The sequence below is a fragment of the Alteromonas sp. RKMC-009 genome (genome assembly GCF_003584565.2).
Taxonomy (GTDB): Bacteria; Pseudomonadota; Gammaproteobacteria; order Enterobacterales; family Alteromonadaceae; genus Alteromonas.
Map to the genome: position 1 here is coordinate 4,151,205 of NZ_CP031010.1, position 57,671 is coordinate 4,208,875.

Annotated in this window: 57 protein-coding genes and 1 tRNA gene (1 of these 58 only partly in view); 24 read left to right on the top strand and 34 right to left on the bottom strand. The window is 49.5% G+C overall.

Annotated elements, in window-relative coordinates:
* The first annotated feature begins 54 nt into the window (after positions 1-54).
* On the top strand, positions 55-1,425 hold the full coding sequence (locus DS731_RS18160) for an aminotransferase-like domain-containing protein (RefSeq protein WP_119502648.1): 1,371 nt from the start codon (positions 55-57) through the stop codon (positions 1,423-1,425).
* Between the two features lie 101 nt (positions 1,426-1,526).
* Positions 1,527-2,582: a serine hydrolase domain-containing protein gene (locus DS731_RS18165; RefSeq protein WP_119502649.1), complete on the top strand. Its 1,056-nt coding sequence runs from the start codon at positions 1,527-1,529 to the stop codon at positions 2,580-2,582.
* A 33-nt stretch (positions 2,583-2,615) separates the two neighbouring features.
* Here the strand turns inward: DS731_RS18165 and DS731_RS18170 are convergent, their stop codons facing one another.
* A complete protein-coding gene (locus tag DS731_RS18170) occupies positions 2,616-3,401 on the bottom strand; it encodes an RMD1 family protein (protein WP_119503494.1) in 786 nt (261 codons plus the stop codon).
* 222 nt (positions 3,402-3,623) lie between these two features.
* Between DS731_RS18170 and DS731_RS18175 the strand changes: the two genes are divergently transcribed.
* From DS731_RS18175 to DS731_RS18185, 3 genes are all read left to right on the top strand, one after another.
* Positions 3,624-3,797: a DUF3012 domain-containing protein gene (locus tag DS731_RS18175; protein WP_119503495.1), complete on the top strand. Its 174-nt coding sequence runs from the start codon at positions 3,624-3,626 to the stop codon at positions 3,795-3,797.
* A 353-nt stretch (positions 3,798-4,150) separates the two neighbouring features.
* Positions 4,151-4,654, top strand: a complete 504-nt coding sequence (locus DS731_RS18180; protein WP_119502650.1) for an O-acetyl-ADP-ribose deacetylase — start codon at positions 4,151-4,153, stop codon at positions 4,652-4,654.
* Positions 4,655-4,861: 207 nt separating this feature from the next.
* Positions 4,862-5,509 (top strand): YitT family protein, encoded by a 648-nt coding sequence (locus DS731_RS18185; protein WP_119502651.1) that lies wholly within the window; start codon positions 4,862-4,864, stop codon positions 5,507-5,509.
* Here the strand turns inward: DS731_RS18185 and DS731_RS18190 are convergent.
* A complete protein-coding gene (locus DS731_RS18190) occupies positions 5,506-6,387 on the bottom strand; it encodes a BadF/BadG/BcrA/BcrD ATPase family protein (protein ID WP_119502652.1) in 882 nt (293 codons plus the stop codon). The two genes, DS731_RS18185 and DS731_RS18190, sit on opposite strands and share 4 nt — an antisense overlap.
* A gap of 206 nt (positions 6,388-6,593) precedes the next feature.
* Here DS731_RS18190 and DS731_RS18195 point away from each other — a divergent pair, with 206 nt between their 5' ends.
* Both DS731_RS18195 and DS731_RS18200 read left to right on the top strand, forming a co-directional pair.
* Positions 6,594-7,637, top strand: a complete 1,044-nt coding sequence (locus DS731_RS18195) for a LacI family DNA-binding transcriptional regulator (RefSeq protein WP_119502653.1) — start codon at positions 6,594-6,596, stop codon at positions 7,635-7,637.
* Between the two features lie 499 nt (positions 7,638-8,136).
* A complete protein-coding gene (locus tag DS731_RS18200) occupies positions 8,137-8,772 on the top strand; it encodes a DUF819 family protein (RefSeq protein ID WP_119502654.1) in 636 nt (211 codons plus the stop codon).
* Between the two features lie 20 nt (positions 8,773-8,792).
* Here the strand turns inward: DS731_RS18200 and alr are convergent, their stop codons facing one another.
* Positions 8,793-9,866 (bottom strand): alanine racemase, encoded by a 1,074-nt coding sequence (gene alr, locus DS731_RS18205; RefSeq protein ID WP_119502655.1) that lies wholly within the window; start codon positions 9,864-9,866, stop codon positions 8,793-8,795.
* Positions 9,867-9,998: 132 nt separating this feature from the next.
* Between alr and DS731_RS18210 the strand changes: the two genes are divergently transcribed.
* The 3 genes from DS731_RS18210 to DS731_RS18220 all read left to right on the top strand — a co-directional run bounded on the left by DS731_RS18210 (position 9,999) and on the right by DS731_RS18220 (position 13,743).
* Positions 9,999-11,591, top strand: coding sequence for a sodium:solute symporter (locus DS731_RS18210; protein ID WP_119502656.1), 1,593 nt, complete (start codon positions 9,999-10,001; stop codon positions 11,589-11,591).
* 74 nt (positions 11,592-11,665) lie between these two features.
* Positions 11,666-12,601: an N-acetylmuramic acid 6-phosphate etherase gene (gene murQ / locus DS731_RS18215; RefSeq protein ID WP_119502657.1), complete on the top strand. Its 936-nt coding sequence runs from the start codon at positions 11,666-11,668 to the stop codon at positions 12,599-12,601.
* Positions 12,598-13,743 carry an exo-beta-N-acetylmuramidase NamZ family protein gene (locus tag DS731_RS18220; RefSeq protein WP_119502658.1) on the top strand — a complete coding sequence of 382 codons (1,146 nt, stop codon included), beginning with the start codon at positions 12,598-12,600 and terminating at the stop codon, positions 13,741-13,743. Before murQ ends, DS731_RS18220 begins: the two co-directional genes overlap by 4 nt.
* A 10-nt stretch (positions 13,744-13,753) precedes the next feature.
* On the opposite strand, the gene DS731_RS18225 is transcribed toward DS731_RS18220, so the two are convergent.
* Positions 13,754-14,605 carry a MurR/RpiR family transcriptional regulator gene (locus DS731_RS18225; protein ID WP_119502659.1) on the bottom strand — a complete coding sequence of 284 codons (852 nt, stop codon included), beginning with the start codon at positions 14,603-14,605 and terminating at the stop codon, positions 13,754-13,756.
* Between the two features lie 211 nt (positions 14,606-14,816).
* On the opposite strand from DS731_RS18225, the gene DS731_RS18230 reads away from it, so the two are divergent.
* Positions 14,817-16,160 (top strand): M14 family zinc carboxypeptidase, encoded by a 1,344-nt coding sequence (locus DS731_RS18230; protein WP_119502660.1) that lies wholly within the window; start codon positions 14,817-14,819, stop codon positions 16,158-16,160.
* Between the two features lie 24 nt (positions 16,161-16,184).
* Here the strand turns inward: DS731_RS18230 and DS731_RS18235 are convergent, their stop codons facing one another.
* Complete coding sequence (locus DS731_RS18235; RefSeq protein WP_150154319.1) at positions 16,185-16,484, bottom strand: hypothetical protein; 300 nt, start codon at positions 16,482-16,484, stop codon at positions 16,185-16,187.
* Positions 16,485-16,579: 95 nt separating this feature from the next.
* Positions 16,580-16,879: a hypothetical protein gene (locus DS731_RS18240; protein ID WP_119502662.1), complete on the bottom strand. Its 300-nt coding sequence runs from the start codon at positions 16,877-16,879 to the stop codon at positions 16,580-16,582.
* A 204-nt stretch (positions 16,880-17,083) separates the two neighbouring features.
* On the opposite strand from DS731_RS18240, the gene DS731_RS18245 reads away from it, so the two are divergent.
* Positions 17,084-17,368 carry a damage-inducible protein J gene (locus tag DS731_RS18245; RefSeq protein ID WP_119502663.1) on the top strand — a complete coding sequence of 95 codons (285 nt, stop codon included), beginning with the start codon at positions 17,084-17,086 and terminating at the stop codon, positions 17,366-17,368.
* Complete coding sequence (locus DS731_RS18250; RefSeq protein WP_119502664.1) at positions 17,365-17,646, top strand: type II toxin-antitoxin system RelE/ParE family toxin; 282 nt, start codon at positions 17,365-17,367, stop codon at positions 17,644-17,646. Before DS731_RS18245 ends, DS731_RS18250 begins: the two co-directional genes overlap by 4 nt.
* 101 nt (positions 17,647-17,747) lie before the next feature.
* Here DS731_RS18250 and DS731_RS18255 read toward each other — a convergent pair whose 3' ends face one another.
* The 4 genes from DS731_RS18255 to DS731_RS18270 form a co-directional block, all read right to left on the bottom strand.
* Positions 17,748-18,134, bottom strand: coding sequence for a hypothetical protein (locus DS731_RS18255; protein WP_119502665.1), 387 nt, complete (start codon positions 18,132-18,134; stop codon positions 17,748-17,750).
* A gap of 110 nt (positions 18,135-18,244) precedes the next feature.
* Positions 18,245-19,078, bottom strand: a complete 834-nt coding sequence (locus DS731_RS18260) for a DUF4393 domain-containing protein (protein ID WP_119502666.1) — start codon at positions 19,076-19,078, stop codon at positions 18,245-18,247.
* Between the two features lie 138 nt (positions 19,079-19,216).
* Positions 19,217-19,759 carry a hypothetical protein gene (locus tag DS731_RS18265; protein WP_119502667.1) on the bottom strand — a complete coding sequence of 181 codons (543 nt, stop codon included), beginning with the start codon at positions 19,757-19,759 and terminating at the stop codon, positions 19,217-19,219.
* 164 nt (positions 19,760-19,923) lie between these two features.
* On the bottom strand, positions 19,924-20,433 hold the full coding sequence (locus DS731_RS18270) for a hypothetical protein (protein ID WP_119502668.1): 510 nt from the start codon (positions 20,431-20,433) through the stop codon (positions 19,924-19,926).
* 263 nt (positions 20,434-20,696) lie between these two features.
* Between DS731_RS18270 and DS731_RS18275 the strand changes: the two genes are divergently transcribed.
* Positions 20,697-20,864, top strand: a complete 168-nt coding sequence (locus DS731_RS18275; RefSeq protein WP_119502669.1) for a phage integrase N-terminal SAM-like domain-containing protein — start codon at positions 20,697-20,699, stop codon at positions 20,862-20,864.
* Between the two features lie 89 nt (positions 20,865-20,953).
* Here DS731_RS18275 and DS731_RS18280 read toward each other — a convergent pair whose 3' ends face one another.
* Together DS731_RS18280 and DS731_RS18285 are read right to left on the bottom strand one after the other, a co-directional pair.
* Entirely contained in the window at positions 20,954-21,838 is an 885-nt protein-coding gene (locus DS731_RS18280; RefSeq protein ID WP_119502670.1) for a dioxygenase family protein, read from the bottom strand.
* Positions 21,839-21,950: 112 nt separating this feature from the next.
* On the bottom strand, positions 21,951-23,087 hold the full coding sequence (locus DS731_RS18285; RefSeq protein ID WP_119502671.1) for an acyltransferase family protein: 1,137 nt from the start codon (positions 23,085-23,087) through the stop codon (positions 21,951-21,953).
* Positions 23,088-23,206: 119 nt separating this feature from the next.
* Here DS731_RS18285 and pbp4b point away from each other — a divergent pair, with 119 nt between their 5' ends.
* The 3 genes from pbp4b to ggt all read left to right on the top strand — a co-directional run bounded on the left by pbp4b (position 23,207) and on the right by ggt (position 28,890).
* Positions 23,207-25,660 (top strand): penicillin binding protein PBP4B, encoded by a 2,454-nt coding sequence (gene pbp4b / locus DS731_RS18290; RefSeq protein WP_119502672.1) that lies wholly within the window; start codon positions 23,207-23,209, stop codon positions 25,658-25,660.
* Between the two features lie 150 nt (positions 25,661-25,810).
* The gene (locus DS731_RS18295) at positions 25,811-27,187 is read left to right on the top strand and encodes a Na+/H+ antiporter NhaC family protein (protein WP_119502673.1); all 1,377 of its coding nucleotides are present in this window, start codon (positions 25,811-25,813) and stop codon (positions 27,185-27,187) included.
* Between the two features lie 5 nt (positions 27,188-27,192).
* On the top strand, positions 27,193-28,890 hold the full coding sequence (gene ggt / locus DS731_RS18300) for a gamma-glutamyltransferase (protein ID WP_119502674.1): 1,698 nt from the start codon (positions 27,193-27,195) through the stop codon (positions 28,888-28,890).
* A gap of 67 nt (positions 28,891-28,957) precedes the next feature.
* On the opposite strand, the gene DS731_RS18305 is transcribed toward ggt, so the two are convergent.
* The 4 genes from DS731_RS18305 to DS731_RS18320 all read right to left on the bottom strand — a co-directional run bounded on the left by DS731_RS18305 (position 28,958) and on the right by DS731_RS18320 (position 32,502).
* Positions 28,958-29,374, bottom strand: a complete 417-nt coding sequence (locus DS731_RS18305) for a VOC family protein (RefSeq protein WP_119502675.1) — start codon at positions 29,372-29,374, stop codon at positions 28,958-28,960.
* A 10-nt stretch (positions 29,375-29,384) separates the two neighbouring features.
* Positions 29,385-30,797: an aldehyde dehydrogenase family protein gene (locus DS731_RS18310; protein ID WP_119502676.1), complete on the bottom strand. Its 1,413-nt coding sequence runs from the start codon at positions 30,795-30,797 to the stop codon at positions 29,385-29,387.
* Between the two features lie 91 nt (positions 30,798-30,888).
* Positions 30,889-32,187, bottom strand: coding sequence for an adenylosuccinate synthase (locus tag DS731_RS18315; protein WP_119502677.1), 1,299 nt, complete (start codon positions 32,185-32,187; stop codon positions 30,889-30,891).
* Positions 32,188-32,316: 129 nt separating this feature from the next.
* A complete protein-coding gene (locus DS731_RS18320) occupies positions 32,317-32,502 on the bottom strand; it encodes a DUF2065 domain-containing protein (protein WP_119502678.1) in 186 nt (61 codons plus the stop codon).
* Positions 32,503-32,667: 165 nt separating this feature from the next.
* Between DS731_RS18320 and DS731_RS18325 the strand changes: the two genes are divergently transcribed.
* A complete protein-coding gene (locus tag DS731_RS18325; RefSeq protein ID WP_119502679.1) occupies positions 32,668-33,114 on the top strand; it encodes a hypothetical protein in 447 nt (148 codons plus the stop codon).
* Here the strand turns inward: DS731_RS18325 and DS731_RS18330 are convergent.
* Positions 33,111-33,971 carry a thioredoxin family protein gene (locus DS731_RS18330; protein ID WP_119502680.1) on the bottom strand — a complete coding sequence of 287 codons (861 nt, stop codon included), beginning with the start codon at positions 33,969-33,971 and terminating at the stop codon, positions 33,111-33,113. The genes DS731_RS18325 and DS731_RS18330 overlap by 4 nt on opposite strands.
* Positions 33,972-34,100: 129 nt before the next feature.
* On the opposite strand from DS731_RS18330, the gene DS731_RS18335 reads away from it, so the two are divergent.
* Entirely contained in the window at positions 34,101-36,026 is a 1,926-nt protein-coding gene (locus DS731_RS18335) for an aminotransferase class V-fold PLP-dependent enzyme (RefSeq protein ID WP_119502681.1), read from the top strand.
* A gap of 77 nt (positions 36,027-36,103) precedes the next feature.
* On the opposite strand, the gene DS731_RS18340 is transcribed toward DS731_RS18335, so the two are convergent.
* From DS731_RS18340 to purE, 6 genes are all read right to left on the bottom strand, one after another.
* Entirely contained in the window at positions 36,104-37,198 is a 1,095-nt protein-coding gene (locus DS731_RS18340; protein ID WP_202980673.1) for a PQQ-dependent sugar dehydrogenase, read from the bottom strand.
* Between the two features lie 14 nt (positions 37,199-37,212).
* Positions 37,213-37,686 (bottom strand): Dps family protein, encoded by a 474-nt coding sequence (locus tag DS731_RS18345; protein WP_119502683.1) that lies wholly within the window; start codon positions 37,684-37,686, stop codon positions 37,213-37,215.
* A 124-nt stretch (positions 37,687-37,810) separates the two neighbouring features.
* Positions 37,811-38,290: a copper chaperone PCu(A)C gene (locus tag DS731_RS18350; RefSeq protein WP_232373405.1), complete on the bottom strand. Its 480-nt coding sequence runs from the start codon at positions 38,288-38,290 to the stop codon at positions 37,811-37,813.
* A gap of 121 nt (positions 38,291-38,411) precedes the next feature.
* Positions 38,412-38,487, bottom strand: a tRNA-Thr gene (locus DS731_RS18355).
* Between the two features lie 60 nt (positions 38,488-38,547).
* Complete coding sequence (locus DS731_RS18360; RefSeq protein WP_119502684.1) at positions 38,548-39,693, bottom strand: 5-(carboxyamino)imidazole ribonucleotide synthase; 1,146 nt, start codon at positions 39,691-39,693, stop codon at positions 38,548-38,550.
* Positions 39,690-40,181 carry a 5-(carboxyamino)imidazole ribonucleotide mutase gene (gene purE, locus DS731_RS18365; RefSeq protein ID WP_119502685.1) on the bottom strand — a complete coding sequence of 164 codons (492 nt, stop codon included), beginning with the start codon at positions 40,179-40,181 and terminating at the stop codon, positions 39,690-39,692. Before purE ends, DS731_RS18360 begins: the two co-directional genes overlap by 4 nt.
* Positions 40,182-40,390: 209 nt before the next feature.
* Here purE and DS731_RS18370 point away from each other — a divergent pair, with 209 nt between their 5' ends.
* Complete coding sequence (locus DS731_RS18370; RefSeq protein ID WP_161599179.1) at positions 40,391-41,269, top strand: LysR family transcriptional regulator; 879 nt, start codon at positions 40,391-40,393, stop codon at positions 41,267-41,269.
* A 4-nt stretch (positions 41,270-41,273) separates the two neighbouring features.
* A complete protein-coding gene (gene nhaA, locus DS731_RS18375) occupies positions 41,274-42,512 on the top strand; it encodes a Na+/H+ antiporter NhaA (RefSeq protein ID WP_119502687.1) in 1,239 nt (412 codons plus the stop codon).
* On the opposite strand, the gene DS731_RS18380 is transcribed toward nhaA, so the two are convergent.
* The 4 genes from DS731_RS18380 to trxA form a co-directional block, all read right to left on the bottom strand.
* Positions 42,491-45,292 (bottom strand): ATP-binding protein, encoded by a 2,802-nt coding sequence (locus DS731_RS18380; RefSeq protein WP_119502688.1) that lies wholly within the window; start codon positions 45,290-45,292, stop codon positions 42,491-42,493. The genes nhaA and DS731_RS18380 overlap by 22 nt on opposite strands.
* Positions 45,293-45,330: 38 nt before the next feature.
* Positions 45,331-46,626 carry an amidohydrolase gene (locus DS731_RS18385; RefSeq protein ID WP_119502689.1) on the bottom strand — a complete coding sequence of 432 codons (1,296 nt, stop codon included), beginning with the start codon at positions 46,624-46,626 and terminating at the stop codon, positions 45,331-45,333.
* A 166-nt stretch (positions 46,627-46,792) separates the two neighbouring features.
* Complete coding sequence (gene rho, locus DS731_RS18390; protein ID WP_119502690.1) at positions 46,793-48,058, bottom strand: transcription termination factor Rho; 1,266 nt, start codon at positions 48,056-48,058, stop codon at positions 46,793-46,795.
* A 423-nt stretch (positions 48,059-48,481) separates the two neighbouring features.
* Entirely contained in the window at positions 48,482-48,808 is a 327-nt protein-coding gene (gene trxA, locus DS731_RS18395) for a thioredoxin TrxA (protein ID WP_119502691.1), read from the bottom strand.
* Between the two features lie 100 nt (positions 48,809-48,908).
* On the opposite strand from trxA, the gene rhlB reads away from it, so the two are divergent.
* Positions 48,909-50,192: an ATP-dependent RNA helicase RhlB gene (rhlB, locus tag DS731_RS18400; RefSeq protein ID WP_119502692.1), complete on the top strand. Its 1,284-nt coding sequence runs from the start codon at positions 48,909-48,911 to the stop codon at positions 50,190-50,192.
* Between the two features lie 5 nt (positions 50,193-50,197).
* Positions 50,198-51,709 carry a Ppx/GppA phosphatase family protein gene (locus DS731_RS18405; RefSeq protein ID WP_119502693.1) on the top strand — a complete coding sequence of 504 codons (1,512 nt, stop codon included), beginning with the start codon at positions 50,198-50,200 and terminating at the stop codon, positions 51,707-51,709.
* 77 nt (positions 51,710-51,786) lie between these two features.
* Here the strand turns inward: DS731_RS18405 and hemB are convergent, their stop codons facing one another.
* From hemB to tatA, 7 genes are read right to left on the bottom strand one after another with little or no spacing between them, the layout of a single operon-like run.
* On the bottom strand, positions 51,787-52,785 hold the full coding sequence (hemB, locus tag DS731_RS18410) for a porphobilinogen synthase (RefSeq protein WP_119502694.1): 999 nt from the start codon (positions 52,783-52,785) through the stop codon (positions 51,787-51,789).
* Positions 52,782-54,680 (bottom strand): diguanylate cyclase, encoded by a 1,899-nt coding sequence (locus DS731_RS18415; protein WP_119502695.1) that lies wholly within the window; start codon positions 54,678-54,680, stop codon positions 52,782-52,784. Before DS731_RS18415 ends, hemB begins: the two co-directional genes overlap by 4 nt.
* Before the next feature lie 8 nt (positions 54,681-54,688).
* Positions 54,689-55,468, bottom strand: a complete 780-nt coding sequence (locus DS731_RS18420) for a TatD family hydrolase (RefSeq protein ID WP_119502696.1) — start codon at positions 55,466-55,468, stop codon at positions 54,689-54,691.
* 1 nt (position 55,469) lies between these two features.
* A complete protein-coding gene (locus tag DS731_RS18425; protein ID WP_119502697.1) occupies positions 55,470-55,991 on the bottom strand; it encodes a hypothetical protein in 522 nt (173 codons plus the stop codon).
* A 50-nt stretch (positions 55,992-56,041) separates the two neighbouring features.
* Positions 56,042-56,800, bottom strand: coding sequence for a twin-arginine translocase subunit TatC (tatC, locus tag DS731_RS18430; protein WP_119502698.1), 759 nt, complete (start codon positions 56,798-56,800; stop codon positions 56,042-56,044).
* Complete coding sequence (gene tatB / locus DS731_RS18435; protein WP_119502699.1) at positions 56,801-57,100, bottom strand: Sec-independent protein translocase protein TatB; 300 nt, start codon at positions 57,098-57,100, stop codon at positions 56,801-56,803.
* The gene (gene tatA / locus DS731_RS18440; RefSeq protein WP_119502700.1) at positions 57,100-57,339 is read right to left on the bottom strand and encodes a Sec-independent protein translocase subunit TatA; all 240 of its coding nucleotides are present in this window, start codon (positions 57,337-57,339) and stop codon (positions 57,100-57,102) included. Before tatA ends, tatB begins: the two co-directional genes overlap by 1 nt.
* Before the next feature lie 196 nt (positions 57,340-57,535).
* On the opposite strand from tatA, the gene DS731_RS18445 reads away from it, so the two are divergent.
* Positions 57,536-57,671, top strand: the start of a protein-coding gene (locus tag DS731_RS18445) for a hypothetical protein (protein ID WP_119502701.1). 821 nt of this gene lie beyond the right edge of the window; the window shows 136 of its 957 coding nt (coding positions 1-136); it begins with the start codon at positions 57,536-57,538; the stop codon falls past the right edge of the window.

Genomic DNA, 57,671 nt, shown 5'->3' on the forward strand with positions numbered 1-57,671 from the left:
CAATCAATAAACACAAAAATATAAATTGTTACCCTATCAATGTGAGAGCAGAAAATGTGGAAACCGACAATTGATGCCACCAGCGACAAAAAGCTCTACCTGCAAATTTGCGACAGTGTGGCACACGCTATTGTCAGCGGAGAGCTGAAGCGGGGCGAGCAGCTTCCCACCGTGCGGGCACTGTCTGCGCTGTTGAATGTTACACCGGGAACCATAAACCGCGCCTTTGATGAAGGAGTGCAGCGGGGAATCATTGAGAAAACACAGGGAAAAGGAACGTTTGTAAAACAGCAAAAACAAGGACGGACGATCAGTGCAGCGATGCTCCCCGGACGCAAAGATGTTTTCGACTTCACATTGAATCAGCCGGCCTGCCTGAACATTGAACCCATTCTTTCAACCCACCTTCAGAACCTTGCCCGTCAGAATGATCCCCGCCTGTGGTCGGTGTACGGCGATACCCGCGGACTGCCGGAACACCGGGAGAGTATGGCGGACTGGCTGAATCTGAGAGGAAATAACGCAGACCCGGAGAATCTTTTCCTCCTTGCCGGAGCCCAGCAGGGCTTGTTGTCTTCCCTGATGTTGTTATGCAATAAAGGGGACACGGTGATGGTTCAGGAAACCACTTTCCCCGGGATCCGTGCCGTGGCAACACTGCTTGGATTGCAATTGCAGCCAGTGGCCATGGATGAGTACGGACTCGATCTCAACGACTTCAAAGCACGGTGCAAGCAGGCCACCAGCCAGGTGCTGGTTATTCTGCCGACAGCGCACAATCCAACCGGAAAAACCCTCTCTCAAAGTCACCGGGAAAAGCTGGTGAAAATTGCCCGCAAATATGACATTTATCTGGTGGAAGACGATATCTATCTGCATGCAGAACCGGTTGTGTCACTGCAACAGCTTGCGCCAGAACGCACTTTTCACGTGTCGGGGTTTTCCAAATGTGTCGCACCGGCGTTAAGGGCCGGCATGCTGGTTTGCCCGCCACAGTTTACCGGTAGTCTGGCACGGGTAATACAGGCGCAGAACTGGTTTACACCGCCGGTAACTACCGAACTGGCTCACAGGCTTTATACAAGCGGCGATGCCGTCGCCATTGAGCAGGCCAGACGGGAAGACTGCATAGAACGTATTGCGCTGGTCAAAGCGATTCTGGGCGAAAAACGTATTCAGTACGACCCGGTGAATTTGCACATCTGGCTGAAACATTCTCCGCGGCTTGATAATGCCGCCGTGATCAGCCGCCTGAACCAGCTGGGTGTTGATGCACTGCCTTCGGTATTCTTCCATGTGACAGAAACGTCTTCGGCGCATTTACGTCTTTGTCTGGGCAATCTCAACCCTGAGAACTTACAACAAGGTCTGGAGATTATTGCCAGAGAGCTGAACCCGTCCTTGCCGGAACGGGCAATCATCTGATCGCCGTTTGCAGCCCGTCAAAGACCGGCCCGGGCAGTTTCCCGGTTCTCTGCTAACTTTATGTAGTCGAAAATAAACCCTCAGGGGGAGAAAGAAACTTAATGAACCGGCTTTCTGCACGGAGTTTCCTGCTGGCACTGATTGCAGTAGCGTCACTGGCCAGTATTGTCCTGTTTGTCCCCTGGACTTTCCTGGGCTCGAAAATGGCGCCGTTACCCGCCAGCATCTCAGGGCAAGTCGACAATTCCCCGGCTCTTGGCCTCGACGGCATGATTGTATACATCGACGAGCAGGGGCAACCACCGGTTACGCTTACCGCCGGCTGGCATAACAAAGAACTCAGACAACCGGCCAGTGGTGATGCCTTCTTTAAAATTGCCAGTATCAGCAAGCTCTATCTGGCGGTTGTTGCAGTAAAACTGGCAGCTCAACATCAGCTGGAGCTTGATAACACTCTGGTGGACTATCTGCCGGACATGGCCGCAGATATCCCGGGCGCAGAAGATATTACCGTGCGCATGTTACTTCAGCACCGTTCAGGCATACCGGATTATATTGATGCTGATGGCTTCGACTGGTTTTCCCCGCCAACGTCGCCGGCAGATTTGCTTAGCCTGGTAAAAAGTCGCCCCTTAGCGTTTACGCCCGGCACGCGCTACAGCTATTCGAACAGTAACTATGTCATCGTTGCCGCCATAATCGACCGGGTGTCCGGCAAAAGTTACCGTGAACTCATTGAGGAAAAAATCCTCCGGCCTCTTAAACTGGAAAATACCTTTTTTTCGTCAAAAGAAGTGAATATGGCAAGACTGATGAGCGGTTACATTAAAGGACTGGATGTAGACGTGAAACCCGTGTGGTTTACCGGTGCAAGCAGCGAAATGGTTTCCACTGCGGCTGACACCGGCAAATTTATCAGGGCTCTGAACAACGGTTCGCTGCTCACATCACAGGAGCAACGCATTTACGGCTCAGTCTATGAATTCGGCCATACGGGTTTACTACCCGGTTACAGCAGCATTGCAAGGTATCATCAGGACATCGATACCGTAGTGGTTCAGTTTGTCAATAATAGCGGCGATGACACATGGGCGTTGAGCGAAGCCAATTACGACCGTGTGGTTGCGATCATCCGCAACCGGCGTAAAGAAAATTAAGCCTTCAGCCTTCATCACCGCTGCTCAGTAACTTTACCCCGCCAGTAATATGGTCAGCTCCTGGGCACCGAACATCACAATTTCAAATGCAATCAGAATGATGATGATCCATTCCAGAAACGAGGAGTGCTTGTGCTTCAGCTCATCAGCCAGCATCTCAAACAATTCATGAATCACATTCAGTTTGTTCGACAGTAAATCGACTCTCGGACGAATATCCAGATATTTCATTGTGGCATTATAGGCGTCTTCGAACTCAGGGTATTCCCAGAAGAATTCCGGCGTATCAAGCAAACCATAGTGCAGAAAAATATCGCTTTTGGTACTGAAAAGATGACCACGAATGCTGGCCAGCTTCTGTCTGCTCAGATTAATTTTACCTGATTCAGCCAGTGCCTTAGGTAAATACGCATATTGCTGAATAGTCTTTTCCGCCTGATACTCATACTGATTCAGTTTGGTAGACTGCGCCAGCGCATGACTGACAGCCAGTCGCAACAATGCTTCACCGGCCGGAAGGGAAATCAGGTCGCCCTGCAGTTTGAGTAACTCAGCCCCGGTGTTAAACCGCACATGCTCCTGATGCTCACAGGAAAGGGCATCACTGCTGATTTGCAGGCGATGTAAGAACGCCAGACGTTCGTCTTCGTCCACGCCCCAAAATACCAGCACGCCGTAGTCAAACAGCCATCCTTCTCCGCCCGGCAGCGGCAAATGCACAGCATCCCGGTAGCGTGTTCCGTGCTGAGACTGGCTTATTGTTGTGGTGTCAGATTCTGATAGTACATACACTGAAACCCGATCATTTGAGAAATCCATACTGGCTTCCGACTGGTTAAAAAACGGGCTGATTATGCGCTCAATTTCAGTTATCACCTAGAAATATAAATCATTAATTTTCATGCGTTTACGATACTTAAAGCTGATATCCAGTATGTTCTCTCTGTCACCTCATTGCACGGTCACCTTTTTCTCCGGTAATTGATTTTGTCACCGTCACTGACTTACTATGAAATACCTGACAAATTACGAGCGTTAATTATGAAAAAAGCTGTTTTCGCATTGATTGCATTAACTTTTACCCTGGCCGGTTGCGCCCCGGAAGTTGGCTCAAAAGCCTGGTGTGCTGATATGAAAGAAAAACCTAAAGGCGACTGGACGGCAAACGAAGCCGGCGACTTTGCCAAACACTGTCTGTTCAGCGACGACGATTAATCATTAATCCCCTTTAACCAGCGGATTGCTGAGCGGTCACCGGCAATCCGATGTCATCCTGCCGGGCCGGTATCTGACACTGCCCGGCCTTATCCCCTGCACTTACGTTCTCTCTCTATACTTAACTCTGGCACGGTTCGTGGACTATTTACTCCGGAATATGAGTATTTCTGAATACCGTATCTACCGGATTCCGGAAAACTGTTTATTCCAATCAAAGGCTTAGCCTTATGCATCACAATTTATATTTTGCAGTAACCAGCGCAGATCTTTTCCGGTTTGTTTGACATGTGTCGCTAAACACCGACAACGTCACAACGGAAACAGCACCGCGAACGGTATTTGGGGACACGATGGCAAGGATCAGGGTTATTGACGGCGATATTACGCAACTGGAAGTGGATGCCGTCGTAAATGCAGCGAATCCAACGCTGCTGGGCGGTGGCGGCGTTGATGGTGCAATCCACCATGCTGCAGGACCGGAGCTTTTTGAGTATTGCAAAGCAGTTGGCGGATGTAAAACCGGTCAGGCTGTTTTGACACCGGGTTTTAATCTTAAAGCGCCGTATATTATTCATACCGTGGGGCCGGTATGGCGCGGCGGCATGAACCATGAAAGTGACTTGCTTTCCAAGTGCTACCGGAACAGTTTACGCCTGGCAAGTCAGAATAACATTCAAACCATTGCTTTTCCGGCGATAAGTTGCGGCATTTACGGATATCCGGTGAATTTAGCCTGCGAGGTTGCGTTGGGTTCCATCCGCTTTCACGCCAGCGGAACAGCACTGCCCCACACCATTTATCTGGTGTGTTTTGGTGAGGAAGTTAAATCAGGGTTCCGTCAGCTTCTGGGCTGACTACGACTGGCTGGTAAGACTGGCTGGTATGACTAAATACGCCGGGTAAAACACGCACTGGTAACATCGCATTCACACAAATGCTAAAAGTCGTAAAGATTGCGCACCAGCACCAGCCCCAGCAGACTGTACAAATAAAAAACAACCCCTTACTTCCCTTTTCCCCCTCCGTATAATACGCGCTCTTCAAAAACGGAGGGCTTTCACATGCAAAAACCAAAACACAGTGTGGTTGAAGATATTTTTGCTTTAGTCAGTGCAGGGCTGTTCGTTGCCTTTGGCGTTTATTTATTTCAGTCGCAGGACCTGATGGTCGGCGGCGCTGCAGGGCTTGCGCTGCTGGGAACTTATGCGTTGCCTGTAGACTTCGGGGTGCTGTTTTTCCTGATCAACGTGCCGTTCTATGCCCTTGCGTGGACCCACATCAGCAAACGCTTCACCATAAACACGTTTATCTCCGTGTCTACCGTCTCAGTACTTACTGATCTTATCCCCCGCTTTGTGGATGTCAGCAGTGCTAATCCGGTTTTCACGGCAATATTCGGCGGGATCCTCATTGGCGTAGGCATGCTGATCATGTTCCGTCATACCTCAAGTCTGGGCGGTCTTGGTATTCTGGCGTTCTATCTTCAGCAACGTTTCTCCATCCGTGCCGGTACTTTTCAGCTATCAGTAGACACCGTTATTTTGCTGTCTTCAATGCTGGTACTCGACTGGCGTCTGGTACTGATGTCAGTACTGGCGGCGTTCTGTCTGAACATGGTACTGTCCTTAAATCACCGGCCGGAAAGATATACTCTGCCGTCATTATCCAAACAAGATGACAAACTGCCGGGTGCAGGCGAAGCCAGTTAGTCTGGGCGGACGTGCACCGCCCCCCACTCCGGACCATACTTAGCTTCAATGATTTTCGCCCGGATATCTTCGGGCAGGAATGGCCTTATAGTTCCGGCAAGTCCGCCGGACAGTACCAGTTTCCCCTGACTTTTTTCCATGGCAATACGGGCTATTGATGACAAATAGTCCGTGCCGGAACGGACTATATCTGAAGCATACACATCGCCATTTTCCGCACAGTCAAACACAAGTCCGGCGGCGCCGGCAAACTCAGCCGGTTGCGCATAATTAAGTTTGTTCACGAATTCCCGGGTAGTGTCTGCGCTGAAATGTGCACAGACCGCTTCAGACAGCAGTGAGACCGGCAACACACCATCCAGCGCTTCCAGCGTATGCCGCACCGCTTCACGACCGAACCAGGCTCCACTGCCCTTATCACCGATATTAAAACCGTGGCCACCATACTGAATACAATCATTGCCGCACAGAGCGGCTGCGCAGGAGCCGGTACCGGCAACCAGAACAGCCCCGTTCTCACCACCATGCGCCCCCACCAGCGCAGTATGCAAATCACTGGTGAAACGAAATGATGCAAAAGGATGCTTCCATTGACTGAGTAGTTCTGCGGCTTCTTTCACCGTTGCACCTGCCAGACCCGCACTCACATGGCACTTTGCGAGCACCGCAGCGTCATTCTCATTAACCGCAACGCCTGCATTTCGCAGGGCCAGTAAAACCGACCGGATAATGGCCGGCAGGGCTTCTTTGCCAATCCTGGCCACATTAGCAGGACCGCTTATTCCCTCACCTGCCGGTTCACCGTTTTCATCAAACACAACGGCCTTACACTTGGTGCCGCCGCCATCGACTCCGGCAATATATTGCTGGTTATTCATTTTAATTATTATTCTCCTGACAACTGGTCGCTGAAATCCGGCACCACGGCTAATATTAAAAGGTTGGGTTTGATATTTACCATTTATCGTTAATAAATGTCACTGCAAGGTTCCCGTTCAGGATTAAATTTCATTATAAAACAATACAACAACGTTTTTTATGGCATGATGGCGTTCATGTCCAACGGACTGACAGGATTTTCTGATTGAAAACAACGATCAAGGATGTCGCTGAACTCGCAGGCGTATCCTTTAAAACCGTTTCACGGGTTGTGAACAAAGAACCCAACGTGAGCGAAGAAACCGTTGAAAAAGTGCAGGCTGCTATCAGGCAGCTGAATTATCGTCCCAATCCGGCTGCAAGAAACCTCGCCAGTGATAAGTCCTATTCTATAGCTTACGTCTATGATAATCCGAACGCTTATTACGTTATCGACATGCAAAAAGGCTTGCTTACCGAATGCTACCGGAAAGACTACGAATTACTGATCCACCCCTGCGATGCTGCCGGAGAAGATATCGTTCAGGACATTCTTCATATGGCTACCCGCTCGAACCTGGCTGGTCTCGTATTATCTCCGCCTTTATCTGAAATGCCGGAACTGCTTACACAGATAGCCAGTTACGGATTACCGTTTGTCGGCATAGTTTCCGGAGAAGTACCTTTTGGTATTCACGGCAAATGGCTGTGTATTGACGATTTTCAGGCTTCCTGCGATATCGTGAATCACCTGATCCACCAGGGCCACAAACGCATTGGCTTTATCTCAGGGAACAGAAATCACCGCTCTACACTGGAACGGGAACGGGGTTATCTGGATGCACTGGAAAATTATCGTCTGGATACCAGTGCAGAACTGAGAATAGACGGCGAGTACAATTTCGAAAGTGGTGTATCGGCTATGAAGCAGTTTCTCGCACTGGCGAACCCGCCTACAGCGGTGTTTGCCTGTAATGATGAACTCGCCGCCGGCGCTTTGCTGGAAGCAAGACTGAATAATATTCAGGTCCCTCAGGACATGGCGATAGCAGGTTTTGAGAACAGTCCGTTTTCGCGGCAAACTTCTCCGGCCATAACGACTGCAGAACAGGATACCGTGGCCATAGCCCGTAAGGCCGCCGGCTTACTCATCGACACCATTTCACAAAGCAAACGACACGCTAAGCCGGTGTTTGAAGAAACGGACAGTATCTCCTATTGCCCGGAATTGATAATCAGAGATTCCACAACGAAAAAGCCCGGCAACTGAGCCGGGCTTTGTGTCATTTCGCTTTAGGCGGCGTCGCCTTTGGCGCAGATCCTTGTTGATTAACGGGACGTGAATACGCACCTCTGTTCACTCTCGCTCTACTATAACCTGTTCTCATAACTTACCTCTTAATTGGTCAGAAACAGACTCCTTCTCCAGCAAGGCATCCGGCATGTATCGAAAATAAACTATAGGATGTGATAACAAACCTGGCCGTAATCCTTTCGGCTAACCTTGCTGACACCGCAACCCGCAGGAAGAATAGACAGAACTTGCAACGAATCTTAAATACTTTATTCTAAAGAATGGAGATAATTAGAATAAAAAAGCAGTCCGGAAGATGGAAATGAAAATGTGGAATCACTACCTGCTTGCGATATCAACAGTATATTGCGGCCAAATTAAAGCAAACACAAGCGCAATGTGTTCAACCCGCTTAAATTATCGCCGGGTAACAAAAGCCGGTTCTTTATGATCACCGGCGCATTCGGATACGTCAGTGCCCTATGCAGCTCATTTCAACCGCTGGGTAAAAGCCGACAGCCGTGCGCTGGATGATGTGAGTGCAAGGCTGGCAGAATCGAAGACGGACCAAACTCAGGTGTCAGGCGGCAATGTGCTGATGCTGCTGGCCTTATCCTGCGTTGTCTCATCACTGTCCCAGTGGCTCGCGGCGATGTTGCCGGCCTCCGCTTATTTTTCTACTACCGCCTGGACTGTTGCACTGGTCACCCTGGCCGGGATCGCCGGCGCTGTTACTCCCCTTCGCCGCGTGGGTGGTGCAGATGTGGTGGCTACCGTACTGCTGAACCTGATGATTGCGCTTATTGCATCCAGAGCCAGTTTTTCAGAATTGCTGGAAGCGCCGGTGTATATACTGGCCGGCGGTTGTATCTTACTCACTCACGGGGTGATTATGGTTATTGCGGCGAAACTCTTCCGGCTGGATTTGTTTACCTGCGGCCTGGCGTCACTGGCGAATATTGGTGGTGTTGCTTCAGCCCCCGTGCTTGCAGCCTCATACTCAAAAGCACTCATTCCGGTTGGCGTGTTGATGGCAATGCTGGGTTACATCGTTGGTACAGCAGGAGGACTGGCCGTGGGCAAGGTATTGTCATTGATTGCCGGCGCCTGAATGACGCCGGCGGGTACTCACTAGACGTGTTTAACAATGCGGGGCACCCGCTGGGATAAGCGGGTGACAAGATCGTAAGAAATTGTCCCGGCGTGGCGGGCCACTTCACCCACTGACAGTTGATGTCCCCACAGTTCCACCCGGTCACCGGGCGCCGGAGCCGGAATATCAGTCACATCAATGGTAATCATATCCATCGACACTCTGCCGGCCAGTGCCGCACGGTGTCCGTTAACCATTACCGGCGTACCGTTGGGACATTGTCTGGGATACCCGTCAGCATAGCCGATACCCGCAGTGGCAATCACAGAACGGCGCTTCGCCTGCCAGGTATCGCCGTACCCCACTGTTTCACCGGCTTCTATAGTGCGCAGAGCAATAATACTTGCCTGAAGCGTCATCACCGGTTGCAGATCCAGCCCGCAGGGTGTGTCCAGAGGCTCGGCGCCGTACATGGCAATACCGGTGCGGTTCCAGTTTCCCCGCGCTTGCGGCCAGCCCACGGTCCCCGGGGAATTGGCAATGCTGACTGCAAATCCGGTAGCTGCCCGAACCTGCTCAAAGGCATCCAGCTGCTTTTGTACCGACTGACTGCCCGTTTCATCACCGCATGCCAGATGCGTAACCAGCACGGTATCGTCAGTTAACATATCCCGGTATTTCGCCACCATGGGTAATACTTCATCACAGGCAAATCCCAGACGGTGCATGCCCGAATCCACTTTTAACCATATCGCCGGACGGCGATCAGAAGGGCACGCTTTCAACCAGCAAAGTTGCTCTTCGCTGTGAACAACCACAATGCAATTTTCCCGCGCAGCCACAGCGCATTCAGTCGCCTGGTGAGGGCCCTCAAGGATAACCACCGGAGCCTGAATGCCGCCTTCCCGTAACGCCAGCGCTTCTTCTGTAATAGCAACCGCAAACGCAGGAGAGACTTTACGTAATATCCGCGCCACATTGACTGCCCCGTGTCCGTAAGCATCAGCTTTTACCACCGCCATATTCTGTCCTTCACCGGCCAGAGAGGAAAGTACACGGAAATTATGCAATAGTGCGTCGGCGTGGATAACAGCCTGGGTTTGTCTGCTCAACGGCGGGGGCTCCTGATCTAAAATTAGCGCTGAAAGCTATCTTACAACGACGGGATAATTCCAGCTATACAAATTAATTGGAATAATCTATTCTGGGATTTCAATTGAATTAAAATAATGTAACAGGGTCGCATGTTAGAGCATTACGCGTTAGCAGACTTACTGGTTTTCGCCGCTTACGGTTTGCTTCTTATCGCCAGTGGCTGGCTGTTTAACCGCTCCAGCCGCTCAGCCAAAGATTACTTCCTGGGTGGCAACAGCATGCCGGTCTGGGTTGTGGCGATTTCTGTACTGGCAACGTCCCAGTCTGCTGCCACGTTTCTGGGAGGCCCGGATCAGGGTTACCGGGGCGACCTGACCTACCTGTCAACCAACATCGGCGCATTCATCGCCGCTTTCTTTGTTGCCGCTTTTCTTATCCCGCGATTTTATAAACACAATGTCTACACGGTATACGAACTGCTGGAACAGCGCTTTGGTGAACAGGCCAAACAACTGGCCGGTGCCATGTACCTTTCCGGCCGCGTGTTCGCCAGTGGCGCAAGGCTGTATATGGCAGCACTGGCTGTCGCCATGATTCTGTTCGGCAACATTGATGCATCCAGCGTCATTCTTGCCACCGTCATTATTACAGTCGCAGGGCTTGTCTATACGGTTTATGGCGGGATCCGCACAGTTATCTATTCTGACGTGTTACAGGCTGCGGTGTATATCTGTGCCGCGGTAGCCGTGATTATAGCACTGTTAAATGCAATTCCGGCTTCTCTGGCCGATATCGTTAACGCCCTTCAGCATCCGGCGCCGGATACGCCTTCAAAATTAAGGTTGTTCGATACCCGGCTTGATTTCACTAACAGCGGCGTTTTCAGTTTGTTCTCTGTTTTTACCGGATTTGTGCTTCTGAACATCGCCGCTTTTGGCCTCGACCAGGATATGACGCAACGGGTGCTGACCTGCAAAAGTGCCAAAGAAGGCAGCAAAGCCATGCTGCTTTCGGTGGTGATGGTGATTCCGGTGATGTGCCTGTTTTTAATCATCGGTTTACTGCTGTTTGTTTACTATCAACGTCCCGATTTAATGGCCGGTGGCAGTGGTGAAAACCCCGTTCCGGTATTTGCCGGTGAACCGGTCACCATATTCATGTACTACGTGCTCAGCGAAATTCCTGATGGTGTTCGCGGCCTGGTCACCGTGGGTATTCTGGCTGCCGCTCTGTCTACATTAAATTCCGGCCTGAACTCCATGTCCAGTGTTCTGATCCAGGACATGTACCGCCCCTGGCTGGCCCGCCGGAACACGCAAAAGAACGACGCTCACTTTGTCAAAGCAGGACGCTTCGCCATGTTATTAATGGCATTGTCATTAGGATTTATGGCGTGTCTGTGCTATTACTGGCAACAACATACCGACATGCCGCTGCTGCAATTTGCACTTGGCGTCATGGTTTTCTCGTACAGTGGTTTACTTGGCGTTTATTTTGTCACGCTATTTTCCCGCCGTGGAAGCCGTCGTTCGGTGATAGCAGCGTTGATCACCGGTTTTCTGCTACCCTTGTCCATGCAACCCTATATTATTGAGAGTATTTTGCCGGCCCGCCTGCAGTTTGAACTCGGGTTCACATGGCAACTGGTAGCCGGTACGCTCATATCCACGCTTATTTGTGCTATGGGTAATACACCCGCAGGCTATAATAAAGATACACAGCAACCGGAACCGGTTCAGTAACAGAACGCTGCCGTTAAAAATAACAACAAAACAATCCAAAGCAATAAAGTAGAGCAACAGAACTAAGGCAAATTATGCAGGCAAAAACAATCACCGGGACGTCAGACTTACTGGCACAGTTAAATAAAATTGTGTCAGAGGGCAGAAATCCCGCCACGATGGATATCGACTTGCTGTCGACAGAATCCATCCTGCATAAAATTAATCAGGAAGATGCCAAAGTAGCCGCAGCAGTGGCAACTGAAATCCCCCACATTGCCCGCGCAGTGGATGCCATAGTGGAAAAATTACAACAGGGCGGACGGTTAATTTATATCGGAGCCGGCACCAGCGGCCGTCTGGGTATTCTTGATGCTGTAGAGTGCCGTCCGACCTTCAGCGTGCCCGATACACTGGTGATGGGCATTATTGCCGGTGGCGAAAAAGCCATACAGCATGCTGTGGAAGGCGCGGAAGACAACAGCGCTCAGGGTATCAAAGACGTACAGGCTGTGAACCTTTGTGAAAAGGATGTACTGGTAGGTTTGTCTGCCAGCGGACGGACTCCGTATGTGGTCAGTGCTCTGGAATATGCAAATGAACTGGGCGCGGTCACCGCAGGTATCGCCTGCAGCCCGGGCGCGCCGGTGCTGACCACCGCACAAATTGCGATTTGCCCGGTGGTTGGCGCAGAATGCCTCACCGGCTCCACGCGGATGAAATCCGGCACGGCACAAAAGCTGGTGCTGAATATGCTGAGCACTGCCAGCATGATTCGCCTGGGTAAAACCTATCAGAACCTGATGGTCGACGTTAACGCCACCAATGAAAAATTAAAAGCCCGCGCTATCCGCATAGTGATGCAGGCTACAGACTGCTCCGGGGAAGAGGCATCAGCTGCACTCGATGCCGCCGGACATAAAGCCAAAGTGGCGATCATGATGATCCTCACCGGTAACGATGCCGCCAGTGCAGAGTCCATGTTGTCAGATCATAATGGCTTTTTACGCCGCGCTGTTGAGCAACAATGAAAATAGTCCTTTTTCTGCTGTGCCTCATCTCTGTAAAGGCACTGGCGGTCACTACAGGGGCTGAGCAACCCGACGCATTCCTCGGATTACTGAAAGACAAACAGGTTGCCCTGGTCGTTAATCAGACGTCGGTTACCAAAGGTCAGCACCTGGTAGACGACCTGCTGTCCCGTGGCGTAAACATCACCAAAGTTATGGCGCCGGAACATGGATTTCGTGGTGATGCCGGCGCCGGCGAAACCATTAGCGACGGCGTGGACACCCGAACCGGCCTGCCCATTTTGTCCTTGTACGGCAGTACCAAAAAGCCCACGGCCACCATGCTCGAAAATGTGGATGTGCTGATTTTCGACATTCAGGATGTAGGTGCACGTTTCTATACGTATATCAGTACGTTACATCTGGTCATGGAAGCTGCTGCTGAAACAGGCAAAACGGTCATTGTACTCGACAGGCCCAACCCGAACGGCAAATTTGTGGATGGCCCTGTGCGGGAAGCTGCCTTTACTTCTTTTGTGGGTATGGATCCTATCCCGCTTTTACATGGCATGACCACAGGCGAACTGGCACTGATGATCAAAGGGGAAGCCTGGATTGAGCAGGCTGAGTCACTTGATTTGCACGTGATACCCGTTAAAGACTACCGGAAGTCCATGCCATGGCACCTGGCTGTACCTCCCAGCCCGAATTTGCCAAACGATACGGCAATCCGGTTGTATCCCTCACTGTGTTTATTTGAAGCGACAACCGTCAGTATCGGCCGCGGAACACCTTTTCCGTTTCAGGTTGCCGGACATGACCGGGTGGCACTGGGTACATTTACCTTCACGCCGCGAAGCCTGCCCGAAAGCGCCCCTCACCCGAAGCTGGAAGGCAAAACACTGAAAGGGCTGGACTTACGTTCTTCTGCTACGGAGGGGTTTGATATTGCTTTGCTCCTTGAAGCGGGAAAGCAGTTTGAACAGCAGGACGAAACCTTTATCGACCGGCCGGATTTCTTTGATAAGCTGGCCGGTACTGACGCATTAAGAAAAGCCATTGAAAGTGGCCTTTCTGAGCAGGAGATCAGAGCAATGTGGCAGCCTGCGTTAGCAAAGTTTAAGCAACAAAGACGTCCGTATCTGCTCTATCCTGAAGAATAATTTAAAGCGCTCAGTGCTGCTGCTTTTTAAATTCAGACACCGCTTCGTTGGTTTTCTCCAGCAGCTTTCGTCCCTGCCGTGAAGCCTGGGTAAGTGCAATAAATAACATATCGATAATCAGTTCCTGCGCAGTACGGGCAAGAATCGACGCCAGTCGTAACGAAGCTTCTTCTGCCACCGAATACAGTTTTACCTCTGCCTGATCAGCGATGGTGTTCTGTCCGTACTTTGTGATGGAAATAACCGGAGTGTGATTGCGTTTTGCTTCAGTAACCACATTGGCCACTTCGCTGGTCGTGCCGGACTCACTGATCGCCACAACCACGTCGTTTTCACCAAAAGTGGCAGCCAGAGCAAGCTGAACATGTCCGTCAGCTTCGGCAATAGCAGAGATCCCCAGCTTCTGCAGTTTGTAGGCAAAATCTTTACTCACCAGCGCCGAACCACCTACCCCGCAAATCATTACCCTTCTCGCATTCTTCAGCAGTTCAACAGCACGCTCAAAAGCAAGCATTTCATTCAGATTGCGGGTTTCATTCAGCACACTGATTTTACTCGCCACCAGCTTATCCGCCATTTGCTCAAAGCCATCAGATAGCGTGATTTTGCCGTGAATTTGCGTATTCGGCGTTTCTTTATTCAGCGAGTCAATCACCGCCAGTTTGAATGCAGGATACCCCTTGTAACCCAGCTTCTGGGCGAACTTCACCACGCTGGACTGGCTGACACCCACGACGTTAGCCAGTTCCTGTGATGATAAGTCCCGCACCGCATTGGGCGAGTCCAGAGTAAACGTTGCCAGCTTAGACTCACTGGAAGAGAGCGCGTGTTTAATCGCCTTAATTTTAGTAAATGCAGACATCCGGAGTTTCACTTCTTAACAGGGTCTGTTGACCTTTGAATTACAGGGCGACAAACGGGTATCAGGAACGTTGCCATTCGTCTCAAAGAATTAATTATTCAAATATAAACCAGTTGAAGCGAATATCAAAATACCATTAAATAATAGCTATCTCTGAATCAATCTGACCACGGGTAAGATGCTTCAGTTCACCGACAAATAAGGACGTACCATGACCGCACACCCTCATCTGCCAGTTGCTGAGATAGCGACAAAATTTGATGAAATGCACTGGCCGTCTCTGAACAAAGTCCATCTGACAGCAGAGGATATTTCGCCGGTTATTAACCAGATAGCGGAACAATCCGGTATTGCACTGACGCAGATAGGTACATCTTATGAGGGTCGTCCGGTTTCCCGCTTTTCGCTGGGCTCAGGAAAATGCGTCATCCTGGCCTGGACACAAATGCACGGTGATGAGGCTACCGCCACTGCCGCTGTTCTGGACTGGCTGCATATCTTACTGAACGGGCAGTTAAACGGGCTTCCGGCAAACTGGCAGTCTCAGGTTACCCTGCACGTCATTCCCATGCTTAATCCCGATGGTGCGCAGCGACGCACCCGGGTCAATGCTCAGGGAATTGACATCAACCGGGATGCCAGAACGCTGCAGAGCCCTGAAGGTCAGATCCTGCAACAGCAGGTAGCCACATTGTCGCCGGATATTGCTTTTAACCTGCATGATCAGAACCCCTATTACACCACAGGGGTATCATCGAACCCGGCAACCATTGCTTTTCTGGCACCGGCGTACCATGAGGATAAACATGTAGACGGACCGAGGCTTCGTGCCAAACAGCTTATCGCCCATATGGCCGGTGTACTCTCACACTTTATTCCTCAGTGCATAGGCCGCTATGACGACACCTATTCTTTCCGCTCATTCGGTGACAATATCGCCGCTTCCGGCGCGAGCACGATTTTGATAGAAAGCGGTGCAGCAATTAACGACCCCAACCGGCAGATTGCAAGGAAGATGAACGTCATCGGACTGCAAACCGCGCTGGAGAGCCTGCTCACAAACCAGTTCACACAATATTCACTGGCAGACTATTACCGCATTCCGGACAACCGCGAGGACGGTCTGTGCGACGTAAAAATTCATGACGTGACGCTGGGGTGTGACAAGCCTTATGTAGCTGACATCAGCATAGTGACCGACCGCAAAACCGGAAAAAGCCGCATAGAAGCCATTGGGGATTTGCGCACGGTTTACGGCTTTGAAAACATTGATGCCACGGGACTGGCAACCCTTCCGCCAAAAGCTTTCACAGTCAGCTCACCTCTGACGCTTAACGATCAGAGTTATAAAGCCTTGCTGTCACAAGGTTACAGTTACTTTGTCGATGAAAAGGCATTACTCAATATCGACACGACCCTGCCCGTGCTGGTATCAGACACCGATAAAAATACCCCCGCAATTATGCCAGGGGAAGTGCCAAACTTTGTTCTGCAGCATGTAGCTACGGGCGAGATCAAAGAGGCAGTGATTCTTGGTGAGCGGATTGTTCTTTAAATAAACGGGGGCGCACATGGCCGGTCACAGCGGTTTGGTTTCTGCGCCCGCCCGCTGAATTAACTGAGATATTGCAGCGGCGTAAATCATGAAGAACAGAAAAAACGCAACGACTAAACCCGATTGTGCAGCCCAGTTCTCCTTCGACGAAAGCTCATAAATGAGATACACCGATACAGGTAAAGTCAGTAATTGTTTTTTGCTTTTGACAATTGATTTGTCACAGTAAGTAACGACCCTGTTGGCAAGGTTCGCAGAGGAATACAGCGCTACAGGAATTACCAGTAAGCCCACAAACAATATGTCTATCACTATCTCTTTCAATGTTGAAACTCCGTTTTCATATCCATTTTCAGCTCTCGTGTTTATGTTGCGGCGACCGCCCCTGCGGTTATAGTTTTGAGCGCCTTGTTAGCTGATTATTGGCTCAGGAGTACAATTAACTCGTCAGGATTTGACAGTATGAATTGGTATGTACTCCCATCATGTAATGAAACTTCGATTGCATCAGATGTGATAGGAAGAATACCCGCACCTTTACCAGAGCACTTTTCCACTTTTGAAATAAAGCTCCTTTCAATTTTGAGAGGCCCGGGCCCGAAATCTTTATTATATGGGGCAAAATGAACATCAGTTTCAGTAATCCAAAATTTCCCATCAGCTTTTGCAACACCATTTTGAACTGTGGCTGTAATCGATTTTAGAGTGGTATCTTGCATATATATTCCTTTATAAATGGATGGACTAATCAGCTAAAACCCGCATGCGGGTAAAAAACACTTGGGCAACAATATTAAGCGAAACGCAGGGAGCCCACGTGTTACTGTCCCAGCGAGCCTGCTAGCATCTTAGTGTCGCTTGTTAGTTGTCGTAAACCCGACTTTCGCGCTAACGTTTGTACACACACCCAAACGGAGTTGAAAATGGATACCCGCATACAATTCAGAGTCGACGAAGAAACGAAACGTCTTGCCCAATTGATGGCTGAAAGCCAAGGGCGTACCTTAAGTGATGCCTGTAGAGAGCTTACTGAAGAACTAGCTGAGCAGCAACGCAAAGTTATGACTCATGACCAATGGCTTACCGAACAGGTTAATGCCGCGTTTAGCAAATTAGATAGTGGAAAAAGTGAGTTTGTTACTCATGAAGAGGCTTCCCTCGACATGGAAGTAAGAAAGATGAAAATTAGGAATAGAGCCCAAAAATGATCGTTTGGGAAAAGGATTCATTGGACGATCGAGAAGTAATTTTCGAGTTACTATACGAATTTAATCCATTGGCTGCGGAAAAAACTGACGCCATCATTGTGACTAAAGTTGAAAACTTGATACAGCAACCGTTGATGGGCGGTGAAAGAGAAGGAATTCCTGGACGGCTTTTAAATATTCCAGAAGTATCAATGGTTGTATCGTACTTTGTAAGAGATGACATAATTCACATTCTCAGGGTTCTCCACCAGAAGCAGAAATTTCCTGCAGGCAACTAACGCCTCACTTAGGGGTGCAAACATGCCGGTTATAATCGGAACGAAGTGACACAGCCGCCGTTTTTTGTCCCAGTGAGCCTGCGAGCGACTTTATTTGATTGTTATATGCTTTTGATTGCTGATGATATTTCACTTTCAATGTCTGTAAGCTTCAACTTACGTTGTTGTAACTCATCTTCACTGAATCTTTTGGTATCTGACCAATATAAACCTTTAAAGAAACATCGTTGGGCTAATTCAGCTTTGTAAGGGCGAACCTTAATGGCAGTTTCGTTCCACAAGTCAGATAGTTCATGTTCCTTTTCATCTGACTGAGACGCTGGATCATCCAAAACCGACTTCATGTATCTCGATGTTAAGGAAACTGAGTTCATTAATGCTTTAATTGCGTCAGACTCTTTTTCCGCACGAACCTTCCTTCGATTTAATATCAAATCAAGCCACTTTAAAGTAATTTGACTTAACGTACTTAAATCTTCGACTTCCATGTTCTCTCCTATTGCATATAACACCCCACTTAGGGGCACAAACACGGTGGCTATAATCGGAACGAAGTGACACAGCCACCGCGTTTGTGTCCCAGTGAGCCTGCGAGCGGCTATAGTGGCTTGTTAGGTTTTTTCACACAAGCTTGACCAAAAAGTTTGCCAAATGAAGTTACCTTGACGATAAATTTATCTATTTTGCCAGTAATTCCTAGTGCCTGGTTTTCTGCATTTATCTGATTCAAAAGTGCTCTAACTGAAGGGTCTTCTTCCAACCTTTTGTAAGAGTCTTTTTGAGTTAGATAAGTCTCTCTCGGTATATCAATAAGCCCTAACCTTTCTAAATTAGTAAGATAACTTGGCATTAAATCATTATGCTGAACTTTAGAGTCTACTCCGATATGGGACACAAGTTCAGCAACTATGTTTCTTCCATTAGAATTTTGGACTGAACTACTTATATTACAAATAGGTTGAACATTCGCAGTTGATAAAAAGTTAAAAATTTTGGCCTCATCAGAGGATAAATTTCGAATTATTTCGACAAAACCTGGATGTGCAAGCTTTGACGAGCTTTTATCCATAGCAGAAGCTATTAAATTCGCATAGAGATCAGCTAGAGTTTCTTTATGCCCATTATATTTTAGTGATTCTAAAGCTGGTCCTGCGACTGAAGGGTCTGGTGTTTGAATATTTTCAATCGGAACCTGCTCGAGTCTTTTTGCAACTTTTGTATTTACAAATTCTTCGATTCTATCCGCGCCCCAGATCATCGCGCGAATGGGGGCTAATGCTAAATTTACTGTTTTACCAACAGTCTCTAAAGATTTTCCGACTTCTTTTGCAAAGGGTTGAATGGCATCGTTATAGATTGGAACTTCCTTGACCAAGCCAGTAACCGCATTAATGGTCCCTTCTACATTGTTACTTTCTTCTTTATCAGTCACCGAAAAATTCCTGCATGTTTAGAACTCAAAACCTAACACCCAAATAAGGGGCACAAACATGGCGGCTATAATCGGAACGAAGTGACACAGCCGCCATGTTTGTGTCCCAGCGAGCCTGCGAGCGACTTAATTTTTTTGTTAGGTAAGTTTGCCTGCAAAGTCACCTTTTATGAATCTTTCGTATACCTGGTGAAGCGAAAAAATCACAGCTTTTATCTGACCTGGAGGATATTCAATATATGCATAATCGTCTGTTGTGACTTGCTCAAAGAAATACCGACTTTTTACAAACACACTCTTTATACCTTTAATCGTTGTCTCAAAACTGTTGTATTCACTAGATAACCTATGAGTATCTGGTGGAGTATTAGGCCGATTAACACTCATTCGAATTGCTTGTACATCAATCGGATGACTGATATCTCTTACATGCGAGTGATATGCAGCTTCAAGTTCATGTTTCAGGAATGGAGGAAACTCTTCATAGAGCGACAAAAGATCATGTCCACCAGTTACCAGACCATTTCTACCAACTAACATCAAAGCCTTTAGATAAAGCTCAACCGATAAACCAGAACAAACTAAAAAATTTAGTAAGAAACATGTGTCCTGTCTTTTGTCTAATTGTTTTCGAATTGAATTGGCTTGATTAGACCATGATACGGCTTGATCAAAAGCCATAGAATGCATTCCTGGATCCAATTGAAAAGCCTTAGGTTTCTTCATACTCAAAACTTACCTAACACCCAAATAAGGGGCGCAAACATGGCGGCTATAATCGGAACGAAGTGACACAGCCGCCATGTTTGTGTCCCAGCGAGCCCGCGAGCGACTTAATTTTTTTGTTATACCCCGGGCGAATAATTTAAATTCGGCTTTTGGCTTAGCGGCTGAATTTTGGTTAGCCTATCATTCAGCGCGCTATCGAGCATTATCATACCGATATAAAAATAGGTCCTAATGTTATCTGTCGGGAATTTTATAGCGTTCGGAAGCTTCAAGGCCAATAGATACTTTTTAACTTCTTCATTTTGAAAGTCACAGCCAAAAATATGATGTGCAAAAGCGTTTCTTATCTCTTTTAGTGTATTAAGATCTTGTCTTTCGAGATCTGTGATTAACCCCAAACTGAAACAAAGGTTTATCTTTTGAGAGAAGGTACTTTTTTCCGCAATATTTGTTGATGTCGAAATATTTTGGACTAAAAAACTTTTAAGCAACTTTTCTAACATGACTTCTAGTGCTGCAGATGCAGTTAGAACCCCACTACGTTCCGAGTCATTTAAAACACCTTCCCACAACTCTTTGTTGGAAGTAAGAGAAATAAAGTCCTCTTTTTTATCCTTAATTTTCAAAAAGCCTCCATAGGGGTATAACTACTAAATAGACACACAACGCGGTGTGATCAACCACCCCACACTGGTGTAATTGTCTGTTTTCATTTCTCCAGAATATATCAGAAGCCCCACCTTTAAAAGGTTGTGCGGTTTTGGTGCATTTTCGCGGGAGCGAAATACACTGTTTGTGAAGTGAGATGTGAAATGGTGTAAAACCATCCCTCCAGCCAGTTTTCATGACTCTCACATATTCTTAAGCTGTTTTTATTTTGATAAGCATTATGAAATCAAAGTTTCTGCGGGAAGTGTATGAATTTATGTTGTCGAGAGGCTACGCCAAAATAACCATAGAAACGTATTTAACGTGGATTACTGACTTTATCCGGTACCACAACTACGCCCGGCCTCAGGAGATGGACGATCAACTTGTTGAGAGTATTGTTCGGTAAAGGAGGAAATGGCGTGATCAGTCCCCTGTCACGCCTTACTTTATAGAATGAAGTGAGCACTTCCGGCAAGTGCAAAACCTGCCGTCCGGTCAGGAGATGATGATGCGCTTGTAGGCCAGCAGGGAGCCGTCGTCATTTTGTTCGAGGTTGAACACATACTCGTTGTAATCACTGCCGAATACCGTATCGTTGGTCAGGTATGTATCTGGCGCACCGTGATTGATATAGTCAGAATGGCTGGTACAGATATCTGTGCAGAAATCATCATCAAAGCCAAACTGGGAAATCAGCTCGTCGTTATTGTTATTCTTCACTCTAAAGTGAATGTGAATAGCACGGCTAGCATACCAGCCCGGGAAGCAGGTTTTAAAATTTACGCGACCGCTGCTATCCGTCACCGCAATGCCACGGAACCAGCGCGCCTGCAACGCCTCACTGTCATTCCCGGTACAAAAAGAAGAATTAAACCCGTTGGTGTCACTGCTGCCCGTGGTATCGCCTGAATAAATGCCAACAACATCACAATGCCATACTTCTATTTCGTAACCCGATAACGGGTTACATTGCGCGTCAATGAGCTGTAAGCATAGTTGCATGGGTAAGCCAGTTTGCCCTTCTGAAATATCGTCGAGATAGTCAGAGTCAAAATAGCAAGGCCCTTCCGTTTGCTGGCCCGTTAGCTCAACAGAGCAGGTACTGCTATTTTCAAAAATGCTGTCAGCGGGAAAATCTGCGGTCATGCTATCGGTTCCACCACTTAACCAGCTCCCATTGTCGGCAGTTGGCGTCGTTGTTGACGAACCTGATCCGCTACTCCCAGACGAAGATGAACCGCCGGACGAGGTATTCGTTGTGGTGCCAGAACCACCACTGCCGCCGCATCCTGTTAGCATAATTACAGGGGTTGCTACCGCTAAGGAGGCAATGGATTTAAGGGTTTTTCTGCGCGTGTTAAATTCGGTGGATTGAGTCATGATATTCGCCTGATAAAATAAAATGCATGAAACATAATATGCATCTTCGACGTTAATGACCCGCAAACGTTATAAGCTTTACTTATCATTTACATAACAAGAAGACTCAGTTTCACAGCCGCACAAACCACTTGTTCCGGTACATCCACCATACCGGTAAATACATTACGCAAAGAAAACTTACCGCAAACAGGAAAGACGCATTGAAAGGCGAAAAGTAATCAAGGAATACAGACTGGTAAAGCGTCCCTTTCAGAGAGCCGCTCCCCGCCGGAATCATGAAAAGCAGCCGCGCAGCAATGCCGGATAACATGAAAAACACGATACTGTTTGCGCCTGCCACCACGAAGGGATGAGCCCAACGCTGATAACCGCGCAAGTCTACAATCCAGTGCAAAAACGCTAAACACGCCATAGCGCATCCAGCCGACAACATCGTATAACTGGGCGACCACAGCGCTTTATTGACTGGAACCCAAAGTGCAAGCACACCGCCGAATAACGCTAATAAAAAACCTGAGCACATCATCTTTGGAGCTGGCACCTGAGGTTGCCGCTGTAACCATAAGCCACATACCACGCCAATCAAACAGGTTGATATAGCCGGGATGGTGCTGAACACCCCTTCCGGATCGAAGGGAAACGGCTTAGCATCAGGATAGTAAACATGCTGCTCACCCAGCACATTAGCATCTACCCACGCCGATAAGCTGTTGCCGAATGCCCATTGCCCCTGATATACGGTGCCGCTTGCATCGGCATAAGGAATAAACGTCATTGCCGCCCAGTACGCCGCCACCAGCAAAATGGCAGCGAGCCCCAGTCCGCGAATGCGTAAAAATATCGCCAGTATTGCAGTAAAAAAATAAACCAGTGCCAGACGCTGCAGCACCCCCATCACCCTGATGCTTTCCAGCCGATCCCGCATCCAGTCGAAATCCGCATTGTAAGGATTGTAGTAAAACAGCGCGAGGAACACGCCACATAAGAACAGCAATGCACTGCGTTTGAGTATTCTTGCCAGCATGAAAACCGCAGAACGGCTTTGCTGATGGGTCGACGAAAAAGGGATTGCCACGCCCATAACAAAAATAAAGAAAGGAAACACCAGATCGGTTGGTGTTAATCCGTGCCACTTAGCATGCAATAAAGGCCAGTAAACGGTTTGCCAGCTTCCGGGGTTATTCACCAGAACCATTAACACAATGGTAAGCCCCCGCAGTACGTCCAGGGAAATCAATCTCTTCATTGGCTATTCTTTAAGTTCGACATTGAATGACACACACCCGCCATTGGAATATTTTATTATTTACTTAGGAAATAATTGTGATAATTTGGTTATTTCATGCAGCATTAACCGGTAATAACATGTCACTCTTATCCCGACACTTTCGCTTTCTGGTCGCTACCTGCGCGGTTGCCACAATGATTGGCTGCGCCGGCGGTTACACCAGTATGCCATCGAAGAATACCGGTGAACGGGTGAAAGTGCTCGTTATGCATTTTACCGCGATAGATTACCAGAAAAGTGTGCATGCTCTGGTGGATGAAGGCGGGCTGAGTTCGCATTACCTGGTCACCGATCCGTCTGACCCCACGTTTCCGGGTGATGAGGCATCTGTGCTGCAGCTTGTGCCTGAATCGAAACGCGCCTGGCATGCCGGTAAAGGTGAGTGGCAAACGCGTAACCATTTGAATGATACATCCATCGGCATTGAGATTGTGAATGTACCTCAATGTCAGCGGGATAATGAGACAGCGGCCAGCCGGTCAGAACACGGAAGCAACCGCCTTTGTGTATTTCCTGATTATCACCCGGAACAAATTCAGGTGCTCATTGCGCTGGCAAAAGACATACTCGCCCGCAACCCGGACATTTCTCCTACTGCCGTTGTCGGCCATGCAGATATCGCATTTAACAGAAAAAATGATCCGGGCCCGCGTTTTCCATGGTATCAGCTGTACCTGGAAGGGATAGGCGCCTGGTATGACACCGGTACATTAACGACATACTGGCAACGCTTTAACCGCGCCCTGCCCTCAGTTTCATTAATGCAGGCTGCGCTTCACACTTACGGATACGGCGTAGTAGAAACAGGCATAATGGATGAGCAAACCATTAATGCGTTGTCTGCGTTCCAGATGCACTTTGTGCAGGATAACGTAACCGGCGCGATGAACAGCCGCACAGCAGCCGCACTGTTCGCTTTGCTGGACAAGTATTTTCCGCAAAAGGCCAAAGCGCTGAATACCCGCTACGCCCGTGAAACGGCACTGAAAGCCGCACCTGCTGAAGAGAAGCGTCCTCAGTCAGGGCAAATTGACAGTGATTTCCCCCAACAAGATCGTTCCAGCCGGAAAGAAGTGAACGACAAGGTCGCGTTTAAAGCGTACAAAGGAAGGGGCGAAATCTTACTGACGCCAGCCACAACCATCAATGCTACGGTGAAGGTAAATGGCGAAACGCTGAACATTGCCTCTCCCCTGGAGGCCGGTCATACCTACAGTTATTCCTTGAAAAAGCGTACACACAACGGTACGAACACTCTTGAGGTGCAAAGTGATTCAGAAAGCGATGCTTTGCACATCACCATTCCCTGGCCTGCGTTGACTGACGAAACGCAAAAATGGCAACAAGCCTTCAGACCAGTTGATGCGTTAATTCAGCAGGACATTGAGGATGGCTTTCCCGGGGCCGTATTACTGGTTATCAAAGACGGCGCTGTGATTAAACGTACAGCCTATGGCAATGCGCTGCTTTACGATGAAACAGGCACCCGCCTCACAAAGCCGGAGCCGATGACACCGGACACGCTGTTTGATGTAGCCTCTAACACGAAAATGTTTGCAACTAATCTGGCACTGATGAAACTGGTGTCTGAGGGGAAACTGAGTATTGATGCGCCGGTGTATCAGTACCTGCCGGAGTACGCCGGCGGTGGCCGTGAAGCCCGCACTGTCAGAGATTTACTGAGTCATCAGTCCGGCTACGGTCCTGAGGTGCGCTTTTTTGCCCCGGGTGAGCGCTACGGTGAGTCTTTCCGCTCACGGGATAAATCACATACATCAACCTTATTAACCACTGCGGTACCTTTTCAGATAAGCAAAGGCGCGCAGGCTACGTACAGTGACACCAACTTTATGCTGCTGGGACTGCTGGTTGAGCGGATAACAGGCATGTCACTTGACCGGTATTGTGAGCAGTTCATTTACGGTCCGCTTAAGCTTAATCACACGGTGTTTAACCCGCTGAAAAAAGGGTTTGCCCCCAGTCAGATAGCCGCTACAGAAATAAATGGCAATACACGCAGTCACAATATAGATTTCCCCGGCATCCGCACGTACACGCTGCGGGGAGAAGTGCATGACGAAAAGGCCTGGTACAGCATGGGCGGTGTATCGGGGCATGCAGGACTATTCTCCACGGTGGATGATTTTGCCGTGCTGATACAAACCTTATTAAATGGCGGTGGCTACGGACAGGTTGCACTGACCGACCGGGACACTATTTCATTGTTTACCGCTCCTTCCCCGCTGAATCCCGGTTTCGGACTTGGCTGGCGCAGGGGCAGCAACGGCAGTAATCGCTGGCACTTCGGCCCTTATGCCAGTTCACAAGCTTTTGGTCATACCGGCTGGACAGGCACGGCAACGGTTATCGACCCGGCGCAGGATCTCGGTATTGTGCTGTTTACCAACGCCAGACATACACCGGTTGAGAAACAGAGTACCGGCAACCTGCAATTTGCCGGCAGCGAATTTGAAACCGCAAAATATGGCAGTGTGATAACCCGGGTTTACGAAGCAATACTCAATCACTGAGGTAAAAGTACTGGCAGAACCGGTAAGTTCTCAGTTAGGCTATCGCCACGCTTTTTTATAAAGCGTCACACTGCCCCGCGGAACATAGCGCACTGAATATCAGCGCCTGATTTGCGATCAATCATTAGAATAAAAGCAGGAACATTTTTCATGGATTGGGTTTCAATTATCCCGCCTCTCGTCGCCATTTTTGTGGTGTTCTGGAAAAAAGAAGTCATCATGGCCTTGTTACTGGCCGTTCTCTCATCAGAAGCGTTGATTTTATTGAGTGTGACCGGTGACGGCGTATTGCTGGCGCCGGTGAATGCTATTGAAAGAACCATCGACGTTGCCGCCAGTCCGGGTAATACCCGGATCCTTATCTTCTCTATTCTGGTGGGTGCGCTGTTAGCCTATATCCGCGACTCAGGCGGTGTCACGGCTACCGTAAACTGGCTAACAGGCAAAGGCATTGCCAGAAGTAAGCGGCAGGTTGGCAGCCTGACGATGCTCACCGGTGTTGCTGTATTTATCGAGTCTAATTTAAGTGTACTCACCGCCGGCATATTCGCACGGGGTTTATTTGATAAATTCAAAATGAGTCGGGCACGCCTGGCCTACATCATCGACAGTACCAGCGCGCCGGTCTGTATTCTTATCTTACTGAACGGATGGGGCGCATTCGTCCTTGGCCTGCTGGACGGTTACGAACTGGAACAGTCTTCCGCCAGTATTCTGTGGGGCACAGTACCACTGAATTTCTACGCCCTGATCACTCTGGCGATTGTGGTGTACACCATAATGAAAGACAAAGTGCACGGCCCGATGGCAAAAGAAGATGCCGCCATGACTCATACCGGTACGGTAATTGAGTCAGAGCCGGCAACCAAAGTACGTTTTATGGTGGTGCCGCTGGTGCTCATGGTTGTCAGCATGGTGGGCTTTATGTTATGGACCGGAGATGGCGTGCTGGCTAACGGCAGTGGCAGCAAATCTGTGTTGTACGCCACCATTCTTGCTACCGTTGTCGCGTACTTCCTGTTAATTCTGCATAAGCGCTTCACCCATCACGAAGCCGTAGAGATTGGCTTTAAAGGGATGGGCGAACTGCTTCCGCTGGTGTCCATTGTATTACTTTCCATGACACTGGGAGCCAGCTTAAAAGTGCTCGGCACCGGCGTTTTTGTTGCCGGTATTGTGGGTGAGTACCTGCCTCTGGTGTTAATTGTTCCCATGCTGTTTCTGGCCGGCGCGGTCATGTCGTTTACCACCGGCACCAGTTGGGGCACGTTTGCGATTTTGATCCCCATCGGCGTTCCGTTGATCCAGTCATTAGGACTGCCCCCCTCTCTGGTCATTGCCGCAATTCTGGGCGGCGGCGTATTTGGTGATCACTGCTCCCCTATTTCCGATACCTCAGCGGTATCGTCTATCGCGGCCGGGTGCGATCTGTTAACGCACATCCGTACCCAGCTTCCCTATGCACTTACCGCTGGCGGACTGACACTCGTTGCCTATGTCATCGCCAGCATCATTATGATTGGATAGCCATTATGCGAATACTTTTACTCTCGCTATTTTTGTTTGTGGCGGCAGGATGCTCCGGTGAAAAACCAACGGTATCTGCACCGGCCCCGGAGGTTGAAACCAGCCAGCAGGCGGTGTCTATGCCTGATACCTTTGCTGCCGATGCTGCCATGGCAGTATTAAACGAAGGCGGTAACGCCGTTGATGCGGCCATCACAGCGCAATTTGTCCTGGCAGTGACGTTCCCTGAAGCGGGTAACATCGGTGGCGGTGGGTTCATGACCATCTTTTTCGACGATGAAGCCGCCTTTATGGATTACCGTGAAATGGCTCCGGCGGCAGCCCACCGTGATATGTACCTCGATGAAAACGGTGACGTGAAAACCCTGGAATCGCTGTTTGGTGCAAAAGCCTCCGGTGTACCCGGTTCAGTTGCCGGCATGTGGGCAGCACATCAGCGCTACGGTAAATTACCCTGGAACCGTCTGGTGCAGCCTGCTGTAGACCTGGCAGAAAAAGGGTTTAATGTGCCGGCAAAACTGGCTGACCATATCACCCGCTACATGGCCAGACAGGAAAAAGAAGGGATCACAAGCAACTTTGGCGACTATTTCGGTGAAGCCCGCACTGCAGATGTGCTGTTTAAGCAACCTGAGTTAGCCGCGGCACTGACCCGCATTCGTGACGAAGGCGAAAAAGGCTTTTACGAAGGCGAGACCGCCCGCATTATCGCCGGTTTCATGGCTGAAAACGGTGGCCTGGTCACAGAGGAGGATTTACAGGGTTACGAAGCCAAATGGCGGGCACCGATTGTTTATCCCTGGCAGGATTACAAACTCATCACGGCACCGCCTCCCAGCTCTGGCGGTGTGGCAGTAGCTCAGTGGATCAGTATGCTAAATGAAGTACTGAAAAATCAGACCCTGCCTGCACAAAACAGTAAAGAGTATATTCACCTGATGTCTGAAATCGGTAAACGTGTGTTTGCTGACCGCGCCGAATACATGGGCGACCCCGACTTTGTCGAAGTGCCTGTAAAAGCGTTATTAGAACCGGCCTACATTACTGCCCGGGCCGGAGAAGTGGATCCTGAAGCCATTTCAGTGACAGAAGACGTGAAACCCGGCTTATATGAAAGTCCCGACACCACCCATTTCTCGGTCATGGACAAATGGGGCAATGCGGTAGCGAATACCACTACCATTAACCTGTCCTTTGGCAGTGGCGTGGTGGTAGAAGGTGCCGGCTTCCTGCTGAACGACGAAATGGACGATTTCAGTGCTAAGGCCGGCGTGCCTAATTTCTTTGGTGCCATCGGCGGTACCGCTAACGAAATCCAGCCGGGTAAGCGCATGTTGTCTTCCATGACGCCAACCATTGTGCTGAAAGGCGACAAAGTGAAACTGGTCACCGGCTCACCGGGCGGTACCACGATTATTTCCTCAGTGGCACAGTCCATACTGAACGCGCTGTTTTTTGATATGACAGCAGACGCGTCGGCAAACAGCCCCCGCTTCCATCATCAGCTCTGGCCCAAAGACACCATTGCGTATCATGCAGGCATGCCGGCAGAGATTGTAAAGGCGCTTGAAGCAATGGGTTACACCATGAAGGAAAGTAACTTTGGCGATGTCCACCTGATTAAGCGCACTGAAACAGGCTTGGATGCAGCCTCTGAAGCCAGAGGACGCGGTAAGGCTATTGTTGAAGAAGTGGAATTGTAGTCAGCTTACACGGGCTCAGCGTCCCGGTTAATGAAGCGCAGCACAAGGCTGCGCTTTTTTATGTCTGTTACACAGCGAACAACTGAGAAAGCGATTTAAACGCCTTGAACTCCAGCGCATTGCCTGCAGGATCATGAAAAAACATGGTGGCCTGTTCGCCGGGCTCCCCTTTAAAACGCACGTAGGGCTCTATGACAAACGACATATCTGCCGCTTTTAACCGTTCAGCCAGTTTGTGCCAGTCTGCCATATCCAGCACCACACCGAAATGCGGCACCGGCACCGCGTGGCTGTCTACTTCATTGTGGTGTGGCGCAGAGGGCATGGCATCAACACAATGGGTTACCAGTTGATGACCATAGAAGTTCCAGTCAATCCAGCGGGTGTCACTGCGCCCGTGTTCGCAGCCCAGTAAGTCTCCGTAAAACGCGGCAGCAGCGGCTAAATCGTCAACGGGAATTGCAAGATGAAACGGTTGAGGCATGTGCTCTCCTTTATAATAATTTTTTCAACAGCCATAATTTAAATCGGGAATACGGGGCGTAGCGTACAGCCACATCAAACTTCGAGGCTCTTACCATCACTGATTTAAGATGACTGAACGTATCAAAGCCATATTGTCCGTGATAGCGCCCCATACCACTGCCACCGACCCCGCCAAAAGGCAGGTTTGCATTGGTCATAAACATCATCGTGTCGTTCACACACACGCTGCCAGCACTGGTTTGCGTAAGTACTTTGTCACGAAAGCCGTGATCTTCACTGAAAAGATACAGCGCCAGAGGTTTTGCCCGCCCGCGGATAAAGCCAATGCTGTCTTCTATGTTCTCCAGTTCGATGACCGGCAACACGGGGCCGAAGATTTCTTCCTGCATCAGCGTACTGTCTGCCGGAGGATTTAACACCACAGCCGGGGCCAGCTTGCGTTTCCCGTCGTCCCGTTCGCCACCAATACGGCATTGCAGATCCGCAATGAGCTGACACAGTCTTTCGTAATGTCGGGTATTGACGATATGTCCGTAATCTTTGCTTTGCAAAGGTTCAGGCCCGTACTGCTTAGTGATTTCCCGTTCAAGGGCAGCAAGAAACGCTTCAGCAAACCCTTTCTCAATCAGGATATAGTCCGGAGCGATACAGGTCTGGCCGCAGTTCATCCATTTACCCCACACTATCCGTCTGGCGGTGACGTCCAGTCTGCAACTGGCGTCAACGATACAGGGGCTCTTCCCGCCAAGCTCCAGCGTAACCGGCGTAAGGTATTTCGCTGCCGCAGACATAACAATTTTGCCTACCGCTTCGCCACCGGTGTAAAAGATGTGGTCGAAAGGCAGAGCTAATAAAGCCTGTGTCTCATCTTTAGCGCCTTCAACAACCGCCACGGCATCTTCTTCCAGATACTGAGGCAACAAGCTGGCCATTAATGCTGATGATGCCGGGGCAAGTTCTGACGGTTTAACAATGGCACAGTTGCCCGCTGCCAGTGCCGCAATCAGCGGCGCTAAAAGCAATTGCACGGGATAATTCCACGCCCCGATGATCAGCACTACACCTAACGGCTCAGGTTGCAGATAGCTGCGGGCCGGCTGGGCCGCCAGGGGCGTAGATACGTGACGTAAATCTGCCCAGCTGTCGATATGTTTAAGTGTGTGCTTGAGGTCAGAGAGTAAAAAGCCGGTTTCCGATGTACGGGCTTCTGTTTCACATTTGCCTAAATCCTGATTCAGGGCGCGGTGAATGTCCTGCTCATGGGTAACAAGCATGGTCTTGAGGGCCAGCAACTGCTGTTTGCGCCAGCTGATATCACGGGTTTTATTGGCGAAAAAGGTGCTTCGCAGCGCTGCGAACGTTGCAGCATAATGCCCGGTGTCCTGAGAGGGCGCGTTACCGGTATCAGTTACAACTTGCATAGATTCACTCCGCTGTTCAGCATTCAGAGGTTTACTTTACCGACAAAAAAGCCTGCTCGGAAGCAGGCTTTTCAGGTATTTATCTTTTCGCTTACGCGTCGTAAGGATGACGTAATACGATAGTTTCGTTACGGTCAGGCCCCGTTGATACGATATCAACAGGCACGCCGGTAATGGCTTCAAGGCGGGCAATATAGTTGCGCGCTTCCTGAGGTAACTTATCGAAATCAGTGACGCCGAAAGTTGTCTCTTTCCAGCCAGGCATTTCTTCGTAAACCGGAGTAACCAGGTCGTAGCCGTCAGCAGCCATAGGCGGAACGTCTTTCACGTTACCGTCTGCATCTTTATAACCTACGCAGATTTGCAGAGTTTCCAAACCATCCAGTACGTCCAGCTTGGTTAGGCAGAAACCGGTGATAGAGTTGATTTGCACAGCGCGCTTCATCGCTACGGCATCGAACCAGCCTGTACGACGCTTACGGCCTGTGGTCGCACCGAACTCGTGACCTTTTACGCCCAGGTGCTCACCCACATCGCAAGCCAGTTCTGTAGGGAAAGGACCGGAACCAACACGGGTTGTGTACGCTTTAACAATACCTAACACATAATCCAGGTTCAGCGGGCCAAAACCGGCACCGGTAGCAACGCCGCCTACTGTGGTATTAGAAGACGTAACGTAAGGATACGTACCGTGGTCAATATCCAGCAGTGTACCTTGCGCACCTTCAAACATAATGGGCAAACCCGCTTTGTGGGCTTTGTCCAGTTCATCGGTTACGTCAACAACCATGGCTTTCAGGATATCTGCCACAGCCAGCGCCTGCTTGAGGGTTTCATCGAAATCCACCGCCGGCTCTTTGTAGTATTGCGTCAACGTGAAGTTATGTACGTCCAGAACTTCTTTCAGTTTTGCCGCGAAATCTTCAGGATTGAAAAGATCGCCAACGCGCAGACCACGACGTGACACTTTATCTTCGTAAGCCGGACCGATACCACGACCGGTTGTACCGATTGCTTTGCTGCCACGGGCCTTTTCGCGGGCCACGTCCAGTGCAATGTGATAAGGCAGGATAAGCGGGCAGGCTTCACTAATTTTTAAACGTTCCCGCACAGGCACACCACGTTCTTCCAACATGGTGATTTCTTTCATTAGTGCTTCCGGGCTTAATACCACGCCGTTACCAATGATGCAGGTAACGTTGTCACGCAGAATACCGGACGGGATTAAGTGGAGGACGGTTTTCTCACCGTCGATTACCAGTGTGTGACCGGCATTGTGACCGCCCTGATAGCGAACCACGTATTTTGCGCGATCTGTTAACAGGTCTACGACCTTACCTTTACCCTCGTCACCCCATTGAGTGCCGAGTACCACAACGTTCTTTGCCATGAATCTAGTGTGTAAAAAAATTAGGCGGGGATTCTACCAAAGATTGCGACCTTTGATCATCTGTTTTATGCGCAAAAATAAGACAGACATAGTCTGAGCCATATTATTTTTTTATAAATTAACGATTGTTCAACGGGATAGATACACCAGGCTGACAACGCCAATCACCACCAGCACTCCTCCGACTTGTCTTAGACTATTGCTCGATTGCTGGCTCACAGAAAGCAGGTATAATCGCCAACGGTCAGGCATGATTAACGGTCCAAGCCCTTCAACAATGCAAACAATAGCCAGTGCCGGCCATAACCAGTCCATGCATTTCTCCTCATTAAGTTTGTTTTGGTTGCTGATGCACAACCCTGATGACGCCTGATCTTTTGACCGGAGACAACGTTAACACATTTGACCAGTTATATTTTGTCACAAAACCTCAAAATATCTGCTATATCAATACTGTAGTTATGCATTAAAGGATAACCAATGAGATTTCCTCTTCAGGGACACTATGCACTCGACGTTTCAGGCAACCTGCTTGAAGTGTTTGCAACGGGTGCCTGGAATAAAGCCACAGCAGAGGCCATGACAGAGGATATTCACCGGATGGCGCAAGGGTTTAACAATGAACCCTGGGGAGCCATAATGGACGGTCGCCGCTGGGTATTGTCTACGCCTGAATGTCAGAATGTGCTGGCAAGGGGAATAAAGAAGAACATCACCATGGGTCTGACGCGATCTGCCTATGTGCTTGATGCGGGCATGGTGAAGCGGGCTCAAATTGAACGAACCCACCCACACCTGCGGGAAGACATTCGCGGAACAAATTACGAACGTGCTTACTTTTCCAGCTACTTCGAAGCGCTGTGCTGGCTTGCTGAAGGCGGTTTTACACCCTACCCGCAGCAAACCCCGCCGTCAGAAAACGATTAATAGAGCAGGCTGTAAACCTTACGGCGGTACTCAGACTTCAGACTGTCACCATCCGGCAATGCATTAATCATATCCAGCATCAGCTTTTTCGCTTCACCGAAATTCAAATCTGTCTTTAGCACAGTAAATAACAATGCCAATGCTTCGGCAGATTTATGGGCCTGCTGTAACTGCACCGCTAGTTCCACTTTCAATTGCAGATTGTCGGGTTCAGCTTCTACCTGTGCGGTTAACTGCTGAATTTCCGGAGACTCAGCGGCCTGTTCTGCCAGTTCAACTTTACCGGTCAGCGTTTGATAGCGACTATCCTGATCGACCAGAGTAATCGTTGCCAGCAGCGCCTTTGCAGCATCCACAGAACCGGTTTCCACCAGGCAGTCGATGTACATATAACGGGCGTTAATATTACCTTCGTTCATTTCAAAGGCTTGTTTGGCAAACGGGAATGCCGTTGCATAATCACCTTCGTAAATGGCTTCACCGGCTTTCGCCAGTAATTCATCTTCCGGGTTCGGCAGGTACTTACTCAGGAACTCGCGGATCTGGTCTTCGCCCTGAACGCCGGCAAAGCCGTCCACCGGCTGGCCGTCTTTCACAACCATAACAGTGGGCAGACTGCGAATACCGAACTGCGCCGCGACTTCCTGCTGCTGGTCACAATCGACGCGGGCAAGAATTAAATTATCACCGTATTCAGACGCGATCTTTGCCAGTATGGGAGAAACACTTTTCGACTCCTCGCTCCATTCTGCCCAAAAATCCACAAGTACCACTTTTTCCCGTGAATCCATCAGAATGACCTGCTGAAAATTCTCCGGAGTGATATCAACGGTATTGTTCGCAACTAAATTATCCATGCGTATTTGCCTGTTCTGAATATTTGCTCAATGATATGGGTGCGTTAGCTGCAAAAGCAAGACTGACAACCATACAGTTCAGCGTTACACTGACTGCCACGACTTTTTAAGGAACGATTTATTCTTACTATGCTCCCCCAATTGAAAATTCTGATCATTGAAGACTCAGCAGAGCTGCTGGAGCAGCTTTCCACCAGCATCCGTTCCACCACCGAGCTGTTCGACAGGCCAGACATTGAGATCACTGTCGTTGAAGCCAGCTCTGTCGCTACAGCCCTGGATTCTGTTCACAACGACGGAGAAATTCAGGCCGTGGTATTCAGTTGGGACACTGAAGTCAGGCAGTTTGAAATCGGTGGCGAAGGCAAAGGGAAAGTAGACAACAATGCGGTGGTCATCAAGGCCATCAAAGCCATCCGCCCGGAATTACCGGTTTATGTACTGGGAGATGCCATTAAGGGACTGGATATTGTTAACCAGGCCAGCGGCATGGAGTCGTTTTTCTACCGCAACGATATTATCTCCGATCCGGAATCGATCCTCGGCTACATCATTAACGACTTTGACGATCGCAATGAAACGCCATTCTGGACTGCCTATAAAGAGTATGTACTGGAAGCCAACGATTCGTGGCATACGCCGGGTCACAGTGGCGGCGCCAGCTTCCGTAACTCGCCTTATATCAGTGATTTTTACCGTTTCTTCGGCCGCAATGTGTTTGTCAGCGACCTGTCGGTAAGCGTGGACTCGCTGGGTTCTTTATCTGACGGTACGCATGCCATTGGCCGTGCCCAGTCTGCACTGGCAAATACCTTTGAAGTCCGCCAGTCGTATTTCGTGACTAACGGCTCATCGACGTCCAACAAAATTATTCTGCAAACCCTGCTGCGTGAAGGCGATAAAGTGATCGCCGACCGTAACTGCCACAAATCCGTGCACTACGGTATTGTGCAGGCACGCGCAATGCCGGTGTATCTGGACAGTGTTTTTAACCCTGATTACGGCATTTTCTCACCGCCGAAACTGTCACAACTGAAAGAAGTGATTGAAGCCAATCAGGATGCAAAACTCATTGTGCTGACGGGTTGTACCTACGACGGACTGCTGACCGACCTGAAGCAGGTTGTGGACCTGGGCCACCAGTACGGTATCAAAGTATTCATCGACGAAGCCTGGTTTGCGTATTCCTTATTCCACCCGCATTTCAGACCCTATTCAGCCATTCACGCCGGCGCAGACTACGTGACGCACTCGGCGCATAAAGTGGTATCAGCATTTTCTCAGGCGTCGTTCATTCACGTGAATGACCCGGATTTCGATATCGACTTCTTCAAAGAGATTTACAGCATACATACCAGCACCTCACCCAAGTATCAGTTGATTGCATCGCTGGACGTGTGCCGTCAGCAACTGGAGATGGAAGGCTACAAAATACTGAATGAGTTGCTCAGCAACGTGGCGGAACTTAAGGAGCAGGTATCGCGTTTCAGCCGCATCCGTATTCTGGAATCAAAAGATTTTGCACAGGCCTTTGACCATTTTGAAGAAGACAATATGGGTCATGATCCCCTGAAAATTCTTATCGACGTTTCAGCCTTGTCTTATTCGAACCATGAAATTCACCGCTTCCTGATGGATGAAGTGGGTCTGGAAATCGAGAAGTTCACTCACAGCACGATTCTGGTTCTGCTTACCCTTGGCGGCATGCGCTCGAAGATTGTGCGCCTGTACAATGCGCTGAAGAAACTGGATGAAGGCAGTGTCAGCCTGAACCGCAGTAAGAGCCGTGCGGTAATGCCGGCGAAGATCCCGCCGATTAATCTTGTGACCTTGCCTTCAACGGCGTTTTTCAGCAAACGTGAGTCGGTTCCCTGGCAGGAAAGTGCCGGTCGAATTGCAGCGGGACTGGTAACGCCCTATCCGCCGGGCATTCCTTTGATCGTGCCGGGACAGTTAATCGAGCAGGAACATATTGATTATCTGCGTTCACTGGCCAATCAGAAGCTCACCATCCAGGGCTTATACGACGGAGAATTATACGTGCAGGGCGAATAGCGCTGCAGACAAAAAAGCTCACCGTCCGGTGAGCTTTTCGCTTTATAAGGTAGTGCCGGTAACAGCAGTCAACCGGTTTACTCCGGTGATACCTTGAGCAACTTGCCTTCCGGCGTATCGGTCAGCAGATATAAATAGCCATCAGGCCCTTCAATCACATCACGGATACGTTCGTTTCTGTCACGGAGATATTCTGTCTGCTCACCGGGTTTTCCGCCCTCCATGTCAATGTGGCGAAGGTGCGTAAACTTGAGTGAACCCACCAGCAAATCACCTTTCCACTCGGGGAATTTGTCACCGTTGTAGAACACCATGCCGGACGGTGCGATAGACGGATCCCAGTAAACAACGGGCTGCTCCATGCCTTCCATTTCTGTTTTGTCAGAAATAATGTCACCACTGTAATCAATACCGTAAGTGATCAGCGGCCAGCCATAATTGTTACCTTTGCCCAGCAAATTCACTTCATCACCGCCTTTCGGACCGTGCTCCATTGCCCAGACTTCACCGGTTTGCGGATGAACTGTCAGGCCCTGCACATTGCGGTGACCGTAACTGTACACCTGCGGCGCGTCACCTTTGGTGAACGGATTATCTTCCGGTACAGAACCGTCAGGCCAGATCCGCACCACCGTACCCAGATGATTATCAGTGTTCTGCGCCTCTTTCATGTACTTGTAACGATCGCCCAGAGTGATGAACAGATGTCCCTCATTATCAAACGCTACGCGGCACCCAAAGTGAAAACCGTTATCCACCAGCGGTGAAGCTGAAAAGATGGTTTCGACATCAGTCAGGCTGTCTCCGGCGATTTTAGCTTTGCTGACACTGCTGCTACTGCCACCTTCACCCGGTTTGCTGTAACAAAAGTAAATGGTCTGGTTGTTTGCAAAATCAGGATCAGCGGTGATACCCAGTAATCCGCCCTGATTCACTGCAGCCACTTCAGGTACATTCTTCAGCGGTGCACTCAGGCCGGCAGTCTTGTCAAAAATTCGGATGTTTCCTGCCCGTTCGGTGATCACCATTTTACCGTCAGGCAAAAAAGCCATTCCCCAGGGGTGAGAAAGACCGGTGGTCAGTTCTTCTACGTTCAGTTCTGTCGCCTGAGCAGAAAAAGCTGTGCCCAGCACAGCGGCCAGGCACAGCGATTTAGTCCATGATGTCATCATGTTATTTTTATACCTTATTGAGGCAGCATCGCCCGTAACATCCATGCGGTTTTCTCATGTACACGCATGCGGTCTGAAACGAGGGCAGCTGAAGATTCGTCATCGGCATCCTGTGCCAGCTTCAGCACACTGCGGGATGTTTTCACAACGGCCTCATGACCGTGTGTTAACAAGCGTACCATCTCAGACGCTTCCGGCACACCCTCAACTTCTTCAATTGAAGACAACTCAACGAATGATTTATAGGTACCCGGCGCAGCAACACCTAACGTTCTGATGCGCTCGGCAATATCATCCACAGCAGTTGCCAGTTCGGTGTAATGCTCCTCGAACATCAGATGCAGTTCGCGGAATTGTGGTCCGGTGACGTTCCAGTGGAAATTATGCGTTTGCAGGTACAAGGTATAAGAGTCTGCCAGCAATCTTTTCAGTCCTTCGGCAATCTCAAAACGATCGTTTTCTGAAATACCAATATCAATCTTGCTCATCGTACACTCCTTAGTGGAATAAATTGTTTTGAATCGTTATGATTCAATAATAGCAATCGATAAAAATAAATAAAATCTATTTTATAGATTAGTCAGTTCAATTGTTTCTATGCGTTTTTCACGGTCAGTGATCATTACCATGATGATGGTGATGCATTGTTTCCGAAGCATTGACTACCGGCACTGTCACCTTCTGTTCAGACCCGTCGCTGAAATATAAGGTCATGGGAAAAGCTGAACCGGCTTCCAGTCCTGAGACTAACCCGGTCAGCATAAAATGCGTACCGCCGGATTGCATAGCCACAGACTCTCCGGGAGCGACGGTTACCCCGTCTTTCAACTGACGCATTTTCATCATCCCGTCCTGCATGACAGTAGAATGCATTTGCACCTGCGCGGCCAGATCTTCACTGACACTGGCGCGGACAAGGGTAAGCGGCTGATCTGAGTGATTCGTGATTGTGGTGTAGACAGCGGCTGTTTCAGCCATCGGAAAGGTTGCTCTTGCCTGCGTGTTTGTCAGTTCAAACTGTGATGCCGCAGACGCTGCAGAAGTTAACAACAATGCCAGTAAAGAGACTGACAGTCTGAAAAGCACAGACACGTTTTCGCTCCGGTGAAAGACGTTGGTTTAACACCATCTTAGGAGAGATAACCTGATTTAGGAAGTGTGCAGTTTGATTTACTGCAAGAAAACGAAGAATTTTCAGCGGATGCAGAGAGAATGGTGCCGACTGCCGGAATCGAACTGGCGACCTACTGATTACAAGTCAGTTGCTCTACCAACTGAGCTAAGTCGGCACACTCTCTAAAGCTTGCTGCGAACAGCGGATGCGTATTCTAGCGACAGAATTATTTCTGTCAAGACTCTATCTGCTTAAGTTTACGCGCTTCTTTTCCCAGTTTAGGGAAATACTCTGACGGTACATACTGGCCAAGCTCTTCAAGCTTACTTCCCAGTTCAGCATAGGTTGCTGCCGTCACGTTAATATGACCCATTTTGCGCTTTTCACGGACGGTTTTACCGTACCAGTGCAAATGACAGCCGGCTATCTTCAACAGATCACGGGAAAAGCTGCTGCAGCCAATAATGTTAACCATGGCGCTGGGCCCGCGGGCTTCTGTATCCCCTAACGGTAAACCGGTGACTGCGCGCAGATGATTTTCAAACTGACTGGTGTCGCTGCCGCTCATCGACCAGTGGCCGGAGTTGTGTACCCGCGGCGCCAGTTCATTGACCAGCAGTTCGTCTCCGCACTGGAACATTTCCACCGCCAGCACGCCAACATAGTTCATGCCTTCAGCCAGCACGCGGAAAATTTCTCCGGCTTTTTTCTGCAACGCTTCAGAGACGAACGGAGCCGGTGCCACAGACACATGCAGCTGCCCCTGGTGGTGCAGGTTCTCAGCCAGAGGGTACACCTTGATGTCACCGTCTTTATCCCGCACGCCAACCAGCGACAATTCGCGATCAAAGTTCACCATGGCTTCAACCACCAGTGGCACTTTTTTAAGATCAAGATTGCTCAGCGCCTGTTTAATTTCGGGAAGTTGCTCTTCGCTCATTAAACGCCACTGGCCATAACCGTCGTAACCGTCACGGCTGGCTTTGATGATCAGCTTATCGCCCAGTGCCGATACGCAATCTTCCAGCTCGTCGATATACGTGACTACCTGATGGGCTGCATTGGGTACATTCAGCGCATCAAGCAAACGCTTTTCTCTGACACGATCTGCACCGACCAGGATGGCATTCATGGACGGATAGAGTTTTTCTGTTTTGCTGGCCTGTTCGAGCAGCCTTTCCGGCACGTGCTCAAATTCAACTGTCAGGGCGTCTGAAGACTCTATGGCCTGCGCCAGACTGATATCCAGCGGACGCTTGCTGACAGGGTGTACAACCGTGTCATTACTGACTTCAACAGCCTGCACTTCAATACCCAGCGGACAGCCCGCAAGATACATCATTTGCGCAAGTTGACCTGCGCCGTACACCAATACTCTCATTCATCAAGCTCCAGATTACCGTTGCTCAGTACTGTATCTGTTTGTGTTTTTCTGAATGCAATAACAGCGTCCCGTACCGCTTCGTCCTGCAACGCCACAACCTGAGCAGCAAGCAAACCGGCGTTAGCGGCACCGGCGTCACCAATTGCCAGCGTGCCTACAGCAACACCTTTAGGCATTTGTACGATGGATAGCAAAGAATCAATACCGTTCAGCGCTTTCGATTTCACGGGGCAGCCAAAAACAGGCAGATGGGTATGGGCAGCAATCATGCCGGGCAAATGCGCGGCTCCGCCGGCGCCGGCAATAATACAGCTGAAACCTTCGTCATGTGCAGTTTCGGCAAATTCCACCAGCAGATTAGGTGTACGGTGGGCAGAGACCACCTTTGCTTCAAATTCCACTCCGAACGATTTAAGCATCTTCGCCGCGTTTTGCATTGTCGGCCAATCAGACGTAGACCCCATGACAATAGCAACTTTAGCCATCGTGTGACTCCCCATGGTTTGAGACGTTGGTAAGACCCGCTGTTTGATGTGAAATTAATCAGGCGGATCAGAAAGCACGCGATTTTAGCATAAAATCTGATAATACCCACATTACCTGCGATGATAAGACTGTAATAAATAGATCCTTCGTTATATTTTATTACTATCAATAGTGAATTATTTATATTTGCATGAACCAGGGAGTCTTTATGCAATCTTTGACATTTCGTCTTCTGGAGGTCTTCCAGAGCATTGTCGATCACGGTTCTATCACTGCGGCATCCTCGGCGCTTTCTCTTTCTCAGCCCACCGTATCGTTACAACTCAAAAAGTTGTCCGGCATTGTAGGCATGCCGTTATTCGAACAGACATACGGCCAGTTGAAAATGACAGAAGCCGGAGAAGCCGTTTATCAGTGTGCACAGGAAGTGCTGGGCTCTCAGTCCAGACTGGAAAGTCAGATCCATGCGTTGAAAGGGGTGGAAATCGGTACCCTGAAGCTGGCAGTCGTAACGACAGCTAAATATGTGGTTCCGCCCATTTTAAGCCCGTTCTGCCGGCAACACCCTAATATTGAAGTGCGTTTCACGGTGGGCAACCGCGCGGACATTATTGAGCGCATGCGCCACAACCGGGATGACGTGTACATTTTCAGTCAGCCGCCCCAGGACGACAATCTGATCTGTACGCCATTTTTACAAAACAAGCTGGTTGTTATCGCGCCGCCTGATTATGACGGCCCGGATAACTGTGATCTAAAAGACCTCATCAATCATAAATTCTTACTACGGGAATACGGCAGCGGTACGCGTCGGGCAATCCAGGATTACACTGACAACAAAGGGTTGGTGTTCCGGAATTCCATGATTATTGAAAGTAACGAAGCGATTCGTCTTGCGGTCACATCGGGGCTGGGTCTGGCGATTCTGTCCGAACACACTCTGGCGCACACGCCGCCGGACAGTGTGAGGATCCTCAACATCAATGATTTCCCGCTAGTAAACCACTGGCAGGCAGTGACCGTAAAACACCGTCAGATAAGCCTGGCAGCTCAGGCTTTTCAGAAGGCTTTATTAAACGTGGAGTAATCACATGGCAAAAACGGGCGTAGAGAATGTCCTTGAAGAAATTGTTTCTGATGTACAGTCATTTCTGAAAAGGGACGCGTCAGCAGGCATCATCCTGATGGGAGCAACCCTTCTCGCGCTTATCATTGCCAACACGCCGTTAAACGGCGTGTACAAAGATTTTCTTGATATGAAGGTGACGGTGGCCGCCGGCAGCTTCGAAATCGACAAAGCCCTGCTGCTGTGGATTAACGATGGTCTGATGGCAGTATTCTTTTTCCATGTCGGGCTGGAACTGAAGCGGGCCGTGTGTGAAGGCGGCCTGTCTGATCCTAAAAATATTGTACTGCCGGCTGCCGGTGCTGTAGGCGGCATGATTATACCGGTGGCCATATACCTTGCGCTGACCTTTGGTGCTGAAAATGCCATGGAAGGATGGGCCATTCCGGCCGCCACAGACATCGCCTTTGCACTGGGCATCATGGCACTGCTCGGCAGCAGAGTACCCGCCAGTTTAAAAATATTCCTGGTCACGCTGGCCATCATTGATGACATCGGTGCCATTGTCATCATCGCCCTTTTCTACACGGACAATATTTCTTTATCAGCATTAATTGTAGCGGCTGTATGTTTACCCGTACTCTTCTGGATGAACCGCCGCAACGTTACCGACATTCCCCCTTATGTATTAATCGGTCTGGTGCTGTGGGCTGCCATGCTTAAATCCGGCGTGCATGCCACCCTCGCCGGTGTTGTTCTGGCTGCATTTATCCCGATGCGCGATAAAAAAGACCCGGAATATTCACCGGTCATTCATCTGGAGCACAGCCTGAACAGCAGTGTCAGTTTTGTCATCCTGCCCCTTTTCGCCTTTGCGAACGCCGGCATTAACTTTAACGAGATGGAAGCAGACGCACTGACGCATCCGGTAACCCTGGGGGTATTTTTTGGTCTGGTTACCGGTAAGCAGCTTGGCGTGTTCTTATTTTCATGGCTGTCGGTGAAAATGAAGTTTGCCAAACTGCCGGAAGATTTGTCATTCAGACATATTTACGGCTGTGCCCTGTTATGTGGCGTCGGCTTTACCATGAGTCTGTTTATCGGTTCGCTGGCATTCGGCGGCTCAGAAAAAGCCTTTGATGAACGTCTGGGCATACTGGCGGGTTCACTGGTATCCGGTCTGCTTGGCTACCTGGCCCTGCGCTTTATTGGTAACCCGAATCAGAAATCAGCCAAAGATGTTCAGCCGCCGGTTGAGCCGTAGTGCGTTTTCCAGGTTTGCGCCAGCATGCTGAGTAATTGCCGGCGCTTAACCGGCTTACTCAGATAAGCATTCATACCGGCAGCCAGACAGGCCCGCTGATCATCCACAAAGGCATTGGCTGTCAGCGCAATCACGGGAATGCCCGCTTTCTCTGACTCAAGCCCGCGGATAACACGGGTTGCTTCGAACCCGTCCATTTCCGGCATCTGGCAATCCATCAACACAATGTGAAAATGCATCTGACGCACCGCCGCCACGGCCTGTTTACCGTTGGCCACACGTACGCAGCGGATCCCTTTGTTTTTCAGCATATCCACTACGATGTGGGCGTTAATATCGTTATCTTCTACCACCAGCACTTTCAGATTATCCGGAATAAACGCATCCGGCTCACTCTCTGCCTCAGGCTCCGCTTCAGCGATGTCAAAGGGAAGGGTAACGGTAAAGCTGGTGCCTTCACCGGGTTCTGAAGCAACCTCGATGGTTCCGTCCATCAGTTCAACCAGCTTTCTGGTGATGGGTAAGCCTAGACCCGTACCACCATAAAGACGGGTTGTAGACGCATCTGCCTGAGCAAACTGTTCGAAGATATGTTCCAGTTTTTCAGGTGCGATCCCGGTGCCGGTATCCTTAACGGTGAGTGTCAGTAGCCCGTTTTCAAAGCCGGCGAGAACGGTGATTTCCCCTTCTGTAGTAAATTTCACCGCATTGCTCAGCAGGTTATTCAGCACCTGACTCAGCTTACCCATGTCACCACATAACATTTCGGGAAGTGGCGTAAGGTAGGTCATTGATGAAGTCACACCATTATTAATGGCAGCATCCTGGTGAAGATGAAATGATGCTTCCAGCACTTTTTGCAATGAAAAATTCACCGACTCGGTTTGCATTTTGCCGGCCTCAATTTTCGACCAGTCGAGAATGCTGTCGAGGATCATCAACAAATTGGAGGCAGACTGGGCAATCATGCCAATGCGCCTTGCTGCGCCCCGCGGTAAGTCATCTTCCAAAAGATTATCGCAGGAGCCGATGATACCGTTCATCGGTGTACGGATTTCATGTGACATGTTGGCAAGAAACTGAGATTTCGCCACATTTGCAGCTTCCGCCTGTTTCACCGCAGCTTCCAGGTGCAGGGTCTTTTCCTCGACCCGTGAAGCCAGTGTCCGGTTCAGTTCTGCCAGTTCCAGGTTGAGCTTTCGCTGGGATTCCCGCGAGCGTTCTAAATCATCAAAGGCATCGAACAGCCGCCGTTGCATGGAATCAAACGCTGACTCCAGACTTCGTAATTCTGTTACCGGCAAACTCTCAGAGGGGACGATTCCCTGGCCCCGGTTATTAGGGTCAAAGGCTTCAAGCTGGCCGATAAGTTTTTTAAGGGGGCGGTTAACAACTGAAGCCAGGGTGAAGCCGGCCAGTAAACCGGTAACGGCAAATACCGCCAGCAACTCGAGCACGGTAATCAGCGATGAGTTGGTGAGTTGCAAAAAGCGCTGCCAGCTGTAAAGAATACGCACGTGCCAGCCGCTGCCGTCTATCTGCACGCTTCTCACAAACCACGTTTCGTTATTAACCTTAGTCAACGCATCGCATCCGGTGTCGCAATTGCCCAGAGGCGAAGGCATTAACGGCTGGGCACTAAGCACCTCTGAGCCATACACCAGCTTTCTTTCACTGTCTTCCACCAGCAACATAAAGCCATTAATGTTACTGCTCTCGAAACGACTGAAAGATGACAGCGATAGCGACCCTTCCAGAATGCCGGTGACTTCACCGTCTGCTCCGGTTACCGGTGCGGATATGGCGACAATCGGGTCCTGCCCGAACCCCCGTCCGCGAAACGCATCTGACAGATACGGTGTCCCGCTGGCGATTACCTGTGAGAAATATTCACGACCGGACACGTCAAGCATGCCTGCATCAGTAGCTTTCGCTAGCAGCGTTTCAGGCCATGCATGGGTAATTTTACCCTGCGCGTCTGCCGTCAGAAAGGTAAGAAAAGCCGGACTGGATTCAGCCAGCCCGCTCAGTAAACGATCGGTTTGCACTGCGTCGGGTTGTGTAGCACCGGGCATGGCAGAGAGCGTACCGGCAGCGAAATTAATTGCCCGCTGATGGGTGTCGAGAAAATCTTTTACCTGCCCGGACAAAACATGAAGCCGCTGAGCCATATAAAGCTCTATCTGACTTTTCTGACGCTGCTGATATTGATGGATAAACGAATAGCTGACGCACAGCACAGCCAGAAAGAACAATGCGCTGAAGCAATATGCCAGCAGATATTTAAAATTAATGTCTTTTTTAAATGTACCGGGATGCCAGGCCAGCCGGCTAAAAAGGTAAGCAAGGTGCGCTGATAACACCGAAGATAACAGGCAAAACCAGGTCACTGAAACGGTGGTAAACGCCGCGGTATTAAAGCCGTTTTGCTCACTCCATTGCTGAAAAGCGAGGATTAGTACCGCCAGCGAACTGTAAAACCCGATGCCGGTTTTCAGTGGTTCGCAGGGCGATTGCCGCCTTCTGCAGAGTACTAAAACAAGAGGCAGTCCGGAGCAGAGGATAACAGGCAGTGTGATACCGTGAATAAACCACACCGGCGCCATAGCCAGAGCGATGCCCGGAACGGACAGCGCTGCAGGCATACGTAAAGCCATGAACACGGCAACAGGCAAACCGAATGCTGTTAAGCCGCCACTGATAAATGGCGGCGGTATCAGATTAAGGCCGGCACTGAACAGTACCAGCAATAACCACTTTACAGTTTCTGATGTGCGCATACCGCATGAACTCTACGCATTAAGGGAAACTGAAAAGTTTAATCAGCCTTTGCCATGTAATCCAGTGTTAAATTGGTCAGCAATTTAACACCCAGCTTCATGCCCTTGTCATCGACGTAGAAATCCGGTGTGTGGTGAGCAGGAGAATCCGCTTCCGGCACATCAAGAGGCTTACCGCCAACCCAGAGGAAAAGACCGGGGATCTGTTCCTGATAGAACGAGAAGTCTTCTGCGCCGGTTACTGCTTTGGCCAGGACCGCGCCGTCTTTTCCGGCAGTACGCTGCAGCGTCGGCAACATGTCCATCGTCAGTTCAGGATCGTTATAAGTAATGGGATAACTGTAATCCAGTGGCAGGGTCAGTTCAGCTTCAGCGCCCATGCTGTCAGCGATACCTTTAACCTTACGCTCCATCGCTTCATAAACATGTTCACGGGCAGCTTTGTCTAATGTACGGATAGTACCGACCAGCTCCACTTCACGGGGAATAATATTCGAGCGGTTACCACCATGAATGGCACCCACTGTCACTACAGCAGCATCATCAATCAGCTTGATTTCACGGGACACGATGGTTTGCAGTGACATAACCATTTGCGCCGCCGTTACAATGGGATCCACACTTTTCCAGGGATACGCACCGTGGGCCTGCTTACCGTGGATCACGATTTTGAACGGGTCAACTGCTGCCATAGCACCGCCCGGCTTGTAGCTGACTTTGTCGATGTCCAGATTCGAGCTGATATGCAGACCAAAAATCACGTCCACGTCAGGACTCTTCAACACGCCCTCTTTCACCATCACTTCAGCACCACCCAGTTCACCCGGAGGCGCACCTTCTTCAGCGGGCTGAAAAATGAATTTCACTTTACCGCGCAGCTCATCTTTCATTTCTGTCAGAATTTTTGCAGCGCCCATCAGCATGGCCATATGGGTGTCGTGACCGCAGGCGTGCATTACCGGTACTTCTTTACCGTTATACTCGCCTTTGGCTTTTGAACGCCATGGCAGTTCGTTCTCTTCCGGCACCGGCAGGCCGTCCATATCTGCCCGCAGCGCGACCACGGGTCCGGGCTTGCCACTGTCAAGCACAGCCACCACACCGGTTTTGGCAACACCGGTTTCAACCTCCAGTCCAAGAGATTTCAGGTACTTTGCAACGTATTTTGCCGTTTCAAATTCGCGGTTCGATAACTCAGGATTTTCGTGCAGATGGTGGCGCCATTTGATCACTTCAGGCTCGATTTTATCTGCCATCGCAGCCACATCAGTTTGTGCTTGTGAAAATGAAGAAAACGCCAGCATGACTGCGGCGGAGAGGAGTCGTGTGTGCATGTTAATATTCCTTATTATAAGAATATTTACCCTATCTGAATCTGCACCAATTTAAAATCAGTTTTACAACACTCCCGCCGGTATGCGGCTGAGACGGGACAAACAACAAACAATGCGGAATCAAAAACGGCGCCATACAGACGCCGTTTTTCGTATCCGGGAGGATTTAGCTCTTCTGACGCTTCATCGCATCAAAGAACTCATCATTGGTTTTCGTCATCGACAGTTTGTTGATGAGGAATTCCATGGCGTCAACTTCAGACATTTCGTGAACAATCTTACGCAGGATCCACATTTTCTGCAGTTCGTCCTGGCTGGTCAGCAGCTCTTCACGACGGGTACCTGAGCGGTTGAAGTCGATAGCAGGGAATACGCGTTTCTCTGCAATCTTACGGTTCAGGTGCAGTTCCATGTTACCTGTACCTTTAAACTCTTCGTAGATTACTTCGTCCATCTTAGAACCGGTATCAATCAGCGCTGTAGCGATGATGGTCAGGCTGCCGCCTTCCTCAACGTTACGTGCCGCACCGAAGAAACGCTTAGGTTTATGCAGAGCGTTAGCATCCACACCACCGGTCAGAACTTTACCGGACGAAGGAATAACGGTGTTGTATGCACGGGCCAGACGGGTGATAGAATCTAGGAGGATAACCACGTCTTTTTTGTGCTCAACCAGGCGCTTGGCTTTCTCGATAACCATTTCCGCAACCTGTACGTGACGGCTGGCCGGTTCATCGAAGGTTGATGCTACCACTTCACCACGAACCAGACGGTGCATCTCGGTCACTTCTTCCGGACGCTCGTCAATCAGCAGAACCATCAGTTCACACTCAGGGTGGTTTGCAGCAATAGACTGCGCGATGTTTTGCAGTAACAGGGTTTTACCGGCTTTAGGCGGTGCAACGATGAGACCACGCTGACCTCTGCCGATTGGCGACGCCAGGTCCAGAACACGGGCTGTAATATCTTCAGACGAACCATTACCCCGTTCCATACGCAAACGGTCGGCTGCATGCAGAGGAGTTAAGTTTTCGAAGAGGATTTTATTACGGGAGTTTTCTGGCTTGTCGAAGTTAACTTCGCGGATTTTCAGGAGGGCAAAGTAGCGTTCACTATCTTTGGGTGGTCTGATTTTTCCTGAAATCGTATCACCGGTGCGAAGATTGAAACGTCGAATCTGGCTGGGTGATACATAGATATCGTCGGGCCCGGCAAGATAAGAAGAATCTGCTGAGCGCAGGAAGCCAAAGCCGTCCTGCAAAATTTCGAGTACACCATCACCAAAAATGTCTTCACCGCCTTTGGCGTGATTTTTCAGGATTGAAAAGATGATGTCTTGTTTTCTGGCACGAGCCATGTTCTCCAGGCCCATCTGTTCGGCCAGGGCAACCAACTCGCTAATTGGTTTATTCTTCAGTTCGGTTAAATTCATACTGGTGGGTCTTTGTGCTTGGACTTCGCTTACGGGACGTTAGCCCCTAAATTAAAAAAATAGTTGGAATAGATGTTTGTCCGGGTCGGACTTAAGCAGAACGCTGCTCGGTTTGAGCATATATCCGAACGTTAGCACCTTAATTGAGGAGCGTCCACTTTTTTTGCCGCAATTGTTAAAAAAACTTTAATACCCGATATTTACTTTGCTCTAACCGGCACATACAGCAGCATCTGACAGACAATGTTGTCACACGTTCAATAATGCGAAGGTTTAAATTGTCAGCTTATATAAGTGATAGCGGTAATATGCTGTTATGTCCATTACCGGTTGTTGAGATGGATCAAATTGCAGAAGAACAGAGTATAAAAAAACCTGCCGGCAGACCGGCAGGTTTTTCTGATTCGGATGTTCCGTTAACGATTAAAGGTTTTCGTTCAGGAACTCTGTCAGTTGAGTTTTTGACAATGCGCCAACTTTTGTAGCGGCAACATTACCGTTTTTAAACAGCAGTAAAGTTGGGATGCCACGAATGCCATATTTTGGTGGCGTTTCATTATTTTCATCGACATTCAACTTACCAACTGTTAATTTGCCATCAAACTCGGTCGCAACTTCTTCGAGAATTGGTGCGATCATTTTACAAGGGCCACACCACTCGGCCCAGAAGTCAACCAGCACAGGACCAGCAGCATTGATAACATCTGCTTCAAATTTGTCGTCTGTTAACTTGATAATTTTGTCGCTCATTCTTTTCTCCAATATTTGGTCTGCTGCTGATTTGTCTCAGCTTTACCATTAGTGTTATAAGAAACCGTTTTTTAATGCAAGCACAGATAAGCTATAAGCTATGCAAACAACACATTTAACTGAAACACATTTTTCCGACTTGCCCATCAATACCAAAGTTGTTGAGGCATTGAAGTCTGCAAACTTCACTCATTGTACTCCAATCCAGGCACTTGCGTTGCCGCCCCTGCTAGAGGGACTGGATATCGCCGGTCAGGCACAAACCGGTACGGGCAAGACAATGGCATTTCTTGTCGCAACTTTCCACCATCTGTTGGAAAAAGCGCAAAATGACGCCAGTAGTCAATCCGGACCGCGCGCCATCATCATGGCACCTACCCGTGAACTTGCGGTTCAAATTTATAATGATGCCAAGCCGCTCAGCGAGCACACCGGACTGTCACTTGGTCTCATTTATGGGGGCGAAGGATACCAAAGTCAACGCGAATCGCTAGAAGAAGGGGTAGATATTATTATCGGTACGACAGGACGCATTCTTGATTACTACAAACAAGGTGTGTTCTCGCTGGATAATATTCAGGCAGCTGTACTCGATGAAGCGGATCGCATGTTCGATTTAGGCTTTATTAAAGATATCCGTTTCCTGTTCCGCAGAATGCCTGCTGCCACTGAACGCCTGAGCATGCTGTTCTCAGCAACGCTGAGCTACCGCGTACAGGAGCTGGCCTATGAGCACATGAACAACCCCACTCACGTGCAGGTTGAACCGGAACGCAAAACAGCCACCCGCGTGTCTGAAGAACTGTTCTACCCGTCAGATGAAGACAAAATGCTTCTTCTGCTTACCCTGCTGGAAGAAGAATGGCCGGATAAAGCCATTGTTTTCGCAAACACCAAGAGCGGTTGTGAGCGTGTAAACGACTGGCTGGCAGCAGATGGTCACCGTGTTGGCCTGTTAAGCGGCGATGTACCGCAGAAAAAGCGCCTGTCGATCCTTGAAGACTTCACCAGGAACAATCTCGATATACTGGTCGCCACTGACGTTGCCGCCCGTGGTCTGCACATTGATAAAGTGACCCACGTATTCAATTACGACCTGCCGGACGATGCGGAAGATTACGTTCACCGTATTGGTCGTACGGGCCGTGCCGGAGCCAGCGGTGCCGCTATCAGCTTCGCCTGTGAAAAGTACGCACAGAATCTGCCGGCGATTGAAGAATATATTCAGCATGCCATTCCTGTTACCGAATTTGACAGAACAGCATTACTGGATGATGTGACTGCACCGAAACCCCGTCGCCGGCGTACTCCGACTAACCGGAATTCATCCCGTCGTGGCAACAGTCGCCGTAACAGCAACAATAAGAAACCGTCAAACCAGTAAAATCTATGCAGCCAGAACTTCAACATGATGCGGTTGTTCACGGCGAGTATTACGCCGCCGTGGACCTGGGTTCCAACAGTTTCCACATGGTGGTAGTGCATGTCGTGAACGGCAGTGTGCAAATCATCGGTAAAGTGAAACAGAAAGTCAGGCTGGCTGCCGGTTTAAATGACGATATGGAACTGGATGAAGTCAGCATGGAGCGTGGCTGGCAGTGTTTACAGACATTCGCCGAACGCCTGCAGGACATTCCCCGTTCCAATGTAAAAGTGGTCGCTACCGCGACACTGCGTCTGGCAGTAAATGCCGCGGATTTCATCCACAAAGCAGAATCCATTCTGGGCCATAAGCTGGAAGTCATCAGCGGTGAAGAAGAAGCGCGGCAGATTTATCTCGGGGTTGCGTATACCTCCGCGAATCAGGGCAATTCCCTGGTGATTGATATCGGCGGCGCGAGCACCGAAATTATCATCGGCAATGACATGCACCCTATCCACCTGGTCAGTCTGGATATGGGCTGCGTCACGTTCATAGAACGGCACTTCCCTAAAGGCCAAATCACCCGGGCCAACTTCGATAAAGCACAGCAAAAAGCTAATGCCCTTCTGGACAGTGTGGCTGATACCTTCCTGTGTTTTGACTGGCATAACTGTCTGGGCGCATCAGGTACACCACAAGCCATCACAGAAATTCTGGTCGCACAGGGGATCAGCGATGCTATCCGCCTTGATTACCTGTATAAACTGCGTGATGAGTGTATCGCCTGTGGTCATATCGACAACCTGAACATCAAAGGTCTGGAAGAGTCCCGCAAGCCCATTTTCCCCAGCGGCCTGGCGATTCTGATCACCCTGTTCGAGCGCCTGAAAATCCGTGATATGAATATTTCCGGCGGCGCACTGCGGGAAGGACTGATTTACGGCATGCTGGATAACCTGCAGGAAAATGACCGCCGCAGCCAGACCCTGAATCATACTATGAAGCGGTATCACATCGACCGCCACCATGCTGAGTCAGTGCGGGGGCTGGCACTGCGCCTGTGTCACCAGTTATGCGCGCAAACCAGTTTGTGTCACCTTGATACTGAAGCCGTGCTGGGTGCAGCAGCAACCCTGCATGAAATCGGTCTGCATGTTGAGTTTAAAAAGCATCATGAGCATGGTGCTTACCTGCTGACGTATATCGATTTGCCCGGTTACACCAAATTACAACGTGTGGCGATACGGGACCTGGTAAAATGTCACCGCCTCGCAATCAAGTCAGACACTTTTACTCATTATCATGAAGAAGTAAGGCCCATGCTGGAAGGCTTGTTACGGGTGTTAAGGATTGCCGTTGTGTTGTGTCTGCGTCGTCAGAACAAACACATTCCGGAGGTAGAACTGAAAGTGGACGGTGATGACTGGACACTGATCCTGCCGCAAGGCTGGCTGGCGGCCCATCCGCTTATTAACGCTGAGCTGGCCAACGAAACCTGGTTACAACACCGGGCAGGCTGGAAACTGCACTGCCTGTGACTGGTATTTACCGGGCGAAGTAAAACCGGCCAGTATCAGGCCGGCAGTCTCAGATGTGTCAGCGGGCTGATAGACATTCAGCCCTTCAGTAACTGCGCAGCCTGCGGCGCAAAGTAAGTCAGAATGCCATCTGCACCGGCCCGCTTAAATGCAAGCAACGATTCCAGAATAACTTCATCTTCCTTCAACCAGCCATTAGCAAACGCCGCTTTGTGCATAGCGTATTCGCCACTTACCTGATAGGCAAAAGTCGGCACCTTCAGCTCTTCTTTACAACGACGGACAATATCCAGATACGGCATGCCGGGTTTCACCATGACCATGTCTGCGCCTTCCTGCAGATCCATGGCAATTTCGTGAATAGCTTCATCGCTGTTTGCAGGGTCCATCTGATAAGTTTTCTTGTTACCGCCTTTGATGTTCGCAGCAGAGCCCACAGCGTCCCTGAAAGGGCCATAATAGGCTGACGCATACTTGGCAGCATAAGCCATGATACAGGTATTGTGGTGGCCTTCAGCTTCAAGGGCATTGCGGATGGCACCAGTTCTGCCATCCATCATGTCCGACGGAGCCACAATGTCAGCGCCGGCTTCAGCATGCGACAGCGCCTGCTTTATCAGCGCATCCACGGTGATGTCATTTACCACATACCCGTCTTTATCGATGATGCCGTCCTGTCCGTGGGAAGTAAACGGATCCAGTGCCACATCAGACATCAGCATCAGTTGCGGATAAGCGTCCTTTAACGCACGCAGTGCCTGCTGTGCCAGTCCCTGCGGATTCCACGCTTCTTTCGCACAGTCAGTTTTCAGCTCCATAGGCGTAACCGGAAAAGGCGCCAGAGCGGGGATCCCAAGGTCGACCCACTTACCGGCTTCTTCCACGAGTAAATCCACAGATAAACGTTCGACGCCCGGCATGGAAGGCACAGCTTCCCGCTGGTTTTTGCCCGGCAGAACAAATACAGGGTAAATCAGATCTTTTACCGTGAGTACGTGCTCTGCGACCATATCCCGCAATGCGTCCTGACTTCTGAGGCGGCGCATTCTTTTTGCCGGGAAAGGTGAAAATGTCATGATGATTCTCCAGAAAAGATTTCCGCGACAACCTGATTCCGCCCGTTTTGCTTAGCGCGGTACAACAGGCTGTCTGCGTACTTCAGTAAATCGAGTTCGTGTGCTTCACGCTGAATAACGGCACATGCAACACCGGCGCTCATCGTCAGCTGAATAACCTGCCCGTCAATTTCAACCGGCGTCTGCTCAATCATTCTGCGCATGTATTCCACGACCTGTCGGGCACCCTCAATGTCAGTGTTAGGCAAAATAATGCCAAACTCTTCACCGCCATAGCGGCATACATCGTCTGATGAACGGCGTAACTGTGATTGCAGTAAACGGGCAATGTGACAAATACAGGCATCACCCGCTGCATGTCCGTACTCGTCATTAACCGACTTGAAGTGGTCGATGTCAATCATTGCGAGGCTAAGTTCAGTTTGTTCACGACGACTGCGCCGGCTCTCTGCCAGCAAGCGTTTGTCAAAGTGCCTACGGTTACGGATCCCTGTCAGTGAGTCGATGCTGTTGAGGCGCTCCAGTTCTTCATTGGCCTGTGATAATTCACGTAGTGCAATTTCCAGTTCCAGGGTACGTTCCTGCACCTTGTATTCCATTTCATCGGCATACTGACGCTGAATTTCCACCAAATCCTCCCGCGCCTGTGCAGATAACTTTTCCTGCTCAAGGGCTTTACGGGACGATTCAAAGGCGGTTTCTTTTTGCTGGCTGTATCCAATGGCGATAATAAACGTCAGCAGTAACGTTTCTACTGACGCCCCGAGCATCAGCAAATAATTGGACGGTATACTGGTGCTGAATACCCCCAGATTATCCAGGCTGGCAGATAAGCCGCTGACCAGCAAAATACTCCAGGCAAAAGAATAGTACCTGGCGATGGTGTGCCCCCGCATGGCAAGCCAGATACCGATGGCCAGGGTAAAAATAACCACCAGCCCCAGCATTACCAGAAACACTTTGATAAGCCATGCATAGGGCAGAAACAGACTGACAATGACATTTAACCCGAACAGGGCTGCCACCGCTTTCAGTGTTTTATCAATTTTCCGGCTATGGGAAGAAACTTCCAGTAAGGCGCGGGAAAACAGCATGGCGAACATAATGGCAGCATTGGCACAAATAGCGACGGCCCGTTGTTCAAACCAGCCCCACTGCGGCCACAAATACGCAAAGGCCTGACCGTTCAGAGTCGCCAGCGTCAGCGACAGCGAAATGACGTAAGCGGTGTAAAGTAAAAATGTTGCACTGCGGGTGGTCAGAAAGAAGAAAAAGTTGCTTACCCCGATGGCCAGCAGGAAACCGAAGAACGCCCCCATCAGGTGACTCAGGCTGGAGGTATATTCGATGAATTCTGTTTTATTCCACACACGCACAGGCAATCTTACTGCCCCTGATGTTTTCACTTTCAGCACCACATCCAGATGTGCGTAGCCCGCCGGGATGGTAAATAACATGGAGGGGTGACGTATATCCCACTCTGTAAACGACAACGCATCGCCGCCATAGAGAGTTGCTACCGGGCCGTGCTGTTCAGGCGTAAAAAAAGAGACTTCTATGTTGTCCAGCAGCGGATAAGCCACTTCGAGTAACGCTTCTTCAGATAAAAGCGCATCACGTCTGACAGAGAAATTAAACCAGTGTACACCGTCCTGCATACCCAGATTTACCGGGTTGCTCACAGGCGTCCAGTCTACAGCGGCTATTTCGGAATAACTTTGAATGGAAAAAGCAGATGCTGCTGAGGAAGTATAACGAATTTCAGAAATGCGCTGCTGTTGATCGTCGGCGCGGATGTAGGGTTGCACAACATAAAGAAACAAGGCAACAACGGCCAGCGTTATTGCGATCAGCCACTCATCGTACCGGCGGACCATCCCCGTGTTCAATTGCATTTATTATTCTACCTTGCAACTTTGAATACCCTGCAAGTATTAGCATAACTGTTTTGTGTCAACTCTTCATAACTTATTTCTGTCAAATCAGCCAAATACCTACCAATTGATGAGATAAAAGCAGGTTCATTATTTTTTGACTTCGGACGATGATTTTTCGGAAATAAATAAGGCGCATCGGTTTCGAGAATTAACCGGTTAAGGGGTAACTGCTTCACCGCTTCTCTTAAGTCTGCGCCACGTTTCTCATCACAGACCCAGCCGGTGATACCAATATACAGACCCCGGTCGAGATAGGCCTGCATGGCGTCAAGGTTTCCGGTAAAGCAATGGGCGATGCCACCGGCCAGTTGCCCTTCAACACTGTCCAGACAATCTAATTGCAGTGCGAAAGCATCACGTTCGTGAAGATAGACAGGCTTATTATGTTTAACGGCAATCGCCAGTTGCCGGCGAAAGACTGATTCCTGAACATCACGGGGGGAAAAGTCGCGGTTAAAATCGAGTCCGCACTCACCGACGGCAACAACACCCGGACAATCAAGGCGCTGTTCCAGACCGGTAAAGTCATCCTCTGTCATGACTTTAGCGTTATGCGGGTGACAACCGACGGTATAACAAAGGTGTTCAGGATAACGTTGATAAAGCGCCTGTGCATCATCCCACTCAGCGGGCTCAGTGGTGATCATGCAAAGTTTATCGACCCCTGCTTCTACAGCGCGGGCGATAACATCGTCGGGATTAAACCGGCGGTCAAGGAGGTTGACGCCGGCATCGAACCATTTCAACTTACTTGATCCGGCGTACGCCAATTCTGCCACTGGCACCGGATTTCTTCAGATAGAAAGCACCCAGTGCTCCACGCTCCACCAGTACGGTATCGCCTTTGCGGAACTTGTAGTTCACATCATCGGAAGTCTGACGCCAGACCATACCGCTATCCAGTGTAATAATGTAGTCACCCCGCGGGCTGGTCGACACATCCGTAATAGTACCGGACATATTTTCAGGCAGATTCTCTGCCGCCAGGCGCTGTGCTTCCAGACCAAAGTCATCTTCAGTAATTTGTGGCTTGCTGGCAGTGGCAACCGGCTGACGCTTTGGTTGCTCGCTGGCAATGTCATCAACAGACTTGCCTGCACCGGCATAGATGTTCATTGAACCGGCAACGGCGTCATAACAAATAAGACGTTTCAGGTCGTTTTTTTCGTTCTTACAAGCCTGCATGGCTTCAGTAACGGTTTCAGCCTGCGCCGTAAATGATAAAGCGCCAATGAGGGCCACACCGGCCAGTTTTATTTTTGATTTCATTATTATTCCTTACTTGTCATCTTCAGATCGTCTGTCCCGATCTGTCTGAGCTAAACTGACTCAGAGTCGGACGATTGCTCGTCCTCATCATCTTCTTTTTTACCTGCGTAAAATCCACCGACGATGACGCCCACTTCAAATAAGAACCACATTGGAATTGCCAGTAATGTCTGGGAAATAACATCCGGAGGTGTCAGCAGCATACCCAGTATGAAGGCACCGACCACCACGTAAGGACGTTTAGCCCGCAGCGTTGCTGCATCGGTCACGCCTGTCCAGCATAACAATATGATGGCAATCGGGATCTCAAATGACACCCCGAATGCGAAAAACAATTTAAGTACGAAGTTCAGATAACTGGAAATATCCGTACTGACGGTTACCCCTTCAGGCGCCACACTGTTAAAAAACGCAAAGGCAATAGGGAAAACCACGAAATAGGCAAACGCCATCCCCGCATAAAATAGCAGTGTGCTTGAGAGTAACAGCGGCGCGACCAGCTTTTTCTCATTCTTGTACAAGCCCGGCGCGACAAAGGCCCAGACCTGATAAAGCACATAGGGAATAGCAATGAAAAATGACAGCACCAGCGTAAGTTTAAACGGTGCAAAAAACGGTGATGCAACATCCGTTGCAATCATGGATGTGTTTTCCGGCATCGTGCTCAGCAAAGGCTCAGCCAGAAGGCGGTAAAGATCCTGAGCGAAATACGCCAGACACAAAAACACCAGCAGCACACTTGCCAGTGCGTGCAAGACACGGTTTCGCAGCTCAATCAGGTGCGAGATAAGAGAGTTAGCGTCAGACATTTACTTCTTTTTATAAGGTTCCTGCACGGACTTCGCGGCATCTTTGAGTTCATCGACGCTTTCTTTAAGTTCCGGCGCAATATCTTTGAGGCCCTGTTGCTCAGCCTTTTTCAGATTTTCATGCAATTCATGCACACGTAACTGGTGTTCCACTTCCTGCTTGAAGCCTGTTGCCATATTACGCACGCTGCGCACTGTTTTGATGGTGGAGCGCATTGCGCCGGGTAAACGTTCCGGCCCCAGCACAAGCAGTGCCAGCACTCCAATCACCAATAATTCCCAGAAGCCAATGTCAAACATCAGGATTTTTCTTTAACGTCTGCCTTGGACTCTGCTTCTACAGATTGCGCCTCGTTTTTGTTTTCAACGCGCTTTTCCTGTGAGAAATCAGCATCTGACTCTTCATCAGTTACTGCTTTCTTAAAACCTTTTACTGCACCACCAAGATCGGAGCCAATGCTCTTGAGTCGCTTGGTGCCAAACAGAAGAACAACAATCACTAAAACAATCAGCAATTGCCAGATACTAATTCCACCCATCAAAAAAATCTCCTTTACATCAAGACCCACAGTATGCCACCGCAATAAGAACCTTTCACGACATAATTTACAATTGTGAGGTGAACCGTTTCATCTTTACGTTTTTATACTTATTTAAACTTTTGACGAATGCCTGATTTCACTTCATGCTAAAAAACTGGATAGGAAGCCCGGGTCTGAAACCCTGAATTAATTTATGTCATGTATCGTGTTGTTACTGTGTGTTGCACTGCCCCGGCTGTCAGACGGAGACGTTGAGCGTCTTCCGGTTGAACAAAGCCAGCAGGCAGAAGCCGGTACAGATGAAAAACTCTGGTTCGATAACTGGCAAC

Bases quoted from the DNA above. Each gene is read 5' to 3' on its own strand.
- DS731_RS18160 (WP_119502648.1), top strand. From the start codon at position 55: ATGTGGAAACCGACAATTGATGCCACCAGCGACAAAAAGCTCTACCTG.
- DS731_RS18165 (WP_119502649.1), top strand. From the start codon at position 1,527: ATGAACCGGCTTTCTGCACGGAGTTTCCTGCTGGCACTGATTGCAGTA.
- DS731_RS18170 (WP_119503494.1), bottom strand. From the start codon at position 3,401: ATGGATTTCTCAAATGATCGGGTTTCAGTGTATGTACTATCAGAATCT.
- DS731_RS18175 (WP_119503495.1), top strand. From the start codon at position 3,624: ATGAAAAAAGCTGTTTTCGCATTGATTGCATTAACTTTTACCCTGGCC.
- DS731_RS18180 (WP_119502650.1), top strand. From the start codon at position 4,151: ATGGCAAGGATCAGGGTTATTGACGGCGATATTACGCAACTGGAAGTG.
- DS731_RS18185 (WP_119502651.1), top strand. From the start codon at position 4,862: ATGCAAAAACCAAAACACAGTGTGGTTGAAGATATTTTTGCTTTAGTC.
- DS731_RS18190 (WP_119502652.1), bottom strand. From the start codon at position 6,387: ATGAATAACCAGCAATATATTGCCGGAGTCGATGGCGGCGGCACCAAG.
- DS731_RS18210 (WP_119502656.1), top strand. From the start codon at position 9,999: ATGTTAGAGCATTACGCGTTAGCAGACTTACTGGTTTTCGCCGCTTAC.
- murQ (WP_119502657.1), top strand. From the start codon at position 11,666: ATGCAGGCAAAAACAATCACCGGGACGTCAGACTTACTGGCACAGTTA.
- DS731_RS18220 (WP_119502658.1), top strand. From the start codon at position 12,598: ATGAAAATAGTCCTTTTTCTGCTGTGCCTCATCTCTGTAAAGGCACTG.
- DS731_RS18225 (WP_119502659.1), bottom strand. From the start codon at position 14,605: ATGTCTGCATTTACTAAAATTAAGGCGATTAAACACGCGCTCTCTTCC.
- DS731_RS18230 (WP_119502660.1), top strand. From the start codon at position 14,817: ATGACCGCACACCCTCATCTGCCAGTTGCTGAGATAGCGACAAAATTT.
- DS731_RS18240 (WP_119502662.1), bottom strand. From the start codon at position 16,879: ATGCAAGATACCACTCTAAAATCGATTACAGCCACAGTTCAAAATGGT.
- DS731_RS18245 (WP_119502663.1), top strand. From the start codon at position 17,084: ATGGATACCCGCATACAATTCAGAGTCGACGAAGAAACGAAACGTCTT.
- DS731_RS18250 (WP_119502664.1), top strand. From the start codon at position 17,365: ATGATCGTTTGGGAAAAGGATTCATTGGACGATCGAGAAGTAATTTTC.
- DS731_RS18255 (WP_119502665.1), bottom strand. From the start codon at position 18,134: ATGGAAGTCGAAGATTTAAGTACGTTAAGTCAAATTACTTTAAAGTGG.
- DS731_RS18265 (WP_119502667.1), bottom strand. From the start codon at position 19,759: ATGGCTTTTGATCAAGCCGTATCATGGTCTAATCAAGCCAATTCAATT.
- DS731_RS18275 (WP_119502669.1), top strand. From the start codon at position 20,697: ATGAAATCAAAGTTTCTGCGGGAAGTGTATGAATTTATGTTGTCGAGA.
- DS731_RS18280 (WP_119502670.1), bottom strand. From the start codon at position 21,838: ATGACTCAATCCACCGAATTTAACACGCGCAGAAAAACCCTTAAATCC.
- DS731_RS18285 (WP_119502671.1), bottom strand. From the start codon at position 23,087: ATGAAGAGATTGATTTCCCTGGACGTACTGCGGGGGCTTACCATTGTG.
- pbp4b (WP_119502672.1), top strand. From the start codon at position 23,207: ATGTCACTCTTATCCCGACACTTTCGCTTTCTGGTCGCTACCTGCGCG.
- DS731_RS18295 (WP_119502673.1), top strand. From the start codon at position 25,811: ATGGATTGGGTTTCAATTATCCCGCCTCTCGTCGCCATTTTTGTGGTG.
- ggt (WP_119502674.1), top strand. From the start codon at position 27,193: ATGCGAATACTTTTACTCTCGCTATTTTTGTTTGTGGCGGCAGGATGC.
- DS731_RS18305 (WP_119502675.1), bottom strand. From the start codon at position 29,374: ATGCCTCAACCGTTTCATCTTGCAATTCCCGTTGACGATTTAGCCGCT.
- DS731_RS18310 (WP_119502676.1), bottom strand. From the start codon at position 30,797: ATGCAAGTTGTAACTGATACCGGTAACGCGCCCTCTCAGGACACCGGG.
- DS731_RS18315 (WP_119502677.1), bottom strand. From the start codon at position 32,187: ATGGCAAAGAACGTTGTGGTACTCGGCACTCAATGGGGTGACGAGGGT.
- DS731_RS18320 (WP_119502678.1), bottom strand. From the start codon at position 32,502: ATGGACTGGTTATGGCCGGCACTGGCTATTGTTTGCATTGTTGAAGGG.
- DS731_RS18325 (WP_119502679.1), top strand. From the start codon at position 32,668: ATGAGATTTCCTCTTCAGGGACACTATGCACTCGACGTTTCAGGCAAC.
- DS731_RS18330 (WP_119502680.1), bottom strand. From the start codon at position 33,971: ATGGATAATTTAGTTGCGAACAATACCGTTGATATCACTCCGGAGAAT.
- DS731_RS18335 (WP_119502681.1), top strand. From the start codon at position 34,101: ATGCTCCCCCAATTGAAAATTCTGATCATTGAAGACTCAGCAGAGCTG.
- DS731_RS18340 (WP_202980673.1), bottom strand. From the start codon at position 37,198: ATGATGACATCATGGACTAAATCGCTGTGCCTGGCCGCTGTGCTGGGC.
- DS731_RS18345 (WP_119502683.1), bottom strand. From the start codon at position 37,686: ATGAGCAAGATTGATATTGGTATTTCAGAAAACGATCGTTTTGAGATT.
- DS731_RS18360 (WP_119502684.1), bottom strand. From the start codon at position 39,693: ATGAGAGTATTGGTGTACGGCGCAGGTCAACTTGCGCAAATGATGTAT.
- purE (WP_119502685.1), bottom strand. From the start codon at position 40,181: ATGGCTAAAGTTGCTATTGTCATGGGGTCTACGTCTGATTGGCCGACA.
- DS731_RS18370 (WP_161599179.1), top strand. From the start codon at position 40,391: ATGCAATCTTTGACATTTCGTCTTCTGGAGGTCTTCCAGAGCATTGTC.
- nhaA (WP_119502687.1), top strand. From the start codon at position 41,274: ATGGCAAAAACGGGCGTAGAGAATGTCCTTGAAGAAATTGTTTCTGAT.
- DS731_RS18380 (WP_119502688.1), bottom strand. From the start codon at position 45,292: ATGCGCACATCAGAAACTGTAAAGTGGTTATTGCTGGTACTGTTCAGT.
- DS731_RS18385 (WP_119502689.1), bottom strand. From the start codon at position 46,626: ATGCACACACGACTCCTCTCCGCCGCAGTCATGCTGGCGTTTTCTTCA.
- rho (WP_119502690.1), bottom strand. From the start codon at position 48,058: ATGAATTTAACCGAACTGAAGAATAAACCAATTAGCGAGTTGGTTGCC.
- trxA (WP_119502691.1), bottom strand. From the start codon at position 48,808: ATGAGCGACAAAATTATCAAGTTAACAGACGACAAATTTGAAGCAGAT.
- rhlB (WP_119502692.1), top strand. From the start codon at position 48,909: ATGCAAACAACACATTTAACTGAAACACATTTTTCCGACTTGCCCATC.
- DS731_RS18405 (WP_119502693.1), top strand. From the start codon at position 50,198: ATGCAGCCAGAACTTCAACATGATGCGGTTGTTCACGGCGAGTATTAC.
- hemB (WP_119502694.1), bottom strand. From the start codon at position 52,785: ATGACATTTTCACCTTTCCCGGCAAAAAGAATGCGCCGCCTCAGAAGT.
- DS731_RS18415 (WP_119502695.1), bottom strand. From the start codon at position 54,680: ATGCAATTGAACACGGGGATGGTCCGCCGGTACGATGAGTGGCTGATC.
- DS731_RS18425 (WP_119502697.1), bottom strand. From the start codon at position 55,991: ATGAAATCAAAAATAAAACTGGCCGGTGTGGCCCTCATTGGCGCTTTA.
- tatC (WP_119502698.1), bottom strand. From the start codon at position 56,800: ATGTCTGACGCTAACTCTCTTATCTCGCACCTGATTGAGCTGCGAAAC.
- tatB (WP_119502699.1), bottom strand. From the start codon at position 57,100: ATGTTTGACATTGGCTTCTGGGAATTATTGGTGATTGGAGTGCTGGCA.
- tatA (WP_119502700.1), bottom strand. From the start codon at position 57,339: ATGGGTGGAATTAGTATCTGGCAATTGCTGATTGTTTTAGTGATTGTT.